Source organism: Streptomyces sp. CA-142005, from assembly GCF_050942335.1.
Lineage (GTDB): Bacteria > Actinomycetota > Actinomycetes > Streptomycetales > Streptomycetaceae > Streptomyces.
Map to the genome: position 1 here is coordinate 9508566 of NZ_CP192078.1, position 56824 is coordinate 9565389.

Genomic DNA, 56824 nt, shown 5'->3' on the forward strand with positions numbered 1-56824 from the left:
AGTTGACCGGCCAGACCCGATCTGCCGGGTCGGCGCCGAAGTGGATCGATCCCCGTTCCGTGTCGAGTACGAAGTGTTCGTCCTCGGTGTAGTCACCAAGGACCACGTACCGACGATTCCCCTGAACCCACTCCGCCGCCCGACTCGGCTCGGTCGCAGAGAAGACAAGTGAAACCCGTGGAACGCCTCGTCGTGCGAGGAATTCACGGCTCTTCGCATGGGAGACGGCGTTCAACCGGTCCATTTCCCATCTGACCTGTTCAGAACACACCCGCACTCCCCGCCTTGGCGACAGCTGCAGGACAACGTACTGCCCAGGAGACTGCCCGCCGGCTCCCCGGAGGAAGCCCTCGACCGCGCAGGCGACCTCAATCTCAGCGGATCGGCAGTAGCCTGCTCAGCCCCCTCCACGAACTGTTGCGGCGCAGAACTAGGTCCACGCACGCGGAGTGACGGTTGGCCGACCATGCAGCTGGTCGGGTCAGGCCCCCGATAGCCCGGGTCGTACAGCCGCTGCCCCTCTCGGTCGGACCAGGCGCCGCTCGGAACCAGGCCGGAAAGAGGGGGCCAGCATGCGGCCAGGGCCTCCCGCACAGGAATCCACTGGTCTGAACCCTTGCGCTCCACAGGCGTCAGCATTCCTGGCACGGCGCACTGCCTCAAGATTGCGCACGGATTGAGTCGGCAACGGCCGGCCGTCGTTCAACGACCGCAGCTGTCCGACGCTTCACTCGGCTGGTTAGATCATCCGCATGACGGACTGGTCCCAGCTGCACCACGCCTACGGCACGGCAGAAGACATTCCCGGCTTGCTCAACTCAGTCAGCCCGGCCCCAGGGGATTCCAACTGGACCGAACTCTGGTCCCGGCTGTGCCATCAGGGCACCGTCTACTCGGCAAGCCACGCGGCCTTGCCTGCCCTGCGAGACATGGCACGCCAGTGGTCGCCCGCGGACAGACAAATGCCACTCGTGCTGGCCGGCGCCATCGCGGCCAGTACCGATCAGCCATACGGCGAGCCGGATCCCCACGTGGCCTATGCCCCGGAGATGTCCGACCTGGTGCAACTGACCGAGGAAGCGCTTCGGGATCCCGCCCTCGCCGACGACCCCGGCACTTACGTCTACTTGCTCGCCGCGCTCCTCGGCTTCGAGGGGGTCGAGGTCTGGGGCGAACAGCTCGACGGACTGAACGACGATGAATACGAAGTCCCCTGTCCCGCGTGCAGTGCGGAGAACTTCATAGCGTTCGGCGAGTACGGCTTCTTCTCGACCACCGACAGCATGTACATGAGCGAGACCGCGGCGAAAAGGATCCCGCTGCAGCCTGCGAACCCCTCAGCCCTGGAGGGGCTGGCCCAAAGACTCCACAGTCGCGCGCTCGCAGACGACCAGACCGATGTCGCGCATAAGTTGACTTACGTTTTCGGCGAAGCACGGTGCGCCGAGTGCGATGCGCTCTTCAGCGTCGCGGAAGCCATCGCCACTCGTTGGAGCGCCTGAACCACATCACCGCCCCGGTCCCGGACCGTGCCGAGGCTGAGACGCGGGAGCGTCGCTGAGGCGGCTGTCGTGCTGCATCGGCAACCTTCACCGCCCCAAGCGCCACAGCGGGCGCCTCCGCCGCGTTTTCTATCTGCCCGCCCAGACCAGCATCGTCCGCGAAGGCCCCGACCGCGGCTACTACCTGAAGAAGCGGACCGAGGGCCGCACGCACGTCCAGGCCGTCATCGCCCTCGCCCGCCGACGTGTCGACGTCCTATGCGCCCTCCTGCGCGACGGCAGAGCCGGTCACCCTCCATCCACCCGTCGCCGAAGCCGCTTAAACGGGCCAGCGCACCCCGCCTACCTGGCGGTAGCCTGCGGGCCAAACCAGAAAGGTGGGTCCAGTGGGCCTCGACGCAGAACGATCAGCACGCATCGCTGCCATGCAGGAAACCGCCCGGCCCGTCTGGGAGGCAACCGGCGACACGGACGCGCTCCAGCAGTTCCTCAAGGACAAGGGGTGTCATGGAGTCGAAGCCGTGTTCGTGACCATGGGTCTGCTGAACTGCGATCTTGCCCAAGCCCAACGCGCCTTCTTCAACGCACCGTGCCGTGACGCCGAACGCCGCTTCCACAACCACGCCATGGACCTGCTTGAGGAGGCCGCCGACGCCGATGCCTGACACCCCCCGGCCCAGCAGAGGCACTTGCGATGAATCAATCTTCGTCATTCGACGAGGAGCCCCGTCGTACGGAGAACACCAAGACCCCGATCAGCGCGAGGATGACCAGGACCGCGACGAACCCCCAGAGTCCGGACCCCCAACCCGCGCTTGTGTCATGCTTCAGAGGCGATAGGCCACCGAGCCCAACAGCGAGCGCCCCATGCCTCGTATCCCCCAGGTTCAAGGGCGAAGCGTATTGCTGCCCACGATCCGCGGCCAGGGAGCGAGGCGCGCACGTGCTCCTCGCGTGCCCGATCGAGCAGACACGAGCGGGGAACACCGGATAGCGCGTCAGGAAGGCGCGGGCCATCCTGCCAGCGTCTTGCCGGCTCAGGCCGCATCCGGATACGCGATCTTCCCAACTGGCGACTTGGTCGCACGGCAAGTGGGGTCCGGGATTGTTCTTATGCGTTCCGGCGCGCTTCCCGACTACGCGTTGCCTCTGTGCTCGCCATGCGCCTGGCTGGTTGGCACAGGTGCAACCGGACGGACCGCGGTGAAGTCCTGGAACTCGTAGCGGGTGGCGGAGAGCAACAGCAGCCACTCGTCGCAGCCCTGCCACGGATAGAGGTCGCCGGCGCCTCCGCGCACCACCCGCGGTCCGTCTCCGGTACGGGGGCGGGCGTCCACCGGTGCGTCCGTGAAATGCGGGATCCACACGTCAGCGCAGATTTCGTTTGCCGATCCCATCGCCGCCAGCCCGAAGGCGTTCTCAGCCGCGGCAGTGCGCTCCTCGTCGGCAAAGTCGTCGAGCACCTGGTCCTCGTCCGGCCTCCCGTTCCCGCGGAAGGTCAGGGTGGTGGTGCCCGCCCGGGCCGCATACTCCCACTCCGCCTCGCTGGGCAGCCGGAATGGCAACGTCCCGAGCAGGTCATCCAAGTCGTCCTCGAGCCGGGCGGTGCTCGAAGCCGAGTCGGCGAAGTCGTCCTCGTACTCGGGCAGCCAGTGCCGTACTTGTGCAACCGTGAGCGGATGACGGGCGATCAGGAATGGCTCGACTCGCACTTCCCGCACCGGCCGGGCTACTCGGACAGCACCAGCGAAGAACGCTTCGAGGTCGTCATCGGCGCCGTCGGCCCGCTCGATGGCACGAACGGCGTCCAGTTCCGCGTCGGACAACCCCATCCGGAACGTCCCACCGGGAACAGCCCGGAAGACCACTCCGGAGGGCGTGTGCCGCCAAGCCGGTCCGCCGGCCACGATGTCTTGAGCCCACATGGTGCCGGACGCTAGCAGCTGGGCGTTCCGGACGAAGGAGGGCATCCAGATCCGGTGTCAGGGCTCCCGTGGACCACTGGCGGACGAGATGCTTGGAGCCGAGCCCACTACGAAGAAACTGACGGTTGTCGGTCAGGGCAGCCGTCGGCGTGTATGCGGAACCGGGAGTACGGCCCTGGGACTGTCCAGCCCTCCAGCCAGCCGGTAAGCCACCGGGCGAGGGCCAAAGTGGTCGGGACCAGGACGCAGCAGTCATTGGCATCCCAGTCCCAGACGCGGCCCTCGGGGGTGCTGAAGTCGATCATCGTCCACATGCAGCAGCCGCGGTCCATGAGCGGGACGACCCCCTCGGGTGTTGCGGGGATGTCGGAGTCGTCCATCGCCGAGAAGAGCCGGTGCGCCTCGATCATGTCCCGCTCTTCGCTGAACCAATTGCCGGTGTCCGTCAACGAGAGGCATTCCCAGACTCCGAAGCCGCCGTTGGCGACTTCCAGGTAGAGGCGCCGCAGCAACTGTGGCATCGGGCGGCCGACCGCACGCTCGACCGCCGTAACGTCCTCCGGCGTTGCCGGCGGGGGTAGGTCACGGTCGGCGACACGGGTGCGGACGGCCTCGACAATCTCGTCGTCGGTCATGGCCTGTCGCCCCCAGCCGGCCCGGTTCGAGTAGGACTCGTACGAGTGGCGGGTGCCACGATCCCACTCCTGTCCCGTGTGCCCTGCCCTGCTGGTGGCGCTCCTGGACTCGGGGGCCGCGTTCACCGGGAGCCCTGGGATCTCAAGGCTCCCGCGTGAGCGGCTGTGCGTGGCGTCAGCGTGTGAACTTTTCGATGGCCTCCGGGGTGACGGGGGTGAAGAAGTTGACGAGGTTGCCGTCGGGGTCGCGGAACAGCAGCGACCGGTTGCCCCAGGGCATCGTGGTGGGCTCGTTGACGAAGTCGGTGACGAAGCCGGTCAGGTTCTGGTGAACGCGGTCCACGTCGTCGACGAGGAACTCGGTGATCACGCTGCGGTTGTCCGCCGGGCGGGCAGAGCCCGGGGCGAACAGCGGGACGGTGCGGGTGCTGGCGATCGCGAGGGTTGCGCCCGCGGTCTTGAGTTCGGCGAAGTCCTCGGTGGCCCGTATCGCCTCCATCCCTGTGGCTCGCTCGTAGAACTCGACGAGGCGTGCGACGTCGCTGGTGATGATGCGGATCGAGACGAAGTCCATGGGAGTCTCCTTGGCTGTGCTGGAGGCATACGCGTCGCAGGCTAGGAGAAATAGTGGACAGAATCGGTCCGGTATTCGCGTTAGAGTGCGAACATGCCTCGACCCACCGGCCGCGTGCTGACACTCCTGGAGCTGCTGCAGTCGGGCGGCACCCGGACTGTGGCCGAGCTCGCCGACCGCCTCGGCGTCGAAGGGCGCACTGTGCGGCGGTATGTGGACCAGCTGATCGACCTGGACGTGCCCGTGGAGTCGGTGCGCGGCCGCTACGGCGGGTACCGGCTGGCTCCCGGGTACCGCTTGCCCCCGCTCATGCTCAGCGACGACGAGGCGCTGGCCGTGCTGCTCGGCCTGGTCGCCGGCCGCCAGGCAGGGCTGACGGCGACGGAGCGCACGGCAAACGAGACGGCGTCAGCGAAGATCCGGCGGGTGCTGCCCAAGCACATCGCCCGCCGGCTCGACACACTCCTGGAAGCTCTCGCCTTCACGGATCACCCCGGCGAGTTGGACCACCCGGACGCCGGGCTCCTGCTCACCATCGCCGATGCGGTGCGCCACCGCCGACCGGTCTCGATCCGCTACACCGACCGCGACGGACGGCGCAGCGAACGCACACTGCACGCGTACGGGATCGTCGCCCATGCGGGCCGGTGGTACGTCACGGGCAAGGACGCCCAGGTCGGCGAGGACCGAACCTTCCGGCTCGATCGCATCGCAGACGCGCGGACCCTGCCCGGCTCATTCGAAGCGCCGGTGGGTCCCGGTCCGGCACAGCGCGTGTTGTCAGGATTTGCCACGGCCGAGTACCGGCATGAGGTGACCTTGCGGATCCACGGGACGGTTGGGCAGATCCGCGCGTACCTTCCCGCCAGCGTCGCGAGCCTGGAGGAGCACGAGCCCGTGGCCGGCCAGGACCCGGCCGCCGAGCACTGGCTGCGCGTCGAGCTGCGGGCGGAGCGGCTCGACTGGTTGCCTCCGATACTCGCCTCACTCGACCGGCCGTTCGTCATCGAGCGCCCCGCTGAACTGCGCGACCTCGTCATCGCGCTCGCCGATCGCCTCGCGTCCTACGCCCGCCAAGCCTGACGGTGAGGAACCAATGTCACGAGACGGCACAACTGGATGAGCGTCCAACTGCGTGACAACGTCGACGCACACCGGCGGACGAGCACGGACGCGGCCACGGACACTAGTGATCACTCCGATCCGGCATCGCGTCCGACCGACGCGGCGAGGTCAGGATGCTTGCAAGCGCCTACAGATCGGCGCCATCACCTCCCACGTAACGGCACGGAGCGTCAAAGTCCGCTTGGCAACGGGCCCTTAGACGCCTGCGTACACCAGCGGGTTTCTCGCGGGTGGCGGCGGTCCGGTGACCTCCACGTGGGCCGGGCGGAGCAGTTGGGCGCCGAGCCGGTAGCCGGGGCGCAGGATCTTCGTGCAGATCAACCGGTCGGTGTCGGGGGAGACATGGTGGGTGACGGCGTCGTGGCACGCCGGGTCGAAGGGGTCGCCCTCCTCTCCGAACGTCTCCAGTCCCAGGGACCCCAGCTGGGCGCCAAGAGTGTCGGCGATGTCCTTCAGCCCCACTGTCCTGGGCTCGTGCGCGCACGTGCGGTCGACGGAGTCCAGGACGGGCAGCAGGGCACGCAGGACGTTGGCCACGGCGATCTCGCGTACGGCCATGCGGTCCCGGCGCACCCGCTTGCGGTAGTTGTCGTACTCGGCCTTCAGCCGCTGCAGGTCGGCCGTGCGTTCCTCCAGCAGACGCTGCAGCAGGGCGGGGTCCGGGTTCTGCAGCCGGCCCTTGTCCATGGTCAGCCCGCCTCCGGCTTGTCGTCGTCGACGATCTCGGCGTCCACCACACCCTCGTCCGAGGAGTCGGCAGCGGACGCGTCCGCACCGGAGGCCGTCTGGCTCTCCGTGCGGGACCGCTCGTACATCGCCGTACCGATCTTCTGCGCCGCCTCGGTCGCACGTTCCATGGCCTGCCGGATCGCGGCCGTGTCGTCGCCCTTCAGCCGCTCCTTCAGCTCAGCGAGCGCGCTCTCCGTCTCGCTCTTCGCGTCCGCCGGGATGTTGTCGGGGTTGTCCCGGATGAGCTTCTCGGTGGAGTAGACGAGCTGTTCGGCCTGGTTGCGGGTCTCAGCGGCCTCCCGGCGTCGGCGGTCCTCCTCGGCATGCTGCTCCGCCTCGCGGACCATGCGGTCGATGTCGTCCTTGGGCAGCGCCGAGCCACCGGTGACGGTCATCTTCTGTTCCTTGCCGGTGCCGAGGTCCTTGGCGGAGACGTGCATGATCCCGTTGGCGTCGATGTCGAAGGCGACCTCGATCTGCGGCACTCCGCGCGGCGCGGGAGGCAGGCCGGTCAGCTCGAACATGCCGAGCTTCTTGTTGTACGCGGCGATCTCCCGCTCGCCCTGGAAGACCTGGATGGTCACCGAGGGCTGGTTGTCCTCGGCGGTGGTGAAGATCTCCGAGCGGCGGGTCGGGATCGTGGTGTTGCGCTCGATCAGCTTGGTCATGATGCCGCCCTTGGTCTCGATGCCCAGGGACAGCGGGGTGACGTCGAGCAGCAGGACATCCTTGACCTCGCCCTTGAGGACGCCGGCCTGGAGCGAGGCGCCGACGGCCACCACCTCGTCCGGGTTCACGCCCTTGTGCGGATCCTTGCCGGTGAGCTCCCGCACCAGCTCCGTCACCGCGGGCATACGGGTCGAGCCGCCCACCAGAATGACATGGTTGATGTCCGACACCTTGATCCCGGCGTCCTTCACCGCGTTGTGGAACGGGCCCTTGCACCGCTCCAGCAGATCCGACGTCAGCTGCTGGAACTGGGCGCGGGTGAGTTTCTCGTCCAGGTGCAGCGGGCCCTCCGGCGAGGCCGTGATGTAGGGGAGGTTGAGGTTCGTCTCCGTCGAGCTCGACAACTCGACCTTGGCCCGCTCCGCCGCCTCCCGCAGGCGCTGCACGGCCATCTTGTCCTTGGCCAGATCGATGCCGTGGTTGTTCTTGAAGGTCGTGACCAGGCGGTCGACGATCCGCTGGTCCCAGTCGTCGCCGCCGAGGTGGGTGTCGCCGTTGGTGGCCTTGACCTCGATGACTCCCTCCCCGATCTCCAGCAGCGACACGTCGAAGGTGCCACCGCCCAGATCGAAGACGAGAACCGTCTGGTCGTTCTCCTTGTCCAGCCCGTACGCCAGCGCGGCGGCCGTCGGCTCGTTGATGATCCGCAGCACGTTCAGGCCGGCGATCTCCCCGGCCTCCTTGGTCGCCTGCCGCTGTGCGTCGTCGAAGTACGCGGGGACGGTGACCACGGCGTCGGTGACGTCCTCGCCCAGGTGCGCCTCCGCGTCCCGCTTCAGCTTCTGCAGCACGCGCGCGGAGATCTCCTGCGCCGTGTAGCGCTTGCCGTCGATGTCACCGTGCTCGGGAAACCGCCAGCCGTGATCGCCCATGTGCCGCTTCACGGAGCGCGCGGTGCGATCGACGTTGGTGACGGCCTGCCGTTTGGCGACCTCCCCGACCAGCACCTCGCCGTTCTTCGCGAAGGCCACGACCGAAGGTGTCGTCCGGGCCCCTTCGGCGTTGGTGACCACGGTGGGCTCGCCGCCTTCGAGGACCGAGACCACGGAGTTCGTCGTTCCCAGATCAATACCGACTGGACGCGCCATCAGGACTCTCCCTCCTGCTCCGCCTCCATTCTCGGCCCGCCGGCTGACCACTGCGAACTGCTCATTCGGACCACGTTGCTCATCGCCTTGGTAAAACTTGAGCGCCTTCGCGCCAAGTCTTGCACCGGCGGATGTCACCGAGTGCCAGGTCGTGACTCATAGTGCAGGCTGTGGAAGCGACCGCTCTCCTCGCGCCCGGCGGGGTCATGACCCAGAGACCGCACCGTCGCGATCGCAAACTGCTGTTCCCGTTCGTCGGTGAAGAGCCGCTGCGGATAGGTGCGGGAGACATCGAGTGTGGTGTGCAGGCCGTGCGCGGCCAGTGCGCGGACGATCGGCTGGTACGACACCGTCCGCAGGACGAACGCGCTGATCCACACCGGTCTCCGCGTGCTGTCGAGCAGTGCCGTGAACGTTCGGTCGGTGATGTAGCTGCCGCCGCCGGTCAGGGTGACGAGCCCGACCTCGGCGAGCGCACGCCTCAGCCCGGGGCCGGGCGGTCCCTGTTCCAGGTCGTCGGTGAAGGCGGCGTCCAGGAGACCCACCTCCAGCGCGTACTGCACGGCGGGCGCCGCGACGTCCAGGCCGAACACCGGCACCGCGTCCGGGCGGCGCCGTCCCGCGTAGAACTCCTTGTCCTGCGCAGCGAGTCGTGCCGTCGACATCTCCTGGCGATCGGGTGAGGTGTACCGCTCGTACATGTCCGCGAGCGTCACATCGTGGTTGAGCAGTGCGGCGTTGATCCCGTACGAGCAGCACAGATCCAGCACCGCCGGCCTGCCGGGGTGTCCGTCGTCGAGTGCGGCCCGTTCGGCGGCGGCCTGCCGGAAGACCGGCTGGGCATGGTGCGGGATCTCGTACTCCAGCGGGGCCAGCCGACGGAAGTACATGCGAGGGTCCGGCCGGTCGTAGATGTCGTCGAACCGCGACTTGCCGGTCGCCACGCCCCCGGTACCGCCAGAGCCGGACTCGGCCATGCCGTACTCCTCCCCGCGGAAGACATCGGTACCTCCATCATGTCTCGCCCTTTATGTCCTGGGATGTCTGCCACACCGAGGTCCACGGGTGTGCTTCGGCCGCAGTGTGACGCCGGGGCGCAGGCGGTGCGGTGGATCGGAGATACCGGCCGTCCAGCGCAGGTGGGACGGCGCCACGCGGCCGGACGTGGGCACGGCCCGCTTCAGTACCAGCCGGACCGCAGCCGGTCAGCCGCCCAACGATCCGAACGCGGACCCGACCGTCCGGACGCGGATCCCTCCGGCCCACCGCCGGCGCCGCCCGGCGGACGCCGGTGGCCGACCCGTGATCGCGTGACGACCGCCGTGGTGTCGGCGGCCGTCACCGCCGCGGTGGGCGGAGTGATCTACGGGGTCCTGGCGCCGCAGACCGGCCACGGCGGCGCGACATCCACCGCGGCGGCCTCCGCGACTCGGCCGTCCGGCACCGGGCCAACCACCCCGGACGACTACACCCCGGTCTACCGCCACCGGACGCTGTCCCTGAAGAACTACAACTACGACTTCGACCTGCGCGCGGGTGCGGTCAGCGGCTCGGAGACCGCCTGGAGCGTCGGCACGGACGCCGGGGGTGACGGCGACGGAGCCTTCGAGATCCAGCCACTCACCGACATCTACGTCATACCGGGGAAGGCCGTACCGACTGCCGGGCAGTGCGCCGCCAAGGCCACTCACCACCCCCGCGACGACCGGCTTCACTTCGCGCAGGCACCGCCTGGCAGCACCTTCTGCCTGCGGGACACGACGAGCGGCGACATCGCCGTGTTCACCGTCATCGACGTCGACCACGGCAACCACGCGACCACGGGCGACATCACCTGCTACCGCCGTCGCAGATGACCCGAAATGATCGCGTGGTCAGAGGTTGAAGACCCGGCGGGCGTTTCCGGACAGGAACAGCTCGGTGGCTTCTTCGTCCAGTCCGAGATCACCGAGGTGTTCCAGCGCCTGGGCAGGGGTGATCATGGGGTAGTTCGAACCGAACAACACCTTCCTGCGGCCCCGGCCACGCAGGTACTCGGCGAGCTCTCGCGGGTAGCGGCGGGTGGTGTAGGCGCTGGTGTCGATGTAGACGTTGGCGTGCTTGTCGGCCACCGCGATCATCTCCGTGGTCCACGGGTAGCCGATGTGGCCGCAGACGATGGTCAGTTCGGGGAAGTCCAGCGCGACCTGGTCGATGTAGGGGATGGGGCGACCGGTTTCGGAGGGGCGCAGCGGGCCGGTGTGGCCGACCTGGGTGCAGAAGGGGATGCCGAGGTCGACGCAGGCGGCGTACAACGGGTAGTACAACCGGTCGGTGGGCGGCAGTTGCCACAGCCACGGCACGATCCGCAGGGCGGCGAAGCCGAGTTCCCCCACGGCCCGGCGCAGCTCGCGCACGGCATGGACGGGCCGGGTGAGGTCCGCGCCGGCGACCCCGCGCAGCCGTCCGTCGGACTGTGCGACGAACTCGGCCACCTCGTCATTGCTGATCAGCGGTCCCTGAGGCCCGTACCAGGCCGCCGCGAGACCGATCTCCACATCTGCCGCGGCCATGGCCGCGACAGTGGCCTTCACCGGCAGCGGCTCCTCCAGCAGTCCCCGCCCCGTCCACCGGCGCAACGACTCGAACATCTCGTGGTTGGAGTGACGGAGCGTGGGATGCTGCATCCACACATCGATGACCGGCATGGATCCTCCAGCAAGGGGCTGAGCGATCGCTTACGGCAACCATAGCCGCTCGACGTCGGCAGGTGTCTCCTGTCCGGCACGTCACTGACGCCCCGTCAATGGGTGGCTGTGGCAAAGTGGTTCGGCAGGAGATGCCCAAGGTGGGGAGCGCGGTCGTGGCGGCGGAGATGAACGAGCACGTGCGGAAGCGGCTGGAGGCGCCGAACTTCTGGTACTTGGCCACGGTGACGCCGGACGGGGCGCCGCACGTCACGCCGATGTGGGTGGGGCTGGAGGACGGGCTGATCGTGTTCAACACCTCGGTCGGCCGGATCAAGGAGGAGAACCTCCGCAACGACGCCAGGGTCCACCTCTCGCACGCCGACACCGAGAACCCCTACGACCGGGTGCAGATCTCCGGTCGTGCGGTGCGTTTCGTGGAGGGGGAGGAGGCCGAGCGTGGCATGGACCGGCTGGCCCGCAAGTACCTGGGCCTGAACGGATATCCCTGGCTGATCGTAGGCGAGCAGCGGGTACACGTTCTGGTCGAGCCGGAGCGGGTGCGCCACATCGTCGGCGTCGAACCGTTCCGCCCGGGAGTCATCCCGTCCTGAGCCGGTCCGCGCCGGCGGCGGCCTTCCGTCCAGGCATGATTGTCAGTGCCGACTGCGATGATCTTCGCATGAACGAGACGCACGCACACCTGGCAAGGCGCCTGCTCACGGCCGATGCGGACGGCTGGACGGAAACAGGCACCCAGGCTCTGCTCGCCGCCCTGGGCCGGGAGGGCCGCCTCCGCGCGGTGGGCCGGTTCGAGGAGCCGTACGTGAACGGCGAGGCTTACGTGGAGCTCGCGGTGCCGGTGCTGAGGCCGGCCGACACGGCGGCCGCGGCCCAGGCGGCGGCCTTCCGCGCGGTGAGCGAGGAGCTGACGGCGGAACTCGGCGAGGCGTCGATCATGGGTGTGTACGGCGACCTCGGCCCCTTCTACGCCTCAGGTCCGGCCTGGGGCACGCCGTACCTGCGCTGGCGCGGCCGGCCGAACACGCTGGAGCTCCGGGCCGGGGCGGACGGTCCCGAGCTGGTGCTGCAGCCGACCGGACCGCTGGAGAACTGGTTCTGGCGCCAGGGGCACGGCGAGGAACACGCGATCAGCGGATTCTTCGGCAGTCGCAACGACCCCGCGAACATCGGCCTGGGCCACCCCGGCGGCTGGCGTGCGAGAAGCTGGGAGGCGGTGACGCACTCGCTGGCGGACTTCCTGGCCACCCTGCCGGCCGAGACCACGGCCCTGGGCAGGCCGATCGGCATGCCGGTGTACGGCCGCGGGGCGGGGCCGGGCGCACCGCTCCTCTTCGAGATCTCCTGCGACGACCGCCTGGTGATCGGCTGCTTCCCGCCGCACGACATGGACCCGCGGCCGGAGGCCCTCGGCTGGGGCCGGATGGCGGACCACCCGGCCACGCGAGAGGTATGGGACGACGACCAAGATCCCCGCTGGCGCGTCGACGCGGGCGGCCCGGGGCAGCCGCGAGGCCACGAACTGGCGGAGATGCTGGTGGCGACGGCACGCGCGGCGGGAGTGCGGCAGCCGGAAGACCTCGTGATCGGCGGCGAGGCGGAGTACATGGGCCCGTACCACGTCACGTTCTACGGCCTCGGGCTCCCCACCGGCTGAAGATCCTCCCGTACCCTGTCGGACGGCCTGAGTCGTCCTGGACGGGCAGGCGGCTCGACCCCGGCTGTCCGGGATCTCCGTGGCAGCGGGGCCGGGCACGTCGGTGCGGCCTGACCCGCGTCCGACCCCGCTGGAGATGTGTGAAGGTTTGGCCCCCGCTGGTCCGCCGTCCCGGGACTTGGCGGACCGGCGCCTGTGAGGACGCTCTCGCGGGGTAAACGGAACCTACGCCTCCACCTGCCGTGACGGAAACCCCTCGGAAGTGTGGTCCAGGTCATATCGGCCGGTGCTTCGCATTCGCTGGGTCCCTGTGCAACCTTGTCGGCCCGATCGGGGGCGCAGACGCGCGGTTGAGATCACGCTCGGAATCAACGCCGGGACACCAAGCGGGAGCGTTCAGTGTCGGACACGCCGTGCCGAGCGCATCGCGGCTGCAGGCGCCCCTCCCTCCCCGTGCTGCTCGTACGGAAACGTCCGGCGCCGACTGGAAGTGCCGTCGGTCTGCCGCGTCTTGCGCATGATCTGTTGGCGAGTGCCCTGGTGGTAGCCGGGCCCTGGCCTACCGCAGAGCCGCGGGCCTGCGCTCTGCGGTCCCCGATGGCGGAAGCGGCCATGTGCTGTCCGCTCGCTGTGACCGTGGCTTGGCAACCGCTTGCAGGGCTTCGCTCGAAGACTCAGCATGACGGTTCCCACTCGTTGTTCCGGCAGTGAGCGGGCTTGTGCGCGCGAGTGCGTGAGGAGTACACGTGACCTGTGCGGAGCCGGCGACGGGTGGTTTCCGGTGTCCCGTGTTTTTCGGAAAGGGCTGGATGTGCCAGAGCCGTTTGATGCCGTGACCCCCGCTGCCGTCGGCGGGGCGGGGTACGCGCCGGAGGCGGCCGCACCGCCGACGGTCGGTGTGGAGGAGGAGTTCGTCCTGGCCGACCGGCGCAGCAGGTCGACCGTCAGCAGGTCTCTTTCCGTGGTGCGTGCCGCGCGCGCTCGCCTCGGCGGGGCGCATGTCACCCCCGAGCTGTCGCAGTCCCAGGTGGAGACGGTAAGTGCGGTGTGTCGTACCGGAATTGAAGTAGAGGCGGAAGTCCTTCGATTACGCGCGGGTGCGGCTGCCGCAGCGGCCGAGCACGACTGCCTGCTGGTGCCCAGTGGCGTGGCGGTGCTGGGCCGTTCCGGGCCGCCGCCCGTCCTCGACCGGGCACGGTACCAGACCCTTGCGCGCCGCTTCGGGCCCGTGGTTCACGGGCAGGGCGTGAACGCCTGCCACGTACACGTCGGCGTGGCCGACCGGGAGGATGCCGTTCGGGCGGTCAACCACCTGCGGGGCTGGATGCCGTTGCTGCTGGCCCTGACCGCCAACTCCCCGTACAGCGACGGCGCGGACACCGGGTACGCGAGCTGGCGGTCGGTGCTCTGGAGCCGTTGGCCCTCGGCGGGACCTCCTCCCCACCTGCGCGACGCGGCGCACTACCAACGGGTCGTCGACCAGCTCGTGTCCTCCGGAGCGGCGCTCGATCCGGCCATGGTCTACTGGCATGTCCGGCCCTCGGCGCATCTTCCCACCATCGAGGTCCGCATCGCTGACGTGATGCCCGACGCCAAGACCACCACCGCGTACGCGCTGCTCGTCCGTGCCCTCGTCGGGTACGCCGTGGAGGTGGGGCGCTTCGGCGAACCCGCGCCCGACGTCCCTGACCTGCTGTTGAGAGCGGCGTGCTGGCAGGCCGCGCGGCACGGATCCGTCGGCACCCTGCCCGGCACCCACACCCGCGACTGCGCTCCCACGGACGTCGGCCGGCTGATCGAGGAGCTGTGGAAACGGGTCGAGCCACACCTCAGTCGGCACGGCGACGACGGACGGGTCGGCGACTGGCTGGGCGATGTCCAGCTCCACGGGTCCGGCTCCGCGCGGCAGAGGCGTGCGGCGGAACGGCACGAGGGTGGCCTACGGGCCGTGGTGGACGACCTCGCCGTCGAGGTTCCGTGAGGTCGGCCGGTGGGGGCGATGTGGCTGGTGTGGTTTTTGTTGCGCCAGGCAGCAGCAGTCGGCGCGGTGCCCGGATGCCTGGACCGAACTCGCCTGTCATCCCTCGGCGACGATGGACATCGCCGGGTTTACCGTGTTCCTGAGGGCTTTGTTCGGACGTTGAGCGCAGCCCGGAGTCCTCGGCTTCGCCGAACCCTGCCGCTCCTGCTCGCCCGGGGGGTGCCATGAAAGTCGAAATGATCCAAAGGGCCGCCGACGTGCTCTTCGATGTGCCGGACGAGATGCACGAAGAGATCATCATGCTCATCAGCGTGGTCACCGACGACAACGAGACACGGGCGCCGGACCTCGCGGCCGCGTTCGGGGAGTGGTGTTGGCTGGTGTATACGATCCGCGGCGACGTGGTCGAGGTGCTGGACGTCGGCTGCGCCCGGTGACGCCGGGAGGTGCTCGCTGTATGCGACGACGGCGCCCGGCGGGATCGACCTCGAAGACGGTGTGTCGTCATGATGTGGGCATGAAGATTCCCGACCGACGGATCGAACTGTTCACCGGCACCGGCAGCGAGAACCGGTTCAGCGGCCCCGCGACCGGTGACGAGCGGACCATGCTCGTGGCCATGCTGGACGCCCAGCGGGCCACCCTGGAGCTGAAGTGCTCCGGCCTGGGGCCGGAGTTGGCCCTGCGGTCCGTGTCTCCGTCCTCGCTCTCCCTGCTCGGCCTTGTCCGGCACCTCGCGGACGTGGAACGCCGCTGGTTCCGGGCCGTGCTCGCCGGGCACGACGTCGAACTGTGCTTCTCCTCCTCGGACGTCCCCGAGGGCGACTTCGACGGCGTCAGCCCCGATCCCGAGGTCGTGGCGGCATCCTGGGCGGCCTGGCGGGCCGAAGTCGCCTTCGCGGAAGCGTTCGTCGCCGAGGCCGCGCATCTCGATATCGAGGGCCAGGACCCCTGGCGGGGCACGGTCTCCCTGCGCTGGGTGCTCATCCACATGATCGAGGAGTACGCCCGTCACAACGGGCACGCCGACCTGATCCGCGAACGGATCGACGGCGCGGTCGGGGTGTGACCCAGGCTTGCTGCGCCGGCCCCGCCGGGCGGCCGGCTCAGTGATGGTGGTGGTGCTCGCCCTGCCCATGCCCGTGTCCCCCTGCCTGACCGTGACCGTTGGCGTGGTCGTCGTCCTGCTCGCCGTGGTTCGGTGAGCCGCCCATCATGCGCAGCATCGCCGGGCCGCCGGTGCGCAGGAAGCGGACGAGGAGGGCGGCGGCCAGCAGCAGGAAGGCGATGTTGAGCCACGTCGTGTAGTTCCAGCTGACGCCCTCCTCGGGGATCTTCGCGTCGGCCTGGTCGGGGATGAGGCCCAGACCCCCGAAGGCGAACTCCACGACGTAGCCGGCCACCGCCATCGCGGCGAAGAACGTGCCCAGCAGGAAGGCGGCCATCCGGGCGCCGTAGTACTTCCGGTAGATGTTCAGGATCGGAAGGATCAGCAGGTCGGCGTAGATGAAGGCGATGACACCGCCGAAACTGATGCCGCCCTTCCACAGCACCACGGCGAGCGGCACGTTGCCGATGGAGCAGACGAACGTGGCGATGGCCACCACCGGTCCGATCAGCGGCCCGATCAGCTTGGCCGCGAGCGGATGGTCGGCCAGGAAGAAGGTGCGCCAGAACTCGTCCGGCACCCACGCGGCGATCGCCCCGGCGATCAGGAGGCCCGCCACCAGGTCGCGCAGGATCGCCGCCCACTCCATGACGAAGATGTGGGAGACGGAGGTGACGCCGTCGCGGGAGAGGAGCCGGCGCAGGAAGCCGCCCTCGCCGCGCACGGACATGTCCATCGCCGCATGCCCCTCCATCGACCCGGCCAGTCCGCGCTCGGCCTGCTCCCGCGCCTGCCTCAGCAACCGCTCCCGCAGGAGGAGCCGGAACAGCACCGCGAGTACGACGATCATGATCGGACCGCCGACGAACTCCGCGGCGGTGAACTGCCACCCCATCAACAGGGCCAGGATCACGCCCAGTTCGACCACCAGGTTGGTCGAGGCGATCTCGAAGCCCATCGCCGCCGTGAAGTTCGCCCCTTTGCGGAACAGCGAGCGGGCGAGGGCGACGGCGGCGTACGAGCAGGAAGAGGAGGCCGCGCCGAGCCCCGCGGACAGGGCGAGCGTGCGGGGCCGGTCGTCCCCCAGCAGTCGTACGACGGTCTCTCGGCGAACCACTGCCTGGACGACGGCGGACAAGGTGAAGCCGAGGATCAGAGCCCAGGTGATCTCCCAGGTCATGGACCCGGCGATGGACAACGCGTGCCCGATCGCATGCATGTTGCACACCTTTCGCCGTTGCCTGTCGCCAGCAGCCTTGATTCTATACCCCATAGGGGTATGTGGGGGGTTACGATGACGCACCCTGAGTGACGAGCCCTGAGTGACGAGCCCCCGGGGGAAAGCCGTGGAGCAGCAGGTTCAGCCGGACGTCCGCGCGGGACGCTCTCTGCGTATCGCCGTGGTGCTGCTGGTGGCGGCGTCCGGCGCTGTCGAATCCGTCTCCTTCCTCGGGCTCGACCGGGTCTTCGCGGGAGTCATGACCAGCAACCTCGCGCTGCTCGGCATGGCCGTCGGCCGCGGCGAGGCCGTCGACGTGACCGCTGCGTTGTTGGCGCTGTCCGGGTTCGGCGTGGGCACGGCGGTGGTCGCCTGGTGCACGCGCGGCTCCGCGGTGCCGACGAGCCACTGGCCCCGGCATGTCATGTCCTTCCTCGGCGCCGAGGCGGCCCTGCTGGCGGCGGGCGCGCTGGCCTGGGGCCTGACCGGCGGCACACCGGGCGAGACGGCTCGGGACGTCATGCAGTTCGGGGCCGCACTCGCCATGGGAGTGCAGGCCGCGTGCATGGTCGCCGCAGGACGTGCCGCCGCGCCGACCACCTACCTGACCGGCACGCTCGCCACCTACATCGTCAAGGGAATCGGCACCGGCCGCCCCGGCGTGTGGGTGCCGCTGCGATTCGTCGGCCTCATCGCGGGTGCGGCCGTCTCCGCCGCTCTGCTGAAGGAGGCGCGTGCCTGGGCGGCGCTGCCGTCCGTGATCCTGATTCTGTGCGCGATCGCCACCGCCTGCCTGCCGCTTGCCGCCGCACGGCGCCGGAACACCGTGGCCCCCTCCTGAACCACCGCCCAGCAACCGCCGTCCTCGGCCAGTCCGCTCCCGATGCGGCGTCACGCCTGAGCCGGGACGACGTCCGCCGCTGCACGCCCGGCCGGCCACCCTGCCCGGTCGCGGCGTGCGCGGCCGGGACCGGACAGGGCGGGGGGCTCAGCCGCGCAGTGTCGCGACCGGGCTGTTGTACGCCTCGGCCGTCAGCACCGGGTGCCGTGACGTGGACGACGTCGCCGGCCAGGACACATGGACCGTGCGGGACTCGCCGGGCAGCAGCCACAGGTAGTTGTCGCTGTACAGCGTCGGCAGCACCCGGCGGCCGTGCGTGTCCTCCAGCAGCGACAGCCGGACCATCGCGGCCACCGCGGAGCCGGTGTTGCGGACGATCGCCGTCAGCTCCTGGCGGTCCCCGGAACGCGACACCTGTGTGACGGCGCCGGTCAGCCGCACCTGCTTGGCCTTGTTCAACGCTTGCAGGTCGGAGGCGTCGCGGTAGCGCCAGTAGGTGTTGCGCGACAGCTCCCTGCCCCGGGAGTCCTCCAGGGTCAGCCGCAGCAGGTGCAGATCCGGCAGGTCGTCCGTCCAGGCGGAGGTGAACGCCTTCGCGGTGTCCGCCCGCGCCACGTCCACTCGCGCCGACCGGCTCCTGACGAGCAGCCGGCCGGACAGGTCGTACAGCCGGGCGGTGACGGTCGCACCCCGCAGGTCTGCCGAGGTGTGGTTGACTGCGATGACCTGCCACTCGACCGGGTCGGCCTGCACGTGCAGCGGTTCGCAGGCCGAACGGGCGCCGTAGTAGGTGCCGTTGACGTCGAAGTCGTAGTCGTACGTCTGCCAGACCGTGCTGTGCCAGGCCGGGTGGGACATCCACAGCATCAGGCCGGAGGCGTTGTCCCACAGGTTGGCGTTCCACGCCTCGAACATGGCTCGGGTGTTCTCGTAGTTGACGAACTGCGCCTTGCGGGCGAAGTCGTCCAGGTCGCCGCACTCGCCGAGCCGGGCCTCGATGGCCGCCTTGTAGTTCTGCGGCGCCTGGTTCCCGTGCTCACTCCAGTCGTGGTAGTACCACGCGCCCCGGATAGGCCACTCCGGCTCGTCGCCCGTCATGGCGCGGGTGCTCGCCGCGGTGGACACGACGGGCATGCCGATCTCGGTGTGGAAGCCGAAGTCCCGGCTGCCGTAGGTCATCGGGTCGAAGTACTTCTGCGGCTCCACCCAGCCGTAGGGGCCGCCGCCCGTGATGACGCCGCCCGCCGAGTTGTTCTGGTAGAGCAGGCCTGGCACCTGCTGCTCCACCGCTTCGCGCATCCCCTTGTCGATGGCCGCCGGGGGGTTGCCCTCGTTCGCGCCGCACCACACCACCACGCTCGGGTGCATGCGGTAGCGCAGAACGGTGTCGCGCGCCAGGGAGTTGAACGCCTCGTGGTCCGGCGGGTCCATGCCCCAGGCGTTCGGGAAGTCGTTCCACACCAGGATTCCGTACCGGTCACAGGCCGCGAAGAACTCCTCGCGGTCGCTGGAGCCGACCCAGTTGCGGATCATGGTGAAGTTCATGTCGCGGTGCATGCGGACCGCCGCGTCCATGCGTTCGGCGGGCATCCGGCGCAGCAGTTCGTCCCAGCCCCAGTTGCCGCCGCGGGCGAGCACGCGCACCCCGTTGACGCTGATCTTCAGCGGGTCCGGCGTGTTCGAGACGGACTTGACGTCGGTCCACTTCTCGCCGTCGTCGGACACCTGGATCACGTACGTCTTCGGGTACGCGGTCTCCCAGACCACGGCCACGCGGTCGAACTTCCGCGAGGAGCCGAGGTCGACCTGGATCCACTGGTGGTCCTCGTAGGCGGAGGACCAGCGGGTGTTCGGGTCGCCGTCGGTGGCGTGCGCGGCCGGGTGGTCGGACTCCTCGGTGGAGGCAGTGGCCTTCTGGCGCAGCGCGAGGTCGGTACCCGGGTCACTGCCGTCGATCACGCCGAACGACCACAGCGAATTCCCCCAACTGGTGTTGCGCAGCCCGCAGGAGAGCCGGACGTAGCGCGCGGTCTGCTGGTCGAAGTCCTCGATCTGGAGGCTCGCGTTGCCGTTGTTGAACGGCAGCGGCACCGCCCCGTTGTCCACCGACTTCACGTCGGTCCAGTCCGAGTCGTCGGAGGAGACCTGTACCACGAAGGTCTTCGCGTACGCCTGCTCCCAGGTGAGGTCGACCCGGTCGAAGGACTGGACGGAGCCGAGGTCGACGCGGAGCCACTGGTCGTCCTCGTAGGCGGAGGACCAGCGGGTTCCCGCGTCGCCGTCGGTGGCGTTGGCGGCGCCGTTGCTCTCCTGGTCGGTGCTGGAGGCCTCGGCAGGCGCGTGCAGCGCGAGGTCGGTGCCCGGCCGCGTGCTGTCCTGGACGGACAGGGTCCACAGTGAGCTGCCCCAGGAGGTGGCCCGCGTCAGGCATCTGATGCGGACGTACTGGGCCTGCTGCCGGTCGAAGGTCACCGTCTGCGTGTAGGAGTCGCCGGACGCAGTGAAGGTGAGCGGCACCTTGTACTCGTAGCCGAACTGGCGGATGCCGAAGCGGGTGGTGCGCCGGTCACTTTCCTGGCCGTCGGCCGACGCGGTGAGCGTGAGGTCGTGCAGATGGGGCTCGCCCAGTCCGTTCGGCCACCACAGCTTGGGGTTGTGCAGCCGGAGCTGCTGGAACGCGTCGGGAGCGAAGACGACGTCGAGACTCTGGCCGGCCTTCACGCTGACGGTCTTCGAGACGCGCACGCCGTCGAAGGCCGCGGTGACCGTCGCCTGGTGGTCGGCGCTGTCGGCGTTGCGAACCGGGACGACCACGGTCACCTCGGCGACCGACACGTCCGGCAGCGCGGGCAGCACCGTGTCCACGCGCGGGTCGCCGATGACGACGTGCCCGGTCGATCGCAGCCGGACGTGGTTCCAGATACCCGCCGCGCGGTCACGGACGGCCGGCATCCAGTCCCAGCCGGAGGACGCCAGGTAAGTGGGGGAGTTGAGGCTCATCTGGTTCGCGCCCGCGTCCACCCAGGACTCGCCGAGCGGGCCCTTGTCACCGGGGCTGCCGGGGACCGGCATCGGCGTGATCTGCACCGCGAGCGCGTCGTCGCCGCTCGCCGCGAGTTGCTGGGTGACATCGAACGCGACCCGCGCGAACGGGTAGGTCAGATCACCGACCCGTTCGCCGTTGAGCCACACGTCCGCCTTGTGGTTGACGCCGTCGAACTCCAGCCAAAGGTGACGGCCACTGCCGGTGCGCACACCGCGGGGCAGGGCGAAGTCCCGCTTGTACCACCAGGAGTGGCGCGACAGCGCCTCCGGGATGTGCAGGTTGTTCAGGCCCGCCACCGGGTCGGGCAGCTTGCCCTGCTCCACGAGCGAGCCGAGCACGGTGCCGGGAACGGTCGCAGGCAGCCAGGTACTGGTGTCGACGTTCGTCCTCGACAGGGCCGCGCCGTCGGCACCCGCCCAGTCGTCCATCGTGAGCCGCCAGCCCGACTCCACCGGCACGGTCCCGTCGTCGGCGACCGCGAGCCTCGGCGCGTCGCCGTGCTGGACGCCCCAGTCGGTCCAGCCGGTGGTGGCGGGGCGGCTGCTCCTCGTGGTGCCGTAGACCTCGAAGCCGTTGACACCGAGGGGCAGCGGGCTGGAGCGCTTCTGGGAGGTCATGCGCACCCAGCGCGCCGGCACCGGGCGGGGAAGCTGGACGTCCACGACGCCGCCGGTGCCCGACGTGGTGCGGTAGACAGCGGTCCAGGACGTGTTGTCGAGGGACGCCTCGACCACGAAGACCAGCGGGTAACTGGACTGGATCTCCTTGCCCGTGGTGCCACTGTGCACATTGCCGGTGGTGGGCGGCGTGTACACCGGGTCGGAGGCGTCCGCCTCGAAGGTCAGCCGGACCTGGGTGACCTCGCAGGCTGCCTGCAGGTCCACGGATATCCACTGCGGGTCGCCGTCCTCGGCCCGCCAGCCGCTGCCGCGCACGCCGGGGGAGGAGAGGCGGTCGACCACGAAGGATCCGGGGGTTGCGGCATAGGCGGTCGAGGAGACCGAGACCGGCCGGTAGAGCGCCAGCTCACCGGGGGTTGCGGGGGTGACGGGTGCGCCGGTGGGGGCGGCAGCGGCGGTCGACACGGGGAGCACGGAACTGAGGCCGAATCCGGCCAGCAGGGTGGTACCCGTGGTCACGATGGTCCGTCGCGACGGATGGCGCGACGGATCCGACTGATCTCTCATGAGTGGTGACGTCCCATCAGAAAAAGCGACGCAGGCCGAAGCAACTCCGCGCACGTCCCGTGCCGGAGTGGAATGACAACGTTGCCAAAGGCTGTGTCGCGCGGCGCCACATGTCAACCCCTGCTGAGTGGATCCATACGCGATCGCTCCGTCGTTCCGCGGCGGGATACCGGCCGATCGTGGCTGTGGCGCCGGGCGCGTGACGGTGGCATCGACTTTCCCGTGCGACGAATTCCGGCACGGCGAGGCATCGCAACGGCGAACACATGACGTGAACACCGTGCCCTCGCCTACTCAACACCCTGAGTACGGCCCTCCGAAGAAATCTGCAGCTTGACGCGTGAAGTCCCCCCGCTCGGCCGCGCCGAGGCACAACCGGTGACCGCCCGTGCGGGCGGACGGGTAGTTGCAGTTGGGACAGGGCGGGGGCAGTTGCTGCATGCCGTGGCCACGACCATCTGGCCTGCACGGGCGGACAGTTGGATCGCCGGAAGGATCAGGCGGAAGAGGGCCTGGTACCGTGCCCACGGCCGTGCGCAACGCAGGAGTTGCCACCCGTCCCATGGGGGTTGAGTTGGGGGTGCTGAGCTGCTTCGGATCGAGTTAACTTTAGTGCCTATTAATGCCTTTGAGTGAGTGTAGGGTTCTGGAGGAATGAACCTCAAGGAGTGGGCGAAGGCGAACGGTGTGCACCCGCACACCGCCTATCGCTGGTTCCGCGATGGCACGCTGCCGGTGCCGGCGGAACGGGTCGGGTCGCGCACGATCCTGGTGAACGTCGAAGCGAACTCCTCAACGACGGCGTCCGGTGGCGTGGGGCTGTACGCACGCGTTTCCTCACACGACCAGAAAGACGACTTGGCCCGCCAGACGGCGCGGCTGTCCGAATGGGCGGCGAAGGCCGGTCACCGGGTCGTGCGGATCGAATCCGAGATCGCATCAGGCATGAACGGGTCGCGCACGAAAGCCCGTCGTCTACTGGCTGATCCGGCCGTGATCACCGTGGTGGTCGAGCACAAAGACCGGCTCGGCCGGATGAACGTCGAACTCGTCGAAGCTGCCCTGTCAGCGTCCGGGCGTCGCCTGATCGTGCTGGATGACGGCGAAGTCGAAGACGACCTGGTGCGGGACATGGTCGAGGTCCTGACGTCGTTCTGCGCCCGCCTGTATGGGCGTCGGTCGGCGAAGAACCGGGCGAGGAAAGCTTTGGAAGCGGCGGCTGCCGGTGAGTGAGCCGAAGAAGCAGCAGCTTCGCCCGATCGATGCGCCGTTCGTCGCCCTCGGGCCGTCCGGTATGGCGATACGCGACCGGCTCAAGCACCTCTCGCCCAAGGACGAGGAAGTTCTTCGCCTGGCGGGTGAGCACCTGGGACGCCTGGCATCGCTTGACCTGGCTGCCCGCTGCCGGGACGGCTTGGAGCACACCGCCGACACCTGGGCTGCGCGTAAACGGGACCTGACCGCCGAGTCGTCGTCCCGCTGGGCCGGATCGATCACGAAAGCCACGCACGATCAGTGGGCGCTCTCCCGCCGCTGTCAGCTTGCCCACATCCAGTCCCTTGAAGCTGGTGTACGCACGCTGATGCACCGCCTGTCCCAGCCGATCGGAGCCAAGGGCACCAAGCGTGTGCCGGGTGGCTACCGGTCCAAGCAGGAGTGGTTCGCCAAGTCCCGGCGCCTGCACGCGCTCCAGCACCGTCTCAACACCGCTCGTGATGAGCGCGAAGCGGGCACCGTGCACGTCGTACGCGGCGGTAGGCGGCTGCTGAACACCCGGCACAACCTCGAAGCAGCCCAGCTCACTGAAGCCCAGTGGCGGGAGCGCTGGGAGGCCGAACGCTGGTTCCTCGCCGCTGACGGTGAGTCCGGAAAAAGGTTCGGGAACGAGACGATCCGCGTCACGCCGGACGGCGAAGTCTCCATCAAGCTGCCCGCGCCGCTCGCTGATCTAGCCAACAGCAGGCACGGCCGGTATGTCCTGGCTACCCGCGTGCAGTTCGCGCACCGGGGCCAGGAGTGGGCCGACCGCGTCGTGGCGAACCGGGCTGTGGCCTATCGCATCCACTACGACGTACAGCGCGGGCGCTGGTACCTGACCGCATCCTGGCAGCGCCCCGTCGTCAAGACGATGCCGCTGGAGGCGGCCCGCGCCGCCGGAACGGTCGGCGTGGACACCAACGCCGACCACTTCGCCGTCTGGCGTCTGGACGTGCACGGCAACCCGGTCGGCGAGCCCAAACGCTTCCACTACGACCTCACCGGGTCGGCCCCGCACCGTGACGCGCAGCTCCGGCACGCCATCAGTCGTCTCCTGCACTGGGCCAAGAGTGCGGGCGTGACCGCCATTGCGATCGAAGACCTGGACTTCACACAGGAGAAGACGCGGGAGAAGCACGGCCGCAAGAAGCGTTTCCGACAGCTGATCTCCGGCATCCCCACGGGCAAGCTCAAAGCCCGGCTGGTGTCGATGGCCGCCGAACAGGACCTGGCCATCGTCGCGGTCGACCCCGCGTACACGTCGATGTGGGGCGACCAGCACTGGCGCAAACCTCTCACCAGCAAGACTCGCAAGACGACCCGTCACGATGCCGCGAGCATCGCGATCGGGCGACGCGCCCTCGGACACCCGATCCGGCGACGGACGACACCGCCCCGCCAGCACCAGAGCGATACTGGCGGGCATCGGACCATCCAGGCCGGACGCAGTGGCCCAGGGCGTGAGGAACCCCGCCCCCGCATCCCCGGACCACGGACACGATCCGTGCAGCCGGACGCGGAGCGAAAGCGGGCGACCAGGACACCCAAAACCGTTCGGGATGTCCGCAGTGACCACACATGGGTCCAAGACCCACTCCTGCTCACTGATTAGGAACGGTCCGAGCGCCGCCACCGCAGACCCTGCGGTGGGATGTGCCCTGAGTATGACCGGACCCCGTTCGAGGGCGGGCCGACTTCTGCCGTGCCGGACGAGGCCGCGTTGTCGCCTCGCCCCCTGCACAGTTAGCGTGCCGGGATGGAGATCCGAGTGGGGCAGGTGGTGGTCCACTGCGTGGAGCACGGGACCGGTCGACCCGTGCTGGTACTCCACGGCGCCGGAGTCGACCACCGCGAGGCCGAGGCTTGCTTCGAGCCGGCTTTCGACGGCGTTGTGGGGCTGCGGCGGATCTATCCCGACCTCCCCGGAATGGGCCGGACTCTCGCCCCCGAGTCGCTGTGCAGCGCCGACGACGTCCTCGAGACACTGCTCGACTTCGCCGAGGAGGTGACGGGCGGCGGTGCGCACCTCCTCATCGGGCACTCGTCGGGCGCGTACTACGCGCAGGCGATGGCCGCGAGGCGCCCGGCGCGGGTCGCTGGTCTCGCGCTCGTCTGTCCGTTGTTGCCAGGACTGCGCGATGTACCCGGGCACCGCGTCGTCGTCGGATCGGGTGCGATCGGTGACGACATCTTCCGGAGCTACTTCGTGATCCAGACCCCGGAGATGCTCGAACGGTACGAACGTTACGTGGCTCCAGCCGCCGCACTCGTCGACCAGGCAGCGCTTGAGCGAATCGGCGAACGGTGGGCGCTCACCCCCGATCACGCACCGGCCTACGCGGGTCCGACACTGGTCGTGGCGGGGCGTCTGGACTCCACGGTCGGATATGCCGCCGCCGCCGACCTCGTCGGCCACTACCCGCACGCCTCGCTCGCCGTGGTCGACGACGCGGGACACGCCCTGCCCCACGAGCACCCCGAACTCCTGCGCGCCCTCCTCGCGGAGTGGCTCGCACGCGTCGAGCGCTGGTCCCACCGCGACGCCGGGGCGGAAGGATCGGCACATTGACCGGGGGCGCGGGTCCCGTATCCGTGGAATGCGGCGCCGGCGGGCTTTGTGTTGCCCCAGGCGCCCTGCGACTTTGCCTATTTCGTCGAGATGTCCGAGCCCGACGGCTTCGAGCCACGCTCGAGTCAGAAAGTTCTTCGCGAGATCGGCGTCAACCTGCGGGACGAAGGTGACCGGCTCCGTGTGCTCGCTCGTGTGGAGCCACTCACCGGGTTGCCGCCTCGGCCCCGTAGGCCGCCAGCGGTTCGACTGCTTCCTGGCCAGTGGGTCCGCTGGCGGTTGAATTACCGGTTCACCAGTGCTCTGGGAATCCGCGGCTGGTCGTACTGGCTCGACACGTTCAACATCGCTTACGGCCCCATAGGCCGGGACGTCTTTCTCTCGGAGCCGACCGTGATCGACTCGTTCTGCTCGAGCCGCGGGCCCTCGACCTCACGCGCCGATAAAGCTCACCGTCTCCGTCATGTCAGCCCGCCCGGTACGTAGCCGTGGCGCGCCTTTCTTCTCAAATCCGATCGAGACGCCACAGAACAGTACGAACTTGTCATCGGCTCCGACTGTCTGGCTGACAGTCTTGCGGTACATGGTCCACATCACCTGGGGGCAGCTGTGCAACCCTTCCGCCCTCAGCAGGAGCATGACCGTCTGCAAGTACATCCCCGCGTCCCCCCACTGTCCGGGCCCCATCGTCCGGTCGAGGTAGCAGAACAGTACGACGGGTGCCCCGAACGCCTCTGAGTTCAAGGCGGCGATCTTCATGGGTCTGTCGGGGTCGTCGCGCTCGATTCCCAGCGCTTTGTACCGCTGGGCGGCCGCTGCGGAGAAGCGGTCCAGATACGGCGAGGCCAGTTCGGTCGGGTACATCGGATACTCCTGGTCATCACCCGGGTCACCCGCCAGTGCCCTCGCCGTCGCACGCCTCTTCAGTTCGGCCAAGGGTTCACCGGTCACGACGTACACATGCCACGGCTGGAGGTTCCCGCTCGACGGAGCACGCGTCGCGGCAGCAAGCACTCGTTCGAGTACTTCTTTGCATACCGGCTCATCGCTGAACGCCCGCACAGCCCGGCGACTGTCCACGGCCTCATACACATCCACGTCTTCGCGTCCTCTCCCTCAACCGGTCCCTCTACCGTATTGAGCAGGACTGTCGGGTACAGAAGTGATCTGACGGATGCTCAGTCGTAGCGGCCTGGACCGCTCCTGCCGGTGAGTAACAGACGTTGAGGCAGGTGGCGGGATCACCCGCAGGTGATCAACGGAGTGCTGCACCGCATCAGGACAGGTGTGCAATGGCGTGACCTGCCGAAGCGCTACGGACCGTGGAAGACGGTGCACGAGCGGCAGCGCCGCTGGTCGGTAGACGGCACGTGGGAACTCCTGCTCCAGCAGGCCCAGGCCCAGGCCGAGGCCGACGTGACCGGCGACATTGACTGGGACATCACCGTGGACTCAACCTCAGTACGGGCCCACCAGCATGCGGCCAGAGCGCGTGTGGCACTACCGCCGAACCTGATCTACCTCGACGCCACCTCAGGCATGGTGTAAATGGCGTGCCACGGTAGCGACGGCCGTGACGTACGGGACGAGGGCGATCCGTTGCCTCACGTCGTCCCTTCGGGGCGGCCGGCCGGCGTGATCGGCGTGGGATCGGTCAGGTTTTCGGGCGCCGTTGTCCACTCGATGCCGCCTCGCCGTGGGGCCAGCCAGGCGACCGGCGCCGTCGCCGTGCCCTCCGGTGCGATGGCCCGGAGAATTCCCCGCCGTCCTGTCGCGGAGTCCGTCACCAGATGGCCGAGCCATGGATGGGAGCGGTGCATCAAGCCCGTCGAGGCCACGGCCGCTCCGCGCGAGGAGCCGCTGCCTGCGCCGTTTGAGGAGGAGGTGAGGAGCGATGTGTGGGGGGACATGGTGGTTGCCTTCCCTTCGAGGCCGGGGACGCGAGGATGTGGAGCTGCGGCAATGCCTTCCCGACAGGCATGTTCGATTTGACGTGCGCCCTCGACGTTCGGTGGCGACAACTCTGTGGGCGTGGCTGGTCGTTGACGATGGGGGTCTGAGCGTCCGGCTGGAAAGCTCACACATGTAACTATGCTCGCAGCCGACTTCACGCTGCAACTGCTTCCCTGATAATTTCAGCCAGGCGGTATCCAGCTGGTGTCATCATCAAGTCGCCGTGAGGCGCGTCGGAGTGACGTGCTGTCAGGGATTGGGGTTTGCGTGATGGAGGGTCGTTCGGGGGCGGGGACCAACGCGCCAACGGTTCTTCGGATGATCCTCGGCCGGCGGTTGCGGGAGAGGCGGCAGAGCGCCGACGTTTCGCTGGAGGACGCTGCCAGGGCCCTTCGGGTGAAGCCGCTGACGGTCCGCCGCCTGGAAAAGGCAGAGGTCGCTCTCAAGCCGCTGTACGTGGAGAAGTTGCTGGAGGCCTACGGAGCCGACCAGCAGGAGATCGACGAGTTCGTCGCCCTGGCCGAGCGGGCCAACGAACCGGGCTGGTGGCATGACTACCGCGATGTGCTGCCCAGCTGGTTCTCGGCCTACGTCAGCCTGGAGACCAGCGCCACGACTCTGCGCACCTACGAGCCGCACTACGTCACCGGGCTGCTGCAGACGTACGACTACGCGCGCGCCGTCCTGCGCGGCGGTTTTCCCAATGACTCCGAGGAGGACCTGGAGCGGCGCGTCCAGCTGCGGCTGCGCCGGCAGGAACTGCTGGAGAGCAAGGACGCTCCCACGCTGTGGGTGGTGATGGAGGAGGCCGTCCTGCACCGCGTCGTCGGTGGGGCGGAGGTGATGCGCGCGCAGATCGACCGGCTCCTCGAAGCCTCGGAGCTGGAACACGTCAGCATCGACGTCGTCCCGTTCTCCGCAGGCGCCCATGTCGGCGCGTGCGCCCCCTTCACGTACTTCCGGTTCGCGGAGCCGGAGCTGCCCGACGTCGTCTACAGCGAGGTCCTCACCGCCTCCATGTACCTGGACCAGCGCTCGGATGTCGCCGCCCATCTGGAAGCACACAACCGGATGTCGCTGCTGACCTCCTCCGCGGACAGCCGGGCGCTGTTGCAACACATGCGCAAGGAGTACTCATGACCGCAAGCCATGGCAGTGTCTACAACGGGATGCCTGCTTCCGACCTTGGTGAGCACGGCTGGGAGTGCCCGTGGAGCGGGCCCAACGGGGGTCAGTGCGTGGAGACGAAGCAACTCGCCGACGGCCGCATCGCCCTGCGCCAGTCGACCGATCCCTCGGGGCCCGCGCTGATCTACACCACCGAGGAGATCAGCGCATTCCTCGAGGGGGTCAAGAAGGGCCTCGCCGATCATCTGACGGCCGGCTGAACCTCAGCGCGATCGGGAGAAGGCGCCGCCACGAGGTCGCCCGCCCCGGCTCTGTACGCCACGCAACTATGGAAGGGAACAGCATGAGCAGCACGCCGGCCTCGCGCGACATCGACACGAGCAGGCCTCACTCCGCACGCATGTACGACTACTACCTCGGCGGCAAGGACCACTTCGAGGTGGACAAGCAGGCAGCCGAGACTGTCGCGGCCGTCTATCCCGGCATCTTCGTGTGTGCGCGTGAGAACCGGTCGTTCATGCACCGGGCGACTCGGGTCCTGGCGCGAGAGCACGGCATCCGCCAGTGGCTGGACATCGGCACCGGCATCCCCACCGAGCCGAACCTGCACCAGGTGGCCCAGTCCGTCGTCCCCGACGCCCGGGTCGTCTACGCCGACAACGACCCTCTCGTGCTGAAGTACGCCGAGCGCCTGATGCGTAGCACGTCCCAGGGTCGCACCGCATACATCGAGGCTGACGTCAAAGACCCCACGTTTCTGCTGAACGCCCCGATCCTTTCCGAGGTGTTGAACCTCAATGAGCCGGTGGCGCTCTCCCTCAACGCCCTGATGCACTTCATCACCGACGAGCAGGACCCGTACGGGATCGTCAACCGTCTGCTCGACGCCCTGCCCTCCGGTAGCGCCCTGGCACTGAGCCATTGCACGCCCGACCTCGATCCGACCACCTGGCAGAAGGTCACCGACGTCTACACCAACGCGGGCACGCCCGTGCAGTTCCGCTCCCGTGCCGACGTCGCCCGCTTCTTCGACGGTCTGGAACTCCTCGAACCCGGCATTACGATGGGTCACCGCTGGCGCCCCGACTTTTCGAGCGCAGACGCCACCGCGGCTGAGCCGCCCACGGACGCCCAGGTCAGCCTGTGGACGGGCGTGGGCATCAAGCCTTAGTTCTCCAGCATCCTTTCGTCTCCTGAGCTGGTTCTTCGGCGAGGGCGGCGCTGGGCGGTCGCCTGGCGGTGCCGGCGCCGTCGGGACCAGTTCAGTGGGTGATTCCGAGGGGCCTGCCGGGTTCTGTGCCGGGGCAGAAGACAGTTCAGGACTCGGCGGGGCTCCGCCACGGCGGGTGCGACCTGGCCGCTCATCGGTGCATACCGAGGCCCGTCGCAGTACTCCACGGGTCATCGCCCCGTGCACGCGCTCGTCAGAGGCGGTGTTCGGCCAGCGCATCACCGGTCAGGCGATGTGCTTCCCGGGCCCGCTCGAGCGTCACGAGGGTGACGCCGGTGTGCAGGGCGTCTAGTACGGCGAGGTGGGCGATGCGGCCGGCTACCGCTTCGATGTGACCGCTTCGATGCGGAAAGAGGTCTCGCGTGAGCCCGCCACGTGGGAGACGCCGGCCGGCTCGGTGAGCGGTGAACGGAAGAAGCTCGTGACGGCTATCGTCCCCGCGCCGGCCGCCCGAGCGGTCTGGGTCGTGTGGAGCGTTCCGGACGTCTGACCGGTGCGGCTGATGGTGAGGCACGACCGCGTCGCGGCGCAGCAACCGGGCGCTGACGTGTTGGACGTGGCCCGCGACACCACGAGACGGCTCACCCCGGGCTCCTCCACGAGAGCCCAAAAAAGTCGGGCGGCGATGTCGAGATCCCGCGTCCGGCTCCGTCCCCGGCGTGAACGCGACCACAGTGGGCCGCAGGAGTACCGAGGAGAGACACGATGGCCAAGTACCTGCTGCTGAAGCACTACCGCGGCGCCCCGGCTTCGGTCAGCGACGTGCCGATGGAGCAGTGGACGCCGGAGGAGATCTCGGCTCACGTGCAGTACATGCGCGACTTCGCGGCCCGCCTGGAGGAGACCGGCGAGTTCGTCGACAGCCAGGCACTGGCCCCCGAGGGCACCTTCGTCCGGTACGACGGCGAGGGGCGCCCACCGGTCACCGACGGCCCCTTCGCCGAGACCAAGGACCTCATCGCCGGCTGGATGGTGATCGACGTCGACACCTACGAGCGGGCCCTCGAGCTGGCCGGGGACCTGTCGGCCGCCCCCGGGGCCGGCGGGAAGCCGATCCACGAGTGGCTCGAGCTGCGCCCGTTCCTCGGCGGGCACGAGCACTGCGTCACGGAGTGACGTCACCCGGCCGTGGACGCCGTACAAGACGCGCTGATCGAGGCACTGCGCGTCTAGTCGGGCCGACCCGCCTGCCACGGGATGACGAGGCCGGGGGAGGCGAGGATCCGGGCCTGCCTACCGAGGGAATCAGTCAGCGACGCAACGCCTTGCCGCGTTCGTCGAGAGGGGCGCCGCGACGATCACGGAGACTGGCATGCCGCCGCCCAGCGGCATCTCTTCGATCGCATGATCGGTGAGCTCTGCCGCTCCCTCCAGACGGGGCGAGTTGTTCGATGAAGAGACCGCGTTCCCCACCGAGCCGGCAACTGGAAGCCAGTCAGTGCACGCGATCCCCGCATCCCGCCGGAAACAGAATGACACCTGGCGGCAGTTCGCGCGGATGCCGGTCGATCACCCGCACGCATGCTTCGGGAGAGTCCTCCGCGGGCGGGTACTCGAGGGTGACTTCGCTCAGCACGGTGATGGCGCCGGCGAGATGCATTTCCGCCTCGTGGACGCCGTCGGGGAGACAGCCAGCCAAGATACCGAAGGCCGCCGTGTCGCCGCCGTCGGCCACACACTGGCGAATCTCGAAACGCCAGTGAGGGGCCGCGTCGGCCAGCAATGACTTGCCCCTCTTGCCCAGCCCGGCAAGGAAATCGGTGCGCGCTCGCAGATGGTGGGCGATGGCGCAGCAGATGGGAACAGCGGTGCCGTCAGGAGCCACCGCCCGCGTGTATCCGGCATGCGGATAGCACGACAGAGCCTCGTCAAGCAGCCCCAACGCGGTGTCCCTGGCCGCCGGGTGACCCTGCTGGGCGATGTCCAGAAGCAGCGGGGCGGCAACTACGGCGGCTGGAAACACGGCGGCACTGTGGCCATGAACGATTCCACCACCGCCGAGCAGCGAGCCGGCCTCCGCCACCTGCACCAGGTTCGCCGCCTCGGCCAAGGCACGGAGACCACGGGCGACACGATCCGGTTCATACCAGGCGGGATGGCCCGGTAGGGAATCCCAGTCCACCGCGTCGATCTCATCGAGCACGGCAGCATCCTCGCACGCGGCCGCTCATGACGTTCGCCGAGCTGAAGAAGCACGGACGTACGGCAAGCCCGTGGTGCTGCTGAACATGGCGGGCTTCTACGACAGTTTGATTCGCCGGCTCCGACACATGGACGAGCGAGATCGAAGACGCCTCGATGATCCAAATCGAGGACCCCGCGCGGACCACCCCTTGATCGTGACTCGACGACGCCAGACTGACCGAGCCCGATCATCGCCGCCGTGGGCGACAGGCCCGCCGAGCGGGTGGTCGCGGCTCGGGGGGGCGGGCCGTGACTTCCGCATCCCCGCGAGGTTAAGATCGCCCGCCGACCTGCGGGAAGTCCCCAACAGGCGGCTTTCAGGAGGTGTCGGGTGGGCAGGGCTGCAGGGGCGCTCGGCGGGCTGACCCGGTGGACGTGCGGTGTGCTCGCCGCGTACGCGATGCTGTCCGCGGCTGCCGGGGTTGCGGCATGGCACAAGTACCAAGTGCTGCACGCACCGCCACTGCCGGCTCAGCCCGACGGCAGCGAGGCGCTGCCGCTGCTCAACGCCGACATGTGGTTCGGGAATCTGAGGGGCTGGTGGAGCGGCGCCACCCTCGTGACGGTGCTGGTCTTCAGCGTCTGGATGTCCCGCATGCGCGACCTCGCGGAGCTGGTCTGGCCCGAGGGGCAGCGTCGCGGACGTGCCTGGTTGTTCTTCGGCTGGGTGGTTCCCGTTGCCGATGTGTTCGTGCTCAAGATGTTCGTCAACGACCTGTGGGCCGCCGCCCGGCCAGTGTCGAGGCGTGAGCGCGGCCATCCCCTGCTTACCTGCTGGTGGCTCTCCGTCCTTGCCGCGAGCGCCGCGGGCGCCGACGCACTGTCCGCACTGAAGCACGCGCACACGGCCGGCCAGACCAGCCAGGCGTTGCAGCGGGTCATGGAAAGCGATCTCCTGTACGTCTGCGCTGCCGCCCTGTCCGCCGCCGTCGTCTGGCGGCTCAGCGGCATGCTGAAGCAAGCCGTGCAGCTGTCCCTGCCGTCGTAGGCGCCTGCGCCTGGGAGGCACGCCACGGGCGGGTGACCACCTCAACCCGGTCTCCGGGCTCTCCACCCGCTTCGGCGTCGCCCACCCGAGAGCGCGATGGCCCTCTAGGGCCTGTGTGATGTTGTGATCATCCAGTTGTCTTCAGGAGGTCGTTGATCCAGATCATCGACGCGCGGAGGTGGAGGCCGGCGAGGTAGCTCTCGGGCGTCTTGTCGTACCGAGTGGCGATACCCCGCCAGGCCTTCAACTTGTTGATGAGCCGCTCTACGGTGTTCCGCTCCTTGTAAAGATCGCCGTCGTGGCATGTGGGGCGGCCGCCCCGGCGGCCTTTCTTCTTCCGGTTGGCGGTCTGGTCCTTCTTCTCCGGGATGACTGCCTTGATGTTGCGTTTCCGCAGGTAAGAGCGGTTAGCGCGGGACGAGTAGGCCTTGTCGGCGGCGACAGCGTCGGGCCGGCTCCGGGGCCGACCAACGGGAAGACGGATGCGCACCTTCTGCAGCACGGGGACGAACTGCGGGCTATCGGCGGCCTGTCCTGCGGTCAGTACGAGGGACAGCGGACGGCACTTGCGGTCGGCGGCGAGATGGATCTTGCTCGTCAGTCCACCACGGGATCTGCCGAGCAGGGCCTGGGTCAAGCGGAGCTTGCGCCGCCGCCTGATCCGCCGTCGCTCTTCCTGCTCGGGGTCGTCCCTGCCGTCCTGTCCGTTCTGTTCTGGCGGGCCGCCCCTTTTTGCCGGGCCCGCTCCTGCTCGGCGGCGGCTTCCTCAAGGGCGTCCATGACGTCCTTGCCGATGCGCATCCCGGCCGCGTCGTGGTGAGCGCGGGCAGTGGTGGAGTCCACGCTGACCAGGGATAAGTCCGTCTCTCCCCGGCGGGCGGCCTCGGCGATCATGCCTTCCAGAAGAGCGGAGAAGACCCCGGCGTCCCGCCACACGCGAAAGCGCCCGTAAACGGTCGCCCACGGTCCGAACTCGGAGGGCATCTCGCGCCACTGAGCGCTGGACCGGAACCGCCAGATCACCCCCTCGAACTGCTCCCGCAGCCGCTCGGGGTACGGACCGTACTCGCCTATCGGCAGGTACGGCTCGATGAACTCCCACTGCTCGTCGGTGAGTTGCCTACGTGTCACACCCAGCGTCCTACCAGGTCCCGTCCCCACACGGGACGAGAACCCGAGATTGATCACGACCTCACACAGGCCCTAGTAGGGGCTGCCCTGGCGATCATGAGTGGAGCGCTCGACAGTGTTGCGCTTGGCGTACCGCTCCTTGTCGGGGCCGGGTGGCCGGCCACCGGTGCTTCCGCGCCGCAGACGGCCGGCCGCTTGGTCGGCTTTCTCCGGGATGACGTGCCGGATCCCGCGTCCACGCAGGTAGGCGCGGGTGCCATGGTTGCTGTAGCCCTTGTCGGCGCTGACGCTGTCGGGTGTCGTGCGAGGCCGGCCGGTGGCCAGGCGGGGCACACGGATCCGTTCCATGACAGCCTCGAACTGGGTGCAGTCAGCCCGCTGACCGGGCGTCAGGACGAGCGAGAGGACCCGGCAGTGGCCGTCCGCGCTCAGGTGGACTTTTGTGGTGAAGCCCCCGCGTGAGCGGCCGAGCGCCTCTCCTCCCGCACCACCTCCGCCAGCAGGGCGACCAGTTCCGCCCGGATCCGAGCGGTCCTGACTGCCTGGGAGGAGCCCCCTTTGACGCGCGGGGGCGGTGAGTGCCGGGCACCGGCCGCGTGCTGGTGAGCGCGCACGGAGGCGGAGTGCACGGACACGTCCCAGTCGATGTCCCCGGCCGCGTCCGCCTCGGCCTGCACCCGCTGGAGCAGCCGCTCCCACGTTCCGTCCGCCAACCCAAGGCCGATGCCGCTCGTGAACGGTCCTCCAGGGACCGTAGCGCTCCGGCAGGTCACGCAACTGCACACCGGTGCGGATCCGGTACAGCACCCCGTTCATCACCTGGCGGAGATCCCGCCACCGGCCACACCGCCCGTTGCTCACCGGGAGGAGCGGCGCAAGCCGCTCCCACTGAGCATCCGTCAGATCACCCCTATGCCCCACAGTCCTATCAGTGGCTCACCTGACGGCCTAGCTCTCGTGTCACTCCTCTGGCGCTGGCGCCGCCGGGCCGCACACACTACGAGTTGGTAGCGGGCCTGGTGGTTGCGCTGGTGCTCTTGGCCCGGATGGTAGGTCCAGTAGCGGTCGAAGTCGCCGTTGGCGAGCAGTGCGCGGAATTTCAGGACGGCTTCGGCTGCCGGCGCTCCGCCCGGCCGTCGACGCGTTCGTCCGACAAATTCGATACCCGGCGGCCGGAGCGCCGTGATACACAACCGACGTGCAAAACGTCTTGGAGTTCCCCGAGGTCCTGCGGCTGATCGAAGACCGCTCGGCCGCGTTCCGCGCCGCGATCGCGTCCGCCCCCGACCTTGACGTCCAGGTCCCGACCTGCCCGGACTGGACGCTGCGCGAACTGGCGCAGCACCTCGGCGACGGCCGCCGCCGCCAGGCCGCCATCGTCGCGGCGGGCCCGGGAGCTGAGCCCCCGGCGAGGACGGACCCGAAGGGCGCCCCGACCGCGCCCCGCGACCGCGAAGCCCTGGACGCCTGGCTCGCCGAGTCGACCGAGCTCATGCTCGACGCGATGCGCGAGGCCGGGCCGGACCGCGGCTGCTGGACCTGGTGGGGCCGCTCGCAGGCCCCGGAGACCAGCGGAGCCGTGGCCCGGCACCAGATCCAGGAGATCGCCGTCCACACCTACGATGCCCAGCTCACCCAGGGCGCCGCACAGCCGCTGCCGACGGACGTCGCGGTCGAGGGCGTCGACGAGTTCCTGACGACCGTCTCGGCGACGACCGTCCCCTGGCCGTTCAAGCCGGCGACCATCGACCTGCACACGGCCGAGGGCCGCTCCTGGCGCCTGACCCTCAACGCCGACGGCGTCCGCTGCGACGACCTCGCCGCCGACGCGGAGCCGGGCGACATGGCGATGCGAGGCGCAGCGAGCGAACTGGTCCTCTACTTCTACGAGCGCGTCCCGCTCGAGGGCCTGGAGACCACCGGCGACACGGAGCCGATGGAGCAGCTCGCAGACTGGGACCCGAACGCGTAAAACGCGCACTTGTGACGCATCTGTCGGTGGTGCGCGCGCTCCTGCGGGCGCCACTGGGCCCGGGGTTGCGGACATCGCGCGGCTGCGGGCAGGCTGCGGGCCTGCTGTGCAAGGGCGAAGGGCGCGCCTGCGGGCGGCTGGCGCTGCACTGGGGGACACTGCGCGGCGCCGGTGCTGCTGTTCAAGGGCGAAGGGCGCGCCTGCGGGCGGCTCGCGCTCGACTGGGAACTGTGACATCACCGGAGCCCGATGGTCACTGGTCGGCGCCGAAGCCGTCCTGAGACTCCGCGCCCTGCTCGCCAACGGCGACTTCGACCGTTACTGGACCCCGGCGGTCGCCGATCAGGTGGAGGCAGGCGCCTTCCACGATGCCGTGGCGATCGGGCCACCCTGCGGCCAGGGCGGTGTCGTAGCCCAGGTAGCCGTCCTTGCACACGTCATCCGGCTCCGCTCATGACCGCCAGGACAGCCCCTATCACCAGACCTGCCCCAAACGGCGATCACCGTGTTCGCCCCCTTGCGTCCTTTCAATGGCCTGCACCATGCGTCGTAGCCCTTTTGGGCTCGGTCGAAATCGTCTCGGGTCGGCTCCACGGTTCCGAAGATCTCGCACGGAGCACCGGGCCGCCGTACCCCTCACCACGTCAGCGGTACGAAACGACGAAAGGCGCACACGGTGACCACACCATCCGGCGATGACATGCTGGGCCGGGGGCTGCGTCTGCTCAGCGCACTGGCCGAGCACCCCGCCGGCCTGGGCGTGAGCGCCGCGGCCCGCGCCGCCCGGCTCCCCGTCAGCAGCGCACACCGCCTGCTCGGACGGCTCGTAGAGGAACGGTTCGCCGTCTACGACGAGGACACCCGCCGCTACGCTCTGGGCTCGCGAGTGCTGGAGCTGTCCCGCGGCTTCCAGCGCTCACCCTCCGGCTACGGGGCAGCGGGGGAGCCGATGCGCCGGCTCGCCACGCGCACTGGTCTGCCCGTCATCGCGGGGGTCCTCGACGGCACCGAGGTGCTGCTCGTTCTCTCCGTGCAGGGCACCCAGCATCTGCAGTTGCGCAGCGCGGAGGGAACCCGCAACCCGTGGCACGCCACCTCCCTCGGCACGGCACTTGTGGCTGGTCTCGCGCATGGCGAACTGCACGTCGTCCGCGACGACCCGCAGATCGCACGCGAGCGTGCGGCCCTGCCGGAGGAGCAGCGTGAGCGTCTGCTGTCCGGCCCGCTCCCGGCGGTGACGCCCCGCACGATCACGGACCCCGACCGGCTCTGCGCCGAGCTGGCGCACGTCCGGGAGCGAGGCTGGGCGGAGGTCGAAGAGGAGAACGAGATCGGCGTCCGCTCGATCGCGGCCGCGCTGCCCGACACGTCCGAGGGCGCCCGCACCCTGGCCGTCTCGCTGGCCGCGACTGTCATCCTCACCGAGGCCGACCAACTCCGCGCTCTCGCACCCGGATTGCGGGACTGTGCGGCGGAGATCGCGGCGCGCATGCCCACCTGATCCGACTGGCGGTCTCCGGCTGCCCGAAGCGAGGCGGTGGCGCCGCTGCAGGCCGTCGCGCCGCCGGCGGGCACGACGACCTGCAGCGGCAGACGACGGAAACGGTGCGCGTATGAGCAGCGGCCCCGCGCCTCCTAGAGGATGCGGGCGTCGCGCTCGGGCTGCGAGCCGACCAGACGGAGGGCGGTCAAGCGCCGGCACACCTACAAGGCGGGATGTCGGTCCGGTTCACGTGTTCTCGTCGCCGGCGGAAAGGATGGTGCGGCTGGCCGCGAAGAGCCGGGCGCAGCGTTGTGTCATGGCTTCGGGTGACTGGTCGGGGTGGTTGACCCACCAGCGGACCAGGGCGGTGCACAGGCCGCGCCAGGCGTATTTGAGGGCGTCGGCGTCGAGCGGGTCGCCGGATCCGGCGGTGTGCAGGAGGTCGGCGGTGCCGGTCGCGGCGAGGTCGTCGATGATGTCGCGGTAGTACGCCGCGCGGTGGGCGGCGTCGCTGTCGGGCGGCAGCGTGGGGTCGTAGAGGACGAACCATGCCTCGCGCCGGCCGTCGAGGGCGGTGAACAGGGCGTGCAGCACGCGCAGCGGCGTGGGCGGCGCGCCGGCGTCCTGTTCGGCCATCGCGGCGCGGATGGCCGCCAGCAGCCGGTCGCCGACCGGGTTGAGGCAGGCGAGGTAGAGGTCCTGCTTGCTGCCGAAGTACTGGTGCAGGAGTGGTTTGGTGACGCCGACGCGGGTGGCGATGGCGGCCACGGTGGTGGCCTCGTAGCCGTGGCGGCCGAACTCCTCGGTGGCCGCCGCCAGGACCTGTCGCTCGCGCGCGGCCCTGGGCACACCCTTGGTGCCGGCTCTGGAGGAGAGCGTTGTCATGCCACCAGATCTTACCCTAGGGTAATTTACCGCCGGGTAAATTCCTTGGACCCCCGCTGGAGCGCGCCGATGCCTGCCACCGCGACCGACCCCCGCACCTCCCGCACCCGCTCCTGGTGGGGCTGGGGCTACGCCGACGCCCACCCCGACGACGCCGAATGCGCCGCGATGGGCGCCCTGCTGCCGGGCACCCTGGCCCGCCCGCTGCCGATACCCCGCATCGCCGACCTGCCCATCGGCCGCCCCGCCGCGACGCCCCCGCCCTCCCTGGCACACCTGGTCACCGACGACCCGCAGGCGCGCGCCGCCCACGCCATGGGCAAGGCCTACCGCGACGTCATCCGGGCCCTGCGCGGCCGGCCCGGCCGGATCCCCGACCTCGTCGCCCGCCCGACCGACGACCAGGAGGTGGTCGACCTGCTGGACTGGGCCGGCGGGCACGGCGTGGCCGTCATCCCCTTCGGCGGCGGCTCCTCGGTGGTCGGCGGTGTGGAGTACCGGGGCGACGCCCACCGCGCGGTCCTGTCGCTCGACCTGACCTCGATGGACAAGGTCCTGGAGATCGACACCACCAGCCGCTCGGCCCGCATCCAGGCCGGCGCGCTCGGCCCCGTGCTGGAAGACCAGTTGCGGCCCCACGGCCTGACTCTGCGCCACTTTCCGCAGAGCTTCGAGTTCTCCACCCTCGGCGGCTGGCTCGCCACCCGGGCCGGCGGCCACTACGCCACCGTCCGCACCCACATCGACGACTTCGTGCAGTCCCTGCACGTAGTCACGCCCGCAGGCTCCGGCACGTCCTGGCGCCTGCCCGCATCCGGCGCCGGACCGTCACCGGACCGCCTGTTCCTCGGCTCCGAGGGCGCACTCGGCGTCATCACCGAGGCGTGGATGCGCCTGCAGGAGCGCCCGCGATACAAGGCCTCGACGTCCGTGGCCTTCGCCGACTTCCACCAGGCGCTGGACGCGGTGCGTGCCATCGCCCAGTCCGACCTCGCCCCCGCCAACTGCCGCCTGCTCGACCCAGGGGAGGCACTGCTGTCCGGTGCCTCACACGATGGCTCCGCCGTCCTGGTCCTGGGCTTCGAATCCGCCACCACGCCCGTCGACGACCACCTCACGAGCGCCCTGGACCTCACCCGCGCCCACGGCGGCCGCGGCAGGGCGCTGACGACGGACCGCGATGCCCCGGCCGACACGGCCGTGAGCGCCTGGCGTTCGGCATTCCTGCGCATGCCTTACCTGCGAGACGGCCTGGCCCGCATGGGCGCCGTCATCGAGACCTTCGAGACGGCCGCCACCTGGGACAAGATTCCCGCCCTGATCGACGCTGTCCGCACCCAGGTCGGCGCCGCCGCCTTGAAGGCCACCGGACACCCGGCCACCATCAACTGCCGCCTGACCCACGTCTATCCCGACGGTGCGGCCCCCTACTTCACCGTGGCCGTCGCCGGCCGACCCGGCGACGAGGTCGAGGTCTGGGACGACATCAAGGCCGCCGCGAGTGACGTCCTGCACCGCTACCGTGCCACCATCACCCACCACCACGCGGTCGGCCGCGACCACCGCCCCGGCTACGACCGCCAGCGCCCGGAACCCTTCGCTCTGGCGCTGCGCGCCGCCAAGGACGCGCTGGACCCCAACCGCATCCTCAACCCAGGCGTCCTGATCGACTGACGAGACGGCAACAGAAGGGCGAGGGCGGGCTGAGCTGTCCCAACGGTTCGCGTAACAGCCGCTTCGCAGCGGGGTACAGCCGCACTGACGGCAGATAGTCGACGCGTGACCGGAGCCTCCGTCACCGGCAAGGAGAAGAAACCCAGCGCCGTGCCGTACCCGGCGAGCCGGACTCGGACACGTGCTGGACTCTCGTCGCCAACGGGAGGAAGGACATGCGCTCATCGGCCGTTACTGCGACGGCCACGAATCGTCTTTCGCGGCACCACCTTGCCCATCAGCTCCGCTGCCCAGCGGTGGATAGCCGGTTCCGCCCAACCAGGACAGGGGCCCCGTCGCAGCCGTGGCATCTGTCGTAGTGCGAGGGCGGGGCGGAGGCGGGGCGGCGCTGTCACCCGGCGGATCGGGGCTCGGACGGAGGCGCCCCGGTCACTTCTGCGGCGTGTCTGGCGCGGGTTGCTCGCCCGATCCGCGCACGATCAGCCGCGTGGGCACGGTGATGGTGCGAGCCCGGGACCGGTCGCCGTCGAGACGGGCCAGGGCGGTGGTCGCCGCCGTTCTGCCGATTTCCTCGGGGTCCTGGGCGACGACGGTCAGGGCCGGTTCGAGCGCCTCGGCGAGCGATACGTCGTCGAAGGCGACCACGGCCACGTCCTTGCGCTTGCTGCGGGCGAGTTCGGCGACGATGCCCAGCGCCATGATGTTGTTGCCGGCGAACAGGGCCGTGGGGGGATCGGCCAGGTCGAGCAGCTTCGAGGTCGCCGCCTCGGCCCCCTGCTGGTCGTGTGCGCTGACGACCAGTGAGCGATCGTAGGGGATGTGGGCTTCCTGCAGAGCCGAGCGGTAGCCGGCCAGACGCTCGCGGCGGGTGTAGAGGTTGGTGGGAAGGTCGCCGACGAAGCCGATACGGCGGTGTCCGTGGGCGATGAGATGGGCGATGCCCTCGTGGGAGCCGTCGCGGTTGGAGCTGACGACACTGTCCGTGGACAGGCCCGAGCCCGGACGGTCCAGGAACACGACGGGCAGGCCGTTGGCGCGGTGGGTCTTGAGGTGGGCGTGGTCGGCGCCGACGGACGGCACGACCATCAGGATGCTGACGCGGCGGGCCAGGAACTTGTCCGTCAGCGCGCGCTCGCGGTCGGCATCGTCCGCGGAGGAGCCCATGAGCAGGGTCAGTCCGCGGTCGCGGACGGTGTCCTCGATGCTCCTGGCGACAGCTCCGAAGAAGGGGTTGGCCAGGTCGGGGATGACCAGTCCGATGGTGGTGTCGGGTCCGCCGACGCGGATGTTGCGTGCCATGAGGTTCGGCTGGAAGCCGAGCTTGGCGACGGCGGCGAGAACCTGTTTCCTGGTCTCGGCAGAGGCGGGGCCGTCCTCGTTGAGGACGCGGGAGACGGTCTTGGCGCTGACGCCCACTTCTCGGGCGACGTCTGCCAGGGTCGGGCGGCGGTTCGCTGCCATGGAGGAAACGGTCTCCTGTGCTCGTCGGTTCCGGCCGCGGCCTCGGCCGGAACCTGTGAGTGTTTCGTCAGTTGGCCTGGACTCCCGCGGCCTTCGCCGCCTCGGAATCCGCTACGACAGTACCCCCGGTCTCGTCGAGCGTGAGAGCGCCGGTCATGATCGCGACGACCTCCGCCATGGAGTAGTCGGAGGGCTTGATCACAGCAGCCCGGCGGCCCAGCCGGTGGACGTGGATCCGGTCGGCGATCTCGAAGACATGCGGCATGTTGTGGCTGATCAGGACCACCGGCATGCCCTTGTCGCGGACGCGGCGGATCAGGTCCAGCACCTGACCGGACTCCTTGACGCCCAGCGCGGCGGTGGGCTCGTCCATGACGACGACGCTGCTGGCCCAGGCGACGGAACGGGCGACCGCGACTGCCTGCCGCTGTCCGCCGGAGAGGGTCTCGACCGCCTGCGTGAGCGAGCGCAGACCGATCTTCAGGTCGGCCATGTGCTCGGCGGCCTCCTGCCGCATGCGCTTCTTGTCCAGCATGCGGAAGACACTGCCGAGGACGCCGGGGCGGCGTAGCTCGCGCCCGAGGAACATGTTCGAGGCGATGTCCATGGATGCGGCCACGGCGAGGTCCTGGTAGACGGTCTCGATGCCGTGGGCGCGTGCGCTCTGCGGGCCGGAGAAGGTGATGGGCTTGCCGTTGAGCCGTATCTCGCCCGCGTCGGGGACGAGCGCGCCGGTGAGCGCCTTGATCAGGCTCGTCTTGCCGGCGCCGTTGTCGCCGATGACGGCAAGGACCTCGCCGGGCAGCAGGTCGAAGTCGGCGCCGTCGATCGCGGTGACGTGGCCGTAGCGTTTGACCAGGCCGCGGGCCTGCAGCACGGGGGTGGGGGAGGAGGTGGCGGTCATCGGGCCTTCTTCCGGGAGATCTGGTCGACGGTCACCGCGAGGATCACCAGGACACCGGTGATCAGCGTCTGGTAGATGGAGGCGACGCCCATCAGCTGCAGGCCGTTGCGGAAGACGCCGACGATGAGGACGCCGATGAAGGTGCCCAGGACCGAGCCGCGTCCGCCGAAGAGGCTGGTGCCGCCGAGGACCACGGCGGTGATGCTGTCGAGGTTGTCGGTCTGGCCGGCCTGGGGGTCGCCCACTCCGGTGCGGGAGATGAGCAGCAGGGCGGCGATGCCGTACAGCAGACCCGCGACGGTGTAGATGCCGATGGTCAGGCGCGAGGTGCGGATGCCGTTCAGGCGCGCCGCTTCCTGGCTGTTGCCCAGGGCGTACACGTGCCGGCCCCAGCCGGTGCTGCTCAGCGCGTAGGCGAGGAGCAGGAACAGGGCGATGGTGACCAGGGAGCCGTAGGTGATGTCGGTGTGGCCGAGGGGGAACGTCTCTCCCAGGGCCGTCAGCGGGCCGGGCAGGCTGGTGATCGTCTGTTCCTCGGAGTAGATGTGGGTCAGCGCGAACGCCACGTTGAGCATGCCGAGGGTGACGATGAACGGCGGCAGCGGGATCTTCTGCACCAACAGCCCGTTGAGCAGGCCGAATCCGGCGCACACGGCTATGCCCAGAGCGATGGCGACGAGCGGGGGCAGGGAGCCCTGGGCCGCCATCTTGGCGATCACGATGCTGCCGAAGGCCATCACGGCACCGCACGACAGGTCGATGCCGGCCGTGAGGATGATCAGGGTCTGGCCGATGGCCAGGGTGCCGACGACCATGACCTGCTGCACGATCAGCGAGAAGTTGCCGCCGGTGAGGAACTGGTCGGTGGAGAGGGAGAAGAAGGCGCAGGCGAGGAGGAGGGCGACCAGGGGGCCGGTGGTCGGCGCCGTGAGTAGTCTGCGGGCCGTGGTCGGCGCCTTGAGCTCGGCGTACGGCGTGGTCGTGGCTGTCATGCGAAGTCCTTGTCGGAAGACAGAAGTCCTTGTGTCCGTCCTTGCCGACGGACAGGAGGGACGAGGGGGCGGCCGTCCCCGGTCGGGGAGGAGGGGCCGGCCGCCCCGCCGGGGGGAGGTGGTGTCGTACGGTTCTGCGGGCGGCTCAGCCCCAGCAGTTCTGCAGGCCGAACGCGGTGTCCTTGGACGTGACGCCGGCCTGCGCCTTGTCGGTGATGAGGTTGACGCCGGTGTCGGTGTAACCCGACGCCTTCTTGCCCTCCTTGGCGTACGTCACCACGGCCTTGACACCCTCGTCGGCCATCTTCAGCGGGTACTGCTGGGAGGTGGCGCCGATCTTGCCGTCCTTGACCGCCTGGGTCCCGGTGCAGCCGCCGTCGACGGAGACGATCAGGACGTCCTTCTCCCGGCCCTTGGCCTTGAGCGCGGTGTACGCGCCGAGCGCGGCGGGTTCGTTGATGGTGTAGACGAGGTTGATGCCGGGGTCCTTCTGGAGGCAGTTCTCCATGGCGGTCTGGCCCTTGGCCTGGTCGCCGCCGGTGTCCTGGGAGCAGACGATCGACTTGTCCTGCGCGCCGATGCCGAAGCCCTGCAGGAAGCCGTTGTGCCGCTGCACGCCCACGGAGACACCGGGCGCGAGGTCGAGGGTGGCTATCTTCGCCGTCTTGCCCTTCATGGCGGCCTTGGCGTACTCGCCGATCAGCTTGCCGGCGTTGAGGTTGTCCGTGGCGAAGAGGGCGTCGACCGCGCTCGCCGGCTCGGTCGGGGTGTCCAGGGCGATGACCAGGACGCCCTTGGCGCGGGCCTTCGCGATCGCGGGCACGATGGCCTTGGAGTCGCTCGGGGTGATCAGGATGCCCTTCACGCCGGAGGCGACCATGTTCTCGATGGCCGTGACCTGACCGGCGTTGTCCCCGTCGAACTTGCCTGCGGCGGTGAGCAGTTGCGCGCCGTTCTCCTTGGCGGCCTTCTCCGCGCCCTCCTTCATCTTCACGAAGAACGGGTTGGTGTCGGTCTTGGTGATCAGACCGACCTTGACGCTGCCCGAACCGGCGCTGGTCGAACTCGATCCGGAGCCGGATCCGCAGGCCGTCAGGGTGAGGGCCGCGACGCCCGTGACCGCGGCGGCTCTGAGGACGGAGGAGGACAGGCGAGTGGTGCGAGACATGATCGACTCCTGTGGGATAGCGAGCGGCGCGGGTGGGGCTCAAAGCGTCATCCGGAGTGTCATCGTTGACTTATGTCATCGTTGACACTGCCTGGCGAGGATGATGGACTCCGAATCCAGGCAACGTCAATGCCTTCCACTCGTCACAAATCGGCAACGTCCGTGACCGCCGGCCGCCCGCAGCCCGATCGGCGGCCATGCCGCGACGCGCCCTGTGCACCCGTACTTTCCGACTTTCCGAGAGAAGAGCAGCCCATGAGCCCGCGTCAGATCACCGTCCTGGGGGAGTGTGTCGCCGACGCCTTCACCGAACCTGCAGCCGCCTCGACCGAACTCGCGCTACGGGTGCTGCCGGGCGGCGGACCTGCGAATACGGCAGTGGCCCTGGCCCGGCTGGGCACCCCGGCCCGCTTCCTGGTCCGCCTGTCCGGCGATGTGTTCGGCCGCCTCTTCCGGGCCCGTCTGGAGGCGTCCGGCGTGGACCTGTCGCATGCCGTCGCGGCCGCCGAGCCCAGCACACTCGCTGTGGCGGAGCTCGACGCCCAGGGGCAGGCCGCGTTCTCCTTCCATGCACAGAACACGGCCGACTGGCAGTGGACGGCCGAGGAGCTGGCGCGGGTGGATCTGTCGAAGACCGCCTGCGTGCACACCGGTTCCCTGGCCCTGGTCCAGAAGCCCGGTGCGGCGGTGGTGGAGGAATTCCTTGCGGCGGCCGCCCCTCAAGCGACCATCAGCATCGACCCCAATGTCCGGCCGCTGCTGGTGCACCCCGACGTCTACCGTGCCCGGCTGGCGCACTGGTGCGGCCTCGCCGACGTGCTGCGGCTGAGCGAGGACGACCTGGAACTGCTGCTGCCGGGCACCCCGCCCGAGCAGGCGTGCGACATCTGGCACGCGGCCGGTGCGCGGCTCGTCGTGATCACACGTGGTGCCGAGGGCGCATTGGCCTCGCTCGACGGCGAACGGCTTCAGGTGCCCGTCGTGCCGACGGACGTCGCCGACACGGTCGGGGCGGGGGACTCCTTCACCGCCGGCCTGCTGCACCACCTCGGCGTCCGCGGACTCCTTGGCGGCCGGCTGACGGAACTCCGCCTCGACGACGTCGCGGAAGCCTGCCTGTTCGCCGCCCGCGTCGCGGCCCTGACCTGCTCGGTCGCCGGTCCCAACCCGCCGTGGCGGAGCCGGTTGGAGCAGTTCGCCATAGCCGATCACGCCTGACGGGCATGCGAGCCGCGTAGCGGGACATCACGCCCGCACCGTTGACGCATGGGACGGATTGCGTCCATCATCGGGCCACTCGATGTCATCGATGACACAAGTCAACGTTGACATCGCCATCTCGGCGCTGTGGACGACGCCGAGAAGGCCTCACTCTTCGGTGGGTCCGCGCCGGGCAGCAGGTTCCGCTGCGCGGACGGCCGCAACACAGGAGACTTCATGAGCTCTGGACGTGTATCCCGGCATGCCCGCACCCGGATGATCGCTGCGGTGGCGACCGTCTGCGCCCTGTCCGCCACCCCGCCGGCCCCCCAGGCCCACGCTGCCGACACCCCGCCGTACTCCGAGACCTACCGGCCCCAGTTCCACTTCACCCCGGAGAAGAACTGGATGAACGACCCCAACGGCCTCGTGTACTACAAGGGCGAGTACCACCTCTTCTACCAGTACAACCCCAACGGCAACTCGTGGGGCGACATGTCCTGGGGGCACGCGGTGAGCACCGACCTCGTGCACTGGAAGCAACTGCCGCTCGCCCTGTCGTACGACGACAAGGAGATGGTGTTCTCCGGCAGCGCGGTCGTCGACTGGAACAACACCACCGGGTTCGGCACGAAGGAGAACCCGCCCATGGTGGCGATCTACACCAGCTACCACAAGGACACGGGCGTACAGGCGCAGTCGATCGCCTACAGCACCGACCGCGGCCGCACCTGGACCAAGTACCAGGGCAATCCCGTCCTGGACATCGGCTCCAGGGAATTCCGCGACCCCAAGGTCCAGTGGTACGCGCCGACCAAGAGCTGGCTGATGACGGTCTCGCTGTCCACCGAGCACAAGGTGCGGTTCTACTCATCCAAGAACCTCAAGGACTGGGAGCCGCTCAGCGAGTTCGGGCCGGCCGGTGCGACGGGCGGCGTCTGGGAGTGCCCCGACCTGTTCCCGCTCGCGGTCGACGGGAACAAGCAGACGATCAAGTGGGTCCTGGTCGTCAACATCAACCCCGGTGGCATCACCGGCGGTTCGGGAGCCCAGTACTTCGTCGGTGACTTCGACGGCAAGAAGTTCACCGCCGACGACAAGGGCACGTACACCCCGCCCACCGGCACGGTGATGCAGGACTTCGAGGGCGCCGGCTTCGGCACGTGGACGCCCACCGGCAGGGCGTTCGGCGACGGACCTGCGGCCGGGGCGGTGGACGGACAGGGGACGGTCACCGGCTTCGACGGGTCGGGCCTCGCCAACAGCTTCCACGGCGGGGACGGCAGCACCGGCATCCTCACCTCGCCCGAGTTCACCGTCGACAGCAGCTATCTGAACTTCAAGATCGGCGGCGGCCTGCACCCGCACCAGGCCGGAACGGTCCTGGAGCAGTCAGGCCCGCCCGCGGGGACGGTCCTCGCCGACTTCGAAGGCGGCTCATACGGCGACTGGGCGACGACCGGAGACGCCTTCGGCTCGGCACCGGCCACCGGCACCCTCCCCAACCAGCAGGAAGTCTCCGGCTATCTCGGCAGCGGACTGGTCAACACCTTCCTGAACGGCGACTCCACCACCGGCACCCTCACCTCGCCGGAATTCACCATCGACAAGGACTACGCCAACTTCCTCGTCGGCGGCGGCAACCACCCCCTCGGCTCCGCCGACCCCACCGCCGTCGAGCTCCTCGTCGACGGTCAGGTGGTGCGCAGCACGACCGGAAAGGACGCCGAGGCCCTCAACTGGGCCTCCTGGGACGTCAAGGACCTCGCCGGCAAGAAGGCGCAGGTCAGAATTGTCGACGACAACACCGGCGGCTGGGGCCACATCAACGTCGACCACATCATGCTGTCCGACACCAAGGCCCAGCCCGTCTCCCAGGAGACGTCCGTCAACCTGGTCGTCGACGGCAAGGCGGTCGCCAGCGCCACCGGTTCCAACAGCGAGACCCTGGACTGGGCCTCCTTCGACCTGCGTCCCTACGCGGGCAAGAAGGCGCAGATCCAGATCGTCGACATGAACACCTCCGGCTGGGGCCACATCCTGGCCGACCAGTTCACCGCCGCCGAGACCCCCGCCCAGTCCGTGGTACAGCGCGCCGACTGGGCCGACTACGGCAAGGACTACTACGCGGCCGTGTCCTGGGAGAACGTGCCGGGCGACAAGCGCTACATGATCGGCTGGATGAACGACTGGGAGTACGGCGGCTCCATCCCCACCTCCCCCTGGCGCAGCGCGCAGAGCGTGCCCCGGCAGCTGGCCCTGCGCACCGTCGACGGCCGCATCCGCCTGACCAGCGAACCGGTCGACAGCCTGACGTCCCTGCGGCAGGACCACCCGGCGACCGCGTCCGACGTCACCGTCAAGAACACCTCACAGCCCCTGATCGGCCCCGCGGCCGAGGGCAAGGCGCTCGACATCGAGGCGACCTTCTCCCTCAAGGACGCCGCACGCTTCGGCCTGAAGGTGCGCACCGGCGCCGGGGGAGAGGAGACCGTCATCGGCTACGACACCACGACCCAGGAGCTCTACGTCGACCGCACCAACTCCGGCGCCGTGGACTTCAGCGACGCCTTCCCGGGCGTCCAGCGAGCGCCCCTGAAGGCCAGGAACGGCAAGGTGAAGCTGCGCATCCTCCTCGACTGGTCGTCCGTCGAGGTCTTCGGCGGCAGCGGCGAGGCCGTGATCACCGACCAGATCTTCCCCGACCCGGCCGCCCAGGGAGTGCAGGTCTTCGCCGAGAACGGCTCGGTGAAGCTCGACCAGGCCGGCGTCTGGCACCTGAACTCCTACCGCGACTGACCCCGACCAACAGAGGACACCACACCGTGAACAAGACCCTGCTCGCCGAGTTCACCGCCCGCGAGGGAGCGGAAGACGAGGTCGACCGCCTGATCCTGGAGTACGCCAAGAAGGTACGCGAGGAAGAGGGCAACCTCGCCTTCGACGTCTACACCAAGGCGTCCGCCCCGCGCGCCTACTGGATCTTCGAGGTGTACCGCGACGAGGACGCGTTCCAGGCACACCTGAGCGCCCCTTACGGAGGCCCGTTCAACACCGCACTGGCCCCACTGATCGAGGAGGACGCCTCGGTGCTGACCTTCCTCGACCCGGTGACCTGACCTCCGTCATCCGCTGACCCGACACCCGCCGGGCCCGCTCTGCGGGCCTGGCCTTCACCGTGCACCCGTGTACGTCGCTGAACGGGGGTCTGCTGCCCGGTGGGCGGCCCACGGGCCAGGGAGAAGGCGCGGTGCAGGGTGCGGTCGATGTGTGGCGCGGCACTGCTGCCCGGGGCCCAGCGGGTCTCAGTCCTCGATGTGCGAGCGGATGCGGCGGGAGGGGGCGAAGGCGTAGAGGTCGAGGATGCCGGGTGGTTCGGCCAGTCCCGGGCCACCGCCCCCGACCCATGCGGTGATGTCGGCAGTGGCATCGGGGTCGTTGACCAGGCCGAGCCAGACCGGGCGGCCGCCGGCCCGGCGGCCCGCGGCGGAGGGCTGGACGACGATGACGTTGGCGTGTTCGCACGCGTCCAGGCAGTTGACGGGACGCACGCGGGCCACACTGGACAGGGCCTCGCGCAGGTCGGCGAGTTGGGCGGCGTGATCCAGGTTCGGGATCTTCGGCGTGCCACAGCAGCAGCCCCGGCAGACGGTGACCGTGCAGAGGTCCGCCGCCTCGGCGCCGGAAGCGGTGGTGCGTCGGCCGCGGCGGCTCACCGGTGACCCTCCGCGCGGGCTCGGGTCCAGGCGGTCTCGCGCAGCAGGCGCAGCCCGTTGAGACCGACGATGACGGTCGAGCCCTCGTGGCCGAGGACGCCCAGGGGCAACGGCAGAGTGGCGACCAGGTCCCAGACGACCAGGCCCGAGATGAAGACGGCGGCGATGACCAGGTTCTGCACGACCAGGCGGCGGGCCCGGCGGGAGAGGGCCATCACGGTGGGTACGGTGGCGAGTTCGTCGCGGACGATCACCGCGTCGGCGGTCTCCAGGGCGAGGTCCGAACCCGCCCGGCCCATGGCCACACCGGTGTGGGCGGCCGCGAGCGCGGGAGCGTCGTTGACACCGTCGCCGACCACCAGCACCTTGCGGCCGGCTCGCTCCTGTTCCCGGACTGCGGCCACCTTGGCCTGCGGTAGCAGTGCGGCCCGCACGTCGGTGATGCCGACCTCGGTGGCCAGGCGGGCGGCGGCGCGCGGGTTGTCCCCGGTGACCAGCATCGGTGCGGTGCCCGTGAGGGTGGTCAGGGAGGCGACGGTGCCGGCGGCGTCCGGGCGCAGCCGGTCGGCGATGCCGAGCACCCCGGCCCGGACACCGTCGACCACCACCAGCACCGCCGTACGCCCGTCGTCCTCCAGGCCGGCCGCGACGGCCGCGGCCCGGGTGGCGCGGGCGTCCTGCGCACCGGCCGGCAGCCGGGCCGGCGCGCCCACGGCGACCGGGCGGCTGTCGACGGTGGCCGTCACCCCGACGCCGGGGGTGGAGGCGAAGTCCTCCGCGACGGGCGGAGTGAGGTCGCGGCTGCGGGCGGCTTCCACGATGGCGCGGGCCAGCGGGTGCTCGCTGGGGTGTTCGGCCGCTGCCGCAAGGGACAGCAACTCGTCCTCGGTGAGTCCCGAACCGGTCAGCGGCCGGACGTCGGTCACCCGCGGGGTGCCCTCGGTCAGGGTGCCGGTCTTGTCCAGGGCGACCGCGTCGACCTGGCCGAGGCGTTCCATCACCACCGCAGACTTCACCAGCACGCCGTGCCGCCCGGCGTTGGCGATCGCCGACAGCAGCGGAGGCATGGTCGCCAGTACCACCGCGCAGGGCGAGGCGACGATCATGAAGGTCATCGCCCGCAGCAGCGAGCCGGTCAGCGCGGCGCCGAACGCGAGTGGCACCGCGAACACGGCCAGCGTGGCCGCCACCATGCCGATCGAGTAGCGCTGTTCGACCTTCTCGATGAACAACTGGGTCGGCGCCTTGGTCTCCGACGCCTCCTCGACCATCTGCACGATGCGGGCGATCACCGAGTCCGAGGCGTCCCGCTCGACCTTGATCCGCAGGGCGCCGGTGCCGTTGAGCGTGCCCGCGAACACCTCGTCGCCCGGCTCCTTGGCCACGGGCAGCGGCTCGCCGGTGATGGTGGCCTGGTCGACCTCGCTCGCCCCCTCCAGCACGCGGCCGTCGGCGCCGATCCGCTCGCCGGGCCGCACCAGGACCGTGTCCCCGACGGCCAGTTCGGCGGTGGGCACAGTCTCTTCGGTTCCGTCGTCGAGGAGGCGGGCCGCGGTGGCGGGGGCCAGGTCGAGCAGGCCGCGCACCGAGTCCGCGGTGCGCGCGGTGGCCAGGGCCTCCAGCGCACCGGAGGTCGCGAAGATGACGATCAGCAGGGCGCCGTCCAGCACCTGCCCGACGGCCGCGGCGCCCAGCGCGGCCACGATCATCAGCAGGTCGACGTCGAGGGTCTTCTCCCGCAGCGCCTGCAGCCCGGCCCGGGCCGGCTCCCAGCCGCCGGCCGCGTAGGCCAGTGCGTACACCGTGCCCCACGTCCAGGCGGGCGCGCCGGTCAGCTGCAGCGGCAGTGCGAGCAGGAACAGCACCGTGGCCGCTGCCGCCCAGCGGGCCTCGGGCAGCGCGAAGACCCGGGTCCGCCGTTGTGGGGCGGCCTCCGGGCGCGCGGTCGAGGCCGGCGCGGGGCGCTCGGTCAGGGTGGAAGACATACGGCATGAACCCTTCGGCAGGGCGGGCGTGCTTACTCGCCCACCATACAGGTACATATGAAGACCTCTTCAAGTATCGCTTGTATGATGGCCTCCATGGGCCATGGAGCAGCTCCCGCGAAGAACCTCGTCCCGCACACCCGCCTGGACGCGGAGAGCGCCGCCCGCGTGGCGACCACCCTCCAGGCGCTCGCCACCCCCTCCCGGCTGCTGATCCTCTCCCGCCTGCGCGAAGGCCCCTGCGCCGCGACCGAACTGGCCGCCGAGGTCGGCATGGAGCAGTCCGCCTGCTCCCACCAGCTGCGGCTGCTGCGCAACCTCGGCCTCGTCGTCGGCAGGCGCCAGGGCCGCTCGGTGATCTACGCGCTCTACGACAACCACGTCGCCGAACTCCTCGACCAGGCCGTCTACCACATCGAGCACCAGCGCCTCGGACTGAGCGACTCCCCCGAGCCGGACGCGGGGCAAGCGGCCGCGCCCGGCAGCACCGACTGACGGCCGCAGCGCGGGCATCGTGCGCGGGTGCCTGGCCCTCGGACACGCACCGCACTGCCTTCGGGCCGCTTCGGAGTGACGACTCCTCAGCCGAGGGCGGCGAAGCCCCCGGACCGCGGCTGCCAGGGTATTCACGGCCGGCCTGTGGCCGGGGACCGAGGCCGCGCGGCCGCTCGGTGCCTGGGGCAGCGTGGCCGACCGCGACGCGCCGCGCACCACCGACCAGCGCCGCCGATCTCAAGTCGGCGCCGAACGACTTGGACGCCCAGGCCGCCAACATCCTCTGTCCAACGGCGACGCGGGCAAGGGACCCGACTTTCGGCCGGGGAGAGGTCAATCAAAGTGTCCGCATGACCATGAAGTCCTCTGACGATTGCGCGCCTTCCACGGCACTGGCCAGGAGCGTGACCAGCTCGTCCATGATCGGGACGCGGGCGCCGGGTCTGCTGACGGCGAGGATCTCCCGGTGGAGCGGCTCGACCTCGGGCGGCGGGACCACCCTCTCGACCCCGGCGCCGTGTCCTGCGACGAGGAGCGTGGCCGGGATCAGGCCCACCGCGAGGCCGGCGCGGATCATGGCGAGCATGCTGTGCAGGTCCTCGGTCTCCAGCGTCACCTGCGGCGCGATCCCGAGCTCTCCGGCCCAGCGGTGCAGCAGACGCCGGTCGGGGTTGTGGGCGTGACCCGAGACCCACTCCCGTTCCAGGCATTCGGCGAGTTCCAGCGGGCGGCGGCGCCCCGGCTCGGCGCCCGCGACCAGGACAAGCGGTTCGCGCCCCAGGACTGTGATCGTCAAGGCCTCGGACGGAGCGGGCGGGTCCTCGGGCAGGCAGCGGTAGGCGACGAGCAGGTCGAGGTCCCCCGACCTCACTCTCGGCACGCCTTCGTCGGTTTCCACGACGACGACACGGATCCGGGGACCCGGTCGGCGATCCCTGAGCGTGGACAGAACCGGAGGCAGCAGGTCATCGCGCTGGGTTGAAGTTCTCCCCTCCCTTCGCAAGCTCAGGAAGGGGATTCCCGTCTACCTTTCGGTGACAGGCTTGACGGTTTTACCCAGAGTAAAGGCACAGCGACGCCAGGCACCCGGCCCGACAGAAAGCAGAGACCATGGCCATCGACCCCACTGCCCTGCGGGCCCACTTCCCCTCCCTGGACACCGGGCTCGCCTTCTTCGACGGGCCGGGCGGAACGCAGACTCCTCGCCCTGTCGCCGACGCCATCGCCGCGACGCTGACCGGCCCCCTCTCCAATCGGGGAACCGTCAGCCCGTCCGAGCTCAACGCCGAGCGCGCCGTCGCGGACTTCCGCGCCGCCTACGCCGATCTGCTCCATGTGCCCGCCAACGGCGTCGTCCACGGTCGCAGCGCCACGCAGCTCACGTACGACTTCTCCCGCCACTTGGCCAAGGGCTGGAACCCGGGCGACGAGATCATCCTCAGCCGCCTCGACCACGACGCCAACGTCCGCCCCTGGATCCAGGCCGCCGAGCGCGCCGGAGTGACCGTCCGCTGGATCGAGATCGACGCGGAGACCACGGAGCTCGACCTCGACACGTACGAACGGGCGCTCTCGCCCGGGACCCGGCTGGTCGCGGTCACGGCGGCCTCCAACGTGCTGGGCACCAAGCCGCCTCTGCGCCGGATCGCGGACCGCGCCCACGAAGCCGGCGCTCTGGTGTATGTGGACGGCGTCCACTATGCCGCGCACCACCTCGTGGACGTATCCGCCCTCGGAGCCGATCTGTTCGTCTGCTCGCCGTACAAGTTCCTCGGGCCGCACTGCGGGGTCCTCGCGGCGGCACCCGCGTTCCTCGAAACCCTGCGCCCGGACAAGCTCGTGCCGTCCTCCGACACGGTGCCGGAGCGATTCGAGTTCGGCACGCTGCCGTACGAGATCCTGGCGGGTGCCACGGCCGCCGTCGACTTCCTCGCCGAGCTGGACCCGGGCACGGGGACCTCGCGCAGGGAGCGCCTCACCCACTCCCTGCATTCCCTGCACGAGCACGAACTGACGCTGCGCGCACGGCTGCAGGAGGGTCTGGAGTGCCTGGGCGACGCCATCACCGTGCACTCGAAGGCCCCCGACCGTACCCCGACGCTTCTGATGTCCATCGAAGGCCGCGACGCCCGCGAGGCCCAGACACACCTGGCCGCGCGCAACGTGGTGGCACCGGCGGGGTCCTTCTACGCCTACGAACCGTTCACCGCGCTCAAGCTCCAAGACCCCGCCCTGCGCGCGGGCCTGGCTCCCTACAACACCACCGACGACGTGGACCGCTTCCTCGACGGACTCGCCAGCTTCCTCTGACCTCGCCGGATCCGGCACAACAGCCAACCGCCCACCGGCGCGGTCATTACCGTTCCCGCGCCACCGTGTCGACCGCTCGCGAGCATCGCCACGGCACGGGCAGCGCGGGCGGGAGCGTTAATTCTCTGCAGTACGGGCCGGTCCGCACGAGCAGGCAGCCGTGGAAGCCGGAGCGTCAGGCGGCGCGGGCGATCCTGTCGAACGTCGCCGTCACGACCCCATTGGCAACCGTCAGCCAGGGTGGCCGCATCTGCCCTGGGACGCCGATGAGCGCCGCTGTCGGGCTCGCACCCTTGCGCGAGCCCGTTGCTGTTCGGCGGAGGTGTGGGTCACAGACTGTGGGCGGTGATGTCGCCCTGGGACGTGGTGGCCTGGATGTCGAGTCCGGGAGTGCCGTCGTTCTTCAGGGTGTTGGTGATACGACCGTGGCTGGTGCCGGCGTCCAGGGTGGCGGAGATGCCGGCGGCTGCGGCGATGGTGATGTCCCCGGACTGAGTGGACAGCACGACCGTGCCGCGGGTGGCCTCGGCGACCTGGATGTCGCCGCGTGCGGTGCTGATCTGGGCGGGACCGGTGAGCCGGCCGATCTCGACGTCGCCGTCGGCGGCGGTGAGGCGGAGGCTCGCGGCTTCGTCGATCTTGATCTGGCGGTAGGCCCCGTCGAAGACGACGTCGCCGAGGCGGCCGACGGTGCGCAGTTCTGCGGCGGCGGCCTTGGCCTGGATGCGGGATCCGGCGGGGAGTTTGACCGTCAGCTCGAGGGACCCGGTGGGGCCGAAGAGCTGGCTGCTGGGGACGGCGGCCGTGATCCGCAGAACTCCGTCGGCGTAGGCGACTTCCGTCTGCTCCGCCGCCTTCACGTCGCGGCTCTTGGAGGAGTTCGCGGGCAGGACCTCGACGGTCGTGTCGGCTCGGTCGGCGGCGATGAACTGGATGCGTCCGGCGGGGACGTCCAGGACGGCCAGGATCGGGGCGGGGGTGTCGAACTTCTGCATCGTGCTCTCCCTTGACGCTCGCTTCTCGCTGTTTCCTGATGACGGAAACGCTACGTTGCATTCCAAGAGCCTGCAACGATGACTTCCCTCAAACTCGGTAAATCTGCAGGTAGTTAAGCGATAATCGTTGCAACGCTCTCTCGTTTAACGCAACGACGGGACGGCCGACCGTTGCAATGTACTGAAGGTGAACGCTAGGGTGGAGGGCGTCAGGGGAACATCGGGCAGCGCCATGGAGCATCCGTGGGCAGGAAAGGGAGTTGCGATGCCGGGAGGCAGGCTCACCCAGGCCGAGCGTCAGCAGATCGCGGCGGGGCTGGCGGACGGGCTGGCCTACGCGGAGATCGCCCGCCGTCTCGGTCGCCCGACCTCCACGATCACGCGCGAGGTGATGCGTAACGGCGGCCCCACCGGCTACCGTGCCGACCTGGCGCACCGCGCCACCGGGCAGCGAGCCCGCCGGCGCCGACAGGCCGCGCCCGCGGGACGGCAGGCGTCGGCGCAGCCCTACGGACGCGACGCCGAGGCGGTGCGCGCCTATCAGGAGAGCCTCACCACCGTTTTCATGATCTCGGGTCTGCCCAGGATGATGGCGCGGGTGCTGGGCTGCCTGTACACCACCGACACCGGCAGCCTCACCGCCTCCGACCTCGCCCGGCGCTTGAGCGTCAGTCCGGCGTCCGTCTCCAAAGCGATCACGTACCTGGAGAGCTTGGACCTGGTGCGCCGGGAACGCGGCGAGGGCCGCCGCGAGCGCTACGTCGTCGACGACGACCTGTGGTACCAGTCGATGATCCGCAGCGCCCGGGCCAACGACCAGTTCATCGAAACCGCTCGCCAGGGCGTCACGGTCCTCGGCCGCGGCACCCCGGCAGCCACCCGCCTCGAAAGTGCCGCCCGCTTCCTCGACTTCGTCAGCGAAGCACTCATCCGCGCCGCGGAGCAGGGCCGCGAAGTCCTCTACACCAGAACAGAAACACCGCCCGACAAAACCGCCGAGCCGAGTCCGGACGACGAACCCACAGCCGCCCCGACCGCCACGGCATGAGAGAGACGAAACCGACTGCCTCGTCCGTGAGTTCGGGTCGGGTCTTGTCCTGGGAAGGCCCA

51 protein-coding genes and 4 pseudogenes (1 of these 55 running past the window's edge) are annotated in these 56824 nt (G+C 69.4%); 31 read left to right on the forward strand and 24 right to left on the reverse strand.

Features of this window, described 5'->3' with window-relative positions; genetic code table 11:
* Positions 1–244, reverse strand: the 5' portion of a protein-coding gene (locus ACQPXS_RS43885; protein WP_433455050.1) for an SUKH-4 family immunity protein. Its footprint begins 248 nt before the window's first position; only the first 244 of its 492 coding nucleotides appear in the window; its start codon is at positions 242–244; the stop codon falls past the left edge of the window.
* A 508-nt stretch (positions 245–752) separates the two neighbouring features.
* Between ACQPXS_RS43885 and ACQPXS_RS43890 the strand changes: the two genes are divergently transcribed.
* The 3 genes and pseudogenes from ACQPXS_RS43890 to ACQPXS_RS43900 all read left to right on the forward strand — a co-directional run bounded on the left by ACQPXS_RS43890 (position 753) and on the right by ACQPXS_RS43900 (position 2167).
* Positions 753–1502, forward strand: coding sequence for a hypothetical protein (locus ACQPXS_RS43890; protein ID WP_433455051.1), 750 nt, complete (start codon positions 753–755; stop codon positions 1500–1502).
* Positions 1503–1581: 79 nt separating this feature from the next.
* Positions 1582–1797, forward strand: a pseudogene (locus tag ACQPXS_RS43895) (IS110 family transposase); the annotation flags it as partial.
* Between the two features lie 91 nt (positions 1798–1888).
* The gene (locus ACQPXS_RS43900; protein WP_433455052.1) at positions 1889–2167 is read left to right on the forward strand and encodes a hypothetical protein; all 279 of its coding nucleotides are present in this window, start codon (positions 1889–1891) and stop codon (positions 2165–2167) included.
* 471 nt (positions 2168–2638) lie between these two features.
* On the opposite strand, the gene ACQPXS_RS43905 is transcribed toward ACQPXS_RS43900, so the two are convergent.
* From ACQPXS_RS43905 to ACQPXS_RS43915, 3 genes are all read right to left on the reverse strand, one after another.
* Entirely contained in the window at positions 2639–3334 is a 696-nt protein-coding gene (locus ACQPXS_RS43905; protein WP_433455053.1) for a formylglycine-generating enzyme family protein, read from the reverse strand.
* Between the two features lie 200 nt (positions 3335–3534).
* Complete coding sequence (locus ACQPXS_RS43910) at positions 3535–4062, reverse strand: SMI1/KNR4 family protein (RefSeq protein ID WP_433455054.1); 528 nt, start codon at positions 4060–4062, stop codon at positions 3535–3537.
* Between the two features lie 175 nt (positions 4063–4237).
* Positions 4238–4636, reverse strand: a complete 399-nt coding sequence (locus tag ACQPXS_RS43915) for a VOC family protein (RefSeq protein WP_433455055.1) — start codon at positions 4634–4636, stop codon at positions 4238–4240.
* A 93-nt stretch (positions 4637–4729) separates the two neighbouring features.
* Between ACQPXS_RS43915 and ACQPXS_RS43920 the strand changes: the two genes are divergently transcribed.
* Positions 4730–5719 carry a helix-turn-helix transcriptional regulator gene (locus ACQPXS_RS43920; RefSeq protein ID WP_433455056.1) on the forward strand — a complete coding sequence of 330 codons (990 nt, stop codon included), beginning with the start codon at positions 4730–4732 and terminating at the stop codon, positions 5717–5719.
* A gap of 237 nt (positions 5720–5956) precedes the next feature.
* On the opposite strand, the gene grpE is transcribed toward ACQPXS_RS43920, so the two are convergent.
* From grpE to ACQPXS_RS43935, 3 genes are all read right to left on the reverse strand, one after another.
* Positions 5957–6448, reverse strand: coding sequence for a nucleotide exchange factor GrpE (gene grpE, locus ACQPXS_RS43925; protein WP_433455057.1), 492 nt, complete (start codon positions 6446–6448; stop codon positions 5957–5959).
* Between the two features lie 2 nt (positions 6449–6450).
* Positions 6451–8307 (reverse strand): molecular chaperone DnaK, encoded by a 1857-nt coding sequence (gene dnaK, locus ACQPXS_RS43930; protein WP_433455058.1) that lies wholly within the window; start codon positions 8305–8307, stop codon positions 6451–6453.
* A 134-nt stretch (positions 8308–8441) separates the two neighbouring features.
* Positions 8442–9284, reverse strand: coding sequence for a hypothetical protein (locus ACQPXS_RS43935; protein ID WP_433455059.1), 843 nt, complete (start codon positions 9282–9284; stop codon positions 8442–8444).
* 333 nt (positions 9285–9617) lie between these two features.
* On the opposite strand from ACQPXS_RS43935, the gene ACQPXS_RS43940 reads away from it, so the two are divergent.
* On the forward strand, positions 9618–10163 hold the full coding sequence (locus ACQPXS_RS43940; protein ID WP_433455060.1) for a hypothetical protein: 546 nt from the start codon (positions 9618–9620) through the stop codon (positions 10161–10163).
* A gap of 18 nt (positions 10164–10181) precedes the next feature.
* Here ACQPXS_RS43940 and ACQPXS_RS43945 read toward each other — a convergent pair whose 3' ends face one another.
* Entirely contained in the window at positions 10182–10994 is an 813-nt protein-coding gene (locus tag ACQPXS_RS43945; protein WP_433455061.1) for an amidohydrolase family protein, read from the reverse strand.
* Positions 10995–11125: 131 nt separating this feature from the next.
* Here ACQPXS_RS43945 and ACQPXS_RS43950 point away from each other — a divergent pair, with 131 nt between their 5' ends.
* From ACQPXS_RS43950 to ACQPXS_RS43970, 5 genes are all read left to right on the forward strand, one after another.
* The gene (locus tag ACQPXS_RS43950) at positions 11126–11587 is read left to right on the forward strand and encodes a PPOX class F420-dependent oxidoreductase (RefSeq protein WP_433455062.1); all 462 of its coding nucleotides are present in this window, start codon (positions 11126–11128) and stop codon (positions 11585–11587) included.
* A gap of 68 nt (positions 11588–11655) precedes the next feature.
* A complete protein-coding gene (locus tag ACQPXS_RS43955) occupies positions 11656–12651 on the forward strand; it encodes a hypothetical protein (RefSeq protein WP_433455063.1) in 996 nt (331 codons plus the stop codon).
* An 832-nt stretch (positions 12652–13483) separates the two neighbouring features.
* Positions 13484–14632 (forward strand): carboxylate-amine ligase, encoded by a 1149-nt coding sequence (locus ACQPXS_RS43960; RefSeq protein WP_433455064.1) that lies wholly within the window; start codon positions 13484–13486, stop codon positions 14630–14632.
* A gap of 236 nt (positions 14633–14868) precedes the next feature.
* Positions 14869–15069 carry a hypothetical protein gene (locus ACQPXS_RS43965; protein WP_356312616.1) on the forward strand — a complete coding sequence of 67 codons (201 nt, stop codon included), beginning with the start codon at positions 14869–14871 and terminating at the stop codon, positions 15067–15069.
* An 80-nt stretch (positions 15070–15149) separates the two neighbouring features.
* Positions 15150–15701, forward strand: a complete 552-nt coding sequence (locus ACQPXS_RS43970) for a DinB family protein (RefSeq protein ID WP_433455065.1) — start codon at positions 15150–15152, stop codon at positions 15699–15701.
* 37 nt (positions 15702–15738) lie between these two features.
* On the opposite strand, the gene ACQPXS_RS43975 is transcribed toward ACQPXS_RS43970, so the two are convergent.
* Complete coding sequence (locus tag ACQPXS_RS43975; RefSeq protein ID WP_433455066.1) at positions 15739–16959, reverse strand: permease; 1221 nt, start codon at positions 16957–16959, stop codon at positions 15739–15741.
* Between the two features lie 127 nt (positions 16960–17086).
* Here ACQPXS_RS43975 and ACQPXS_RS43980 point away from each other — a divergent pair, with 127 nt between their 5' ends.
* Positions 17087–17800 (forward strand): DUF1275 family protein, encoded by a 714-nt coding sequence (locus ACQPXS_RS43980; protein ID WP_433455067.1) that lies wholly within the window; start codon positions 17087–17089, stop codon positions 17798–17800.
* Positions 17801–17947: 147 nt separating this feature from the next.
* Here ACQPXS_RS43980 and ACQPXS_RS43985 read toward each other — a convergent pair whose 3' ends face one another.
* Positions 17948–22033, reverse strand: a complete 4086-nt coding sequence (locus ACQPXS_RS43985) for a discoidin domain-containing protein (protein ID WP_433455068.1) — start codon at positions 22031–22033, stop codon at positions 17948–17950.
* A gap of 654 nt (positions 22034–22687) precedes the next feature.
* On the opposite strand from ACQPXS_RS43985, the gene ACQPXS_RS43990 reads away from it, so the two are divergent.
* From ACQPXS_RS43990 to ACQPXS_RS44005, 4 genes and pseudogenes are all read left to right on the forward strand, one after another.
* A complete protein-coding gene (locus ACQPXS_RS43990; protein WP_433446834.1) occupies positions 22688–23266 on the forward strand; it encodes an IS607 family transposase in 579 nt (192 codons plus the stop codon).
* 61 nt (positions 23267–23327) lie between these two features.
* Entirely contained in the window at positions 23328–24902 is a 1575-nt protein-coding gene (locus ACQPXS_RS43995) for an IS200/IS605 family accessory protein TnpB-related protein (RefSeq protein WP_433455690.1), read from the forward strand.
* Between the two features lie 144 nt (positions 24903–25046).
* A complete protein-coding gene (locus ACQPXS_RS44000) occupies positions 25047–25859 on the forward strand; it encodes an alpha/beta fold hydrolase (RefSeq protein WP_433455069.1) in 813 nt (270 codons plus the stop codon).
* 27 nt (positions 25860–25886) lie between these two features.
* Positions 25887–26345: pseudogene (locus tag ACQPXS_RS44005) on the forward strand (hypothetical protein); the annotation flags it as partial.
* On the opposite strand, the gene ACQPXS_RS44010 reads toward ACQPXS_RS44005, so the two are convergent.
* Entirely contained in the window at positions 26292–26957 is a 666-nt protein-coding gene (locus ACQPXS_RS44010) for a nitroreductase (RefSeq protein WP_433455070.1), read from the reverse strand. The pseudogene ACQPXS_RS44005 and the gene ACQPXS_RS44010 sit on opposite strands and share 54 nt — an antisense overlap.
* Before the next feature lie 135 nt (positions 26958–27092).
* On the opposite strand from ACQPXS_RS44010, the pseudogene ACQPXS_RS44015 reads away from it, so the two are divergent.
* From ACQPXS_RS44015 to ACQPXS_RS44040, 6 genes and pseudogenes are all read left to right on the forward strand, one after another.
* Positions 27093–27353 (forward strand): annotated as a pseudogene (locus ACQPXS_RS44015) (transposase); the annotation flags it as partial.
* 726 nt (positions 27354–28079) lie between these two features.
* Entirely contained in the window at positions 28080–28952 is an 873-nt protein-coding gene (locus ACQPXS_RS44020; protein WP_351808261.1) for a helix-turn-helix domain-containing protein, read from the forward strand.
* The gene (locus tag ACQPXS_RS44025; RefSeq protein ID WP_153537780.1) at positions 28949–29200 is read left to right on the forward strand and encodes a DUF397 domain-containing protein; all 252 of its coding nucleotides are present in this window, start codon (positions 28949–28951) and stop codon (positions 29198–29200) included. The genes ACQPXS_RS44020 and ACQPXS_RS44025 overlap by 4 nt, the downstream gene beginning before the upstream one ends.
* 83 nt (positions 29201–29283) lie before the next feature.
* Positions 29284–30111 carry an SAM-dependent methyltransferase gene (locus tag ACQPXS_RS44030; RefSeq protein ID WP_433455071.1) on the forward strand — a complete coding sequence of 276 codons (828 nt, stop codon included), beginning with the start codon at positions 29284–29286 and terminating at the stop codon, positions 30109–30111.
* 361 nt (positions 30112–30472) lie between these two features.
* Positions 30473–30661 (forward strand): hypothetical protein, encoded by a 189-nt coding sequence (locus ACQPXS_RS44035; RefSeq protein ID WP_433455072.1) that lies wholly within the window; start codon positions 30473–30475, stop codon positions 30659–30661.
* Between the two features lie 215 nt (positions 30662–30876).
* Complete coding sequence (locus ACQPXS_RS44040; protein WP_433455073.1) at positions 30877–31287, forward strand: YciI family protein; 411 nt, start codon at positions 30877–30879, stop codon at positions 31285–31287.
* A gap of 319 nt (positions 31288–31606) precedes the next feature.
* Here ACQPXS_RS44040 and ACQPXS_RS44045 read toward each other — a convergent pair whose 3' ends face one another.
* Positions 31607–32314 (reverse strand): hypothetical protein, encoded by a 708-nt coding sequence (locus tag ACQPXS_RS44045; protein WP_433455074.1) that lies wholly within the window; start codon positions 32312–32314, stop codon positions 31607–31609.
* Between the two features lie 372 nt (positions 32315–32686).
* Here ACQPXS_RS44045 and ACQPXS_RS44050 point away from each other — a divergent pair, with 372 nt between their 5' ends.
* Positions 32687–33343 (forward strand): DUF4328 domain-containing protein, encoded by a 657-nt coding sequence (locus tag ACQPXS_RS44050; RefSeq protein ID WP_433455075.1) that lies wholly within the window; start codon positions 32687–32689, stop codon positions 33341–33343.
* Positions 33344–33470: 127 nt separating this feature from the next.
* Here the strand turns inward: ACQPXS_RS44050 and ACQPXS_RS44055 are convergent.
* Both ACQPXS_RS44055 and ACQPXS_RS44060 read right to left on the reverse strand, forming a co-directional pair.
* Positions 33471–34474, reverse strand: a pseudogene (locus ACQPXS_RS44055) (IS5 family transposase).
* Between the two features lie 72 nt (positions 34475–34546).
* Positions 34547–35395 (reverse strand): IS5 family transposase, encoded by an 849-nt coding sequence (locus tag ACQPXS_RS44060; protein ID WP_433455076.1) that lies wholly within the window; start codon positions 35393–35395, stop codon positions 34547–34549.
* Between the two features lie 277 nt (positions 35396–35672).
* Here ACQPXS_RS44060 and ACQPXS_RS44065 point away from each other — a divergent pair, with 277 nt between their 5' ends.
* Positions 35673–36446: a maleylpyruvate isomerase family mycothiol-dependent enzyme gene (locus tag ACQPXS_RS44065; protein WP_433455077.1), complete on the forward strand. Its 774-nt coding sequence runs from the start codon at positions 35673–35675 to the stop codon at positions 36444–36446.
* A gap of 253 nt (positions 36447–36699) precedes the next feature.
* On the opposite strand, the gene ACQPXS_RS44070 is transcribed toward ACQPXS_RS44065, so the two are convergent.
* Positions 36700–36882 carry a hypothetical protein gene (locus ACQPXS_RS44070; protein ID WP_433456287.1) on the reverse strand — a complete coding sequence of 61 codons (183 nt, stop codon included), beginning with the start codon at positions 36880–36882 and terminating at the stop codon, positions 36700–36702.
* Between the two features lie 240 nt (positions 36883–37122).
* Here ACQPXS_RS44070 and ACQPXS_RS44075 point away from each other — a divergent pair, with 240 nt between their 5' ends.
* On the forward strand, positions 37123–37947 hold the full coding sequence (locus tag ACQPXS_RS44075) for an IclR family transcriptional regulator (protein ID WP_433455078.1): 825 nt from the start codon (positions 37123–37125) through the stop codon (positions 37945–37947).
* Between the two features lie 228 nt (positions 37948–38175).
* Here ACQPXS_RS44075 and ACQPXS_RS44080 read toward each other — a convergent pair whose 3' ends face one another.
* Positions 38176–38814, reverse strand: coding sequence for a TetR/AcrR family transcriptional regulator (locus ACQPXS_RS44080; RefSeq protein ID WP_433455079.1), 639 nt, complete (start codon positions 38812–38814; stop codon positions 38176–38178).
* Between the two features lie 69 nt (positions 38815–38883).
* Here ACQPXS_RS44080 and ACQPXS_RS44085 point away from each other — a divergent pair, with 69 nt between their 5' ends.
* Positions 38884–40488 carry an FAD-binding oxidoreductase gene (locus ACQPXS_RS44085; protein WP_433455080.1) on the forward strand — a complete coding sequence of 535 codons (1605 nt, stop codon included), beginning with the start codon at positions 38884–38886 and terminating at the stop codon, positions 40486–40488.
* 429 nt (positions 40489–40917) lie between these two features.
* Here the strand turns inward: ACQPXS_RS44085 and ACQPXS_RS44090 are convergent, their stop codons facing one another.
* The 4 genes from ACQPXS_RS44090 to ACQPXS_RS44105 all read right to left on the reverse strand — a co-directional run bounded on the left by ACQPXS_RS44090 (position 40918) and on the right by ACQPXS_RS44105 (position 45013).
* Positions 40918–41949: a LacI family DNA-binding transcriptional regulator gene (locus ACQPXS_RS44090; RefSeq protein WP_433455081.1), complete on the reverse strand. Its 1032-nt coding sequence runs from the start codon at positions 41947–41949 to the stop codon at positions 40918–40920.
* 67 nt (positions 41950–42016) lie between these two features.
* Positions 42017–42853, reverse strand: coding sequence for an ATP-binding cassette domain-containing protein (locus ACQPXS_RS44095; RefSeq protein WP_351808249.1), 837 nt, complete (start codon positions 42851–42853; stop codon positions 42017–42019).
* Positions 42850–43845, reverse strand: coding sequence for an ABC transporter permease (locus ACQPXS_RS44100; RefSeq protein WP_351808248.1), 996 nt, complete (start codon positions 43843–43845; stop codon positions 42850–42852). The genes ACQPXS_RS44095 and ACQPXS_RS44100 overlap by 4 nt, the downstream gene beginning before the upstream one ends.
* 145 nt (positions 43846–43990) lie before the next feature.
* Positions 43991–45013: a sugar ABC transporter substrate-binding protein gene (locus tag ACQPXS_RS44105; protein ID WP_433455082.1), complete on the reverse strand. Its 1023-nt coding sequence runs from the start codon at positions 45011–45013 to the stop codon at positions 43991–43993.
* A gap of 255 nt (positions 45014–45268) precedes the next feature.
* Between ACQPXS_RS44105 and ACQPXS_RS44110 the strand changes: the two genes are divergently transcribed.
* The 3 genes from ACQPXS_RS44110 to ACQPXS_RS44120 all read left to right on the forward strand — a co-directional run bounded on the left by ACQPXS_RS44110 (position 45269) and on the right by ACQPXS_RS44120 (position 49332).
* A complete protein-coding gene (locus tag ACQPXS_RS44110; protein ID WP_433455083.1) occupies positions 45269–46231 on the forward strand; it encodes a carbohydrate kinase family protein in 963 nt (320 codons plus the stop codon).
* A gap of 219 nt (positions 46232–46450) precedes the next feature.
* Positions 46451–49012 carry a GH32 C-terminal domain-containing protein gene (locus tag ACQPXS_RS44115; protein ID WP_433455084.1) on the forward strand — a complete coding sequence of 854 codons (2562 nt, stop codon included), beginning with the start codon at positions 46451–46453 and terminating at the stop codon, positions 49010–49012.
* A gap of 26 nt (positions 49013–49038) precedes the next feature.
* Complete coding sequence (locus tag ACQPXS_RS44120) at positions 49039–49332, forward strand: putative quinol monooxygenase (RefSeq protein ID WP_433455085.1); 294 nt, start codon at positions 49039–49041, stop codon at positions 49330–49332.
* A 186-nt stretch (positions 49333–49518) separates the two neighbouring features.
* Here the strand turns inward: ACQPXS_RS44120 and ACQPXS_RS44125 are convergent, their stop codons facing one another.
* Complete coding sequence (locus tag ACQPXS_RS44125; RefSeq protein WP_433455086.1) at positions 49519–49929, reverse strand: (2Fe-2S) ferredoxin domain-containing protein; 411 nt, start codon at positions 49927–49929, stop codon at positions 49519–49521.
* Positions 49926–51914, reverse strand: coding sequence for a heavy metal translocating P-type ATPase (locus ACQPXS_RS44130; protein WP_433455087.1), 1989 nt, complete (start codon positions 51912–51914; stop codon positions 49926–49928). The genes ACQPXS_RS44125 and ACQPXS_RS44130 overlap by 4 nt, the downstream gene beginning before the upstream one ends.
* A 96-nt stretch (positions 51915–52010) precedes the next feature.
* Between ACQPXS_RS44130 and ACQPXS_RS44135 the strand changes: the two genes are divergently transcribed.
* Positions 52011–52409, forward strand: a complete 399-nt coding sequence (locus ACQPXS_RS44135; RefSeq protein ID WP_433455088.1) for an ArsR/SmtB family transcription factor — start codon at positions 52011–52013, stop codon at positions 52407–52409.
* A 337-nt stretch (positions 52410–52746) separates the two neighbouring features.
* On the opposite strand, the gene ACQPXS_RS44140 is transcribed toward ACQPXS_RS44135, so the two are convergent.
* Positions 52747–53412 carry a LysR substrate-binding domain-containing protein gene (locus ACQPXS_RS44140; protein ID WP_433455089.1) on the reverse strand — a complete coding sequence of 222 codons (666 nt, stop codon included), beginning with the start codon at positions 53410–53412 and terminating at the stop codon, positions 52747–52749.
* 107 nt (positions 53413–53519) lie between these two features.
* Between ACQPXS_RS44140 and ACQPXS_RS44145 the strand changes: the two genes are divergently transcribed.
* Positions 53520–54719 carry a cysteine desulfurase-like protein gene (locus ACQPXS_RS44145; RefSeq protein ID WP_433455090.1) on the forward strand — a complete coding sequence of 400 codons (1200 nt, stop codon included), beginning with the start codon at positions 53520–53522 and terminating at the stop codon, positions 54717–54719.
* Between the two features lie 329 nt (positions 54720–55048).
* Here ACQPXS_RS44145 and ACQPXS_RS44150 read toward each other — a convergent pair whose 3' ends face one another.
* The gene (locus tag ACQPXS_RS44150; protein WP_433455091.1) at positions 55049–55714 is read right to left on the reverse strand and encodes a DUF4097 family beta strand repeat-containing protein; all 666 of its coding nucleotides are present in this window, start codon (positions 55712–55714) and stop codon (positions 55049–55051) included.
* A gap of 265 nt (positions 55715–55979) precedes the next feature.
* On the opposite strand from ACQPXS_RS44150, the gene ACQPXS_RS44155 reads away from it, so the two are divergent.
* A complete protein-coding gene (locus ACQPXS_RS44155; RefSeq protein ID WP_433455092.1) occupies positions 55980–56762 on the forward strand; it encodes a helix-turn-helix domain-containing protein in 783 nt (260 codons plus the stop codon).
* Positions 56763–56824 lie beyond the last annotated feature (62 nt).

Coding starts and splice junctions, on each gene's coding strand:
- ACQPXS_RS43890 (WP_433455051.1), top strand. CDS start 753: ATGACGGACTGGTCCCAGCTGCACCACGCCTACGGCACGGCAGAAGAC.
- ACQPXS_RS43905 (WP_433455053.1), bottom strand. CDS start 3,334: ATGGGGTTGTCCGACGCGGAACTGGACGCCGTTCGTGCCATCGAGCGG.
- ACQPXS_RS43910 (WP_433455054.1), bottom strand. CDS start 4,062: ATGACCGACGACGAGATTGTCGAGGCCGTCCGCACCCGTGTCGCCGAC.
- ACQPXS_RS43915 (WP_433455055.1), bottom strand. CDS start 4,636: ATGGACTTCGTCTCGATCCGCATCATCACCAGCGACGTCGCACGCCTC.
- ACQPXS_RS43920 (WP_433455056.1), top strand. CDS start 4,730: ATGCCTCGACCCACCGGCCGCGTGCTGACACTCCTGGAGCTGCTGCAG.
- grpE (WP_433455057.1), bottom strand. CDS start 6,448: ATGGACAAGGGCCGGCTGCAGAACCCGGACCCCGCCCTGCTGCAGCGT.
- dnaK (WP_433455058.1), bottom strand. CDS start 8,307: ATGGCGCGTCCAGTCGGTATTGATCTGGGAACGACGAACTCCGTGGTC.
- ACQPXS_RS43935 (WP_433455059.1), bottom strand. CDS start 9,284: ATGGCCGAGTCCGGCTCTGGCGGTACCGGGGGCGTGGCGACCGGCAAG.
- ACQPXS_RS43945 (WP_433455061.1), bottom strand. CDS start 10,994: ATGCCGGTCATCGATGTGTGGATGCAGCATCCCACGCTCCGTCACTCC.
- ACQPXS_RS43950 (WP_433455062.1), top strand. CDS start 11,126: ATGCCCAAGGTGGGGAGCGCGGTCGTGGCGGCGGAGATGAACGAGCAC.
- ACQPXS_RS43955 (WP_433455063.1), top strand. CDS start 11,656: ATGAACGAGACGCACGCACACCTGGCAAGGCGCCTGCTCACGGCCGAT.
- ACQPXS_RS43965 (WP_356312616.1), top strand. CDS start 14,869: ATGATCCAAAGGGCCGCCGACGTGCTCTTCGATGTGCCGGACGAGATG.
- ACQPXS_RS43970 (WP_433455065.1), top strand. CDS start 15,150: ATGAAGATTCCCGACCGACGGATCGAACTGTTCACCGGCACCGGCAGC.
- ACQPXS_RS43975 (WP_433455066.1), bottom strand. CDS start 16,959: ATGCATGCGATCGGGCACGCGTTGTCCATCGCCGGGTCCATGACCTGG.
- ACQPXS_RS43985 (WP_433455068.1), bottom strand. CDS start 22,033: ATGAGAGATCAGTCGGATCCGTCGCGCCATCCGTCGCGACGGACCATC.
- ACQPXS_RS43990 (WP_433446834.1), top strand. CDS start 22,688: ATGAACCTCAAGGAGTGGGCGAAGGCGAACGGTGTGCACCCGCACACC.
- ACQPXS_RS43995 (WP_433455690.1), top strand. CDS start 23,328: ATGGCGATACGCGACCGGCTCAAGCACCTCTCGCCCAAGGACGAGGAA.
- ACQPXS_RS44000 (WP_433455069.1), top strand. CDS start 25,047: ATGGAGATCCGAGTGGGGCAGGTGGTGGTCCACTGCGTGGAGCACGGG.
- ACQPXS_RS44025 (WP_153537780.1), top strand. CDS start 28,949: ATGACCGCAAGCCATGGCAGTGTCTACAACGGGATGCCTGCTTCCGAC.
- ACQPXS_RS44030 (WP_433455071.1), top strand. CDS start 29,284: ATGAGCAGCACGCCGGCCTCGCGCGACATCGACACGAGCAGGCCTCAC.
- ACQPXS_RS44040 (WP_433455073.1), top strand. CDS start 30,877: ATGGCCAAGTACCTGCTGCTGAAGCACTACCGCGGCGCCCCGGCTTCG.
- ACQPXS_RS44080 (WP_433455079.1), bottom strand. CDS start 38,814: ATGACAACGCTCTCCTCCAGAGCCGGCACCAAGGGTGTGCCCAGGGCC.
- ACQPXS_RS44085 (WP_433455080.1), top strand. CDS start 38,884: ATGCCTGCCACCGCGACCGACCCCCGCACCTCCCGCACCCGCTCCTGG.
- ACQPXS_RS44090 (WP_433455081.1), bottom strand. CDS start 41,949: ATGGCAGCGAACCGCCGCCCGACCCTGGCAGACGTCGCCCGAGAAGTG.
- ACQPXS_RS44095 (WP_351808249.1), bottom strand. CDS start 42,853: ATGACCGCCACCTCCTCCCCCACCCCCGTGCTGCAGGCCCGCGGCCTG.
- ACQPXS_RS44100 (WP_351808248.1), bottom strand. CDS start 43,845: ATGACAGCCACGACCACGCCGTACGCCGAGCTCAAGGCGCCGACCACG.
- ACQPXS_RS44105 (WP_433455082.1), bottom strand. CDS start 45,013: ATGTCTCGCACCACTCGCCTGTCCTCCTCCGTCCTCAGAGCCGCCGCG.
- ACQPXS_RS44110 (WP_433455083.1), top strand. CDS start 45,269: ATGAGCCCGCGTCAGATCACCGTCCTGGGGGAGTGTGTCGCCGACGCC.
- ACQPXS_RS44115 (WP_433455084.1), top strand. CDS start 46,451: ATGAGCTCTGGACGTGTATCCCGGCATGCCCGCACCCGGATGATCGCT.
- ACQPXS_RS44130 (WP_433455087.1), bottom strand. CDS start 51,914: ATGTCTTCCACCCTGACCGAGCGCCCCGCGCCGGCCTCGACCGCGCGC.
- ACQPXS_RS44135 (WP_433455088.1), top strand. CDS start 52,011: ATGGGCCATGGAGCAGCTCCCGCGAAGAACCTCGTCCCGCACACCCGC.
- ACQPXS_RS44145 (WP_433455090.1), top strand. CDS start 53,520: ATGGCCATCGACCCCACTGCCCTGCGGGCCCACTTCCCCTCCCTGGAC.
- ACQPXS_RS44150 (WP_433455091.1), bottom strand. CDS start 55,714: ATGCAGAAGTTCGACACCCCCGCCCCGATCCTGGCCGTCCTGGACGTC.
- ACQPXS_RS44155 (WP_433455092.1), top strand. CDS start 55,980: ATGCCGGGAGGCAGGCTCACCCAGGCCGAGCGTCAGCAGATCGCGGCG.